Source organism: Stenotrophomonas sp. RG-453 (genome assembly GCF_033843685.1).
GTDB classification, from domain to species: Bacteria; Pseudomonadota; Gammaproteobacteria; order Xanthomonadales; family Xanthomonadaceae; genus Stenotrophomonas; species Stenotrophomonas bentonitica_A.
On the sequence record NZ_JAMYED010000001.1, the window covers coordinates 570,520 to 617,198 of the forward strand.

A 46,679-nucleotide genomic window follows, 5' to 3' on the forward strand; every position below is an offset into this window, starting at 1 on the left:
CGGTCTGCACGGTGCTGCCCGTGATGGCGATCATGCTGGCGGTGAAGCGGATCGGCTCGTCGCTGGCCGCGCAGGTCGGTATGCTCGGTCCGGTCTCCACCATCGTGATGAGTCTATGGCTGCTCGACGAACCCATGGGAACGTGGCAGATCCTCGGCACGGCCCTGGTCCTGCTCGGCGTGCTGCTGGTCAGCCGGGTCCGCGCGTGAACGCCGCTGCCATGGGCGATGACGCGGCCGCGCAGGCACGGGCGCGGATCCTGGCGGTGATCCATGCGATTCCGCGCGGGCAGGTGATGGGCTACGGCCAGGTCGCCGCCAAGGCCGGGCTGCCGGGCAGGGCGCGGCTGACCGCACGCGTGCTCGGCATGAATGACGACCCCGACCTGCCGTGGCACCGCGTGCTGCGCTCGGACGGGCGCATTGCGATGCCGGAAGGCTCGGCCGGCTGGAAGGAGCAGAGCCAGCGGTTGCGTGCCGAGGGCGTGGTGGTGGAGCGCGGCCGGGTCAAGGGAATGCCGGTGGCCGGTGGCAACGATCTGGATGCCGCCCTGTGGGGGCCGGGCTGACGCTGCCTGCGGGTTGAACGCGGGCGCTGGCGCGCAGATCGCAGCGGGGTGCTGCGGCTATGATGGAGGCAGTTCCAAAGGATGCCCCCATGTTTCCGCGACTGCCTACTGTCACCAAAGCGTTGTTGATCGCCAACGCCGTGCTGTTCCTGCTGCAGCAGCCATTCCTGCTCGGCAACGGCACCTTCGAGCCTTTCATGCTGCAGCCCCTGGGCGGCGGCTTCGATCCGTTCTCGCCGGGCGGCAACTTCCAGCCCTGGCAGCTGCTGACCTATGGCTTCCTGCATGGCAGCTTCGGCCATCTGTTCTTCAACATGCTCGCGCTCTTCATGTTCGGCGCGCCGCTGGAACAGACCTGGGGTGAGAAGCGCTTCCTGATCTATTACCTGGTGTGCGTCGCCGGTGCCGGGCTGTGCCAGCTGCTGGTCGGCATGATGCTGGCCGATCCGGCCACGGTGCTGGGTGCGTCCGGTGGTGTGTTCGGCCTGCTGCTGGCCTACGGCATGCTGTTCCCCAACCAGCGGGTGATGCTGCTGTTCCCGCCCATCCCGATGAAGGCGCGCACGTTCGTGATCGTGTTCGGTGCAATGGAGCTGATGCTGGGCGCCACCGGCTGGCAGCCGGGCGTGGCCCATTTCGCCCATCTGGGCGGCATGCTGTTCGGCTGGCTGCTGATCCGCTATTGGCGCGGCCAACCGCCGTTCAACAACCGGCGACCGCCGGGCCCGCCGAAGCGGCCCAACCATCTGCGAAGTATCAAGTAACGCAAATAACAGGGACGGAGGTAGTTAATAACCACCTCCGTCCCCGTTAAATGAAAAGGGCGCCCAATGGGCGCCCTTTTCGTTGCTGCCTTGCTGGGCTCAGCGCCAGACCTTGATCTGGTCGTTGTCCACGCGCTGCATCGGCTGGCCCGGCTTGCAGGTGAACGTGGCACCGAAGGCCGGCAGGTTGGACAGCGGGCCGTTGGTGCGCCAGCGGCCCGGGGCCAGGATGTCCGAGCTCAGGCGCTGGGCGGCGACGTTCGGCGAGAGCTGCTGCGGCCACAGGCTCGCCCAGGCACGGAAGAAGCCCTGCTGTGCGGCCGGCTTGGCGGCCGGCTCAACGGCCTTGTAGGCCTCCCACGCCAGTTCGAGGCCGGCCAGGTCGGCCAGGTTCTCTTCACGGGTGAGTTCACCGTTGACCTTGGCGCCCTTCACGCCCGGGTAGTCATAGCCGCTGTACTGCGCGGCCACGCGGTTGCCGAACAGGGTCCAGGCGGTCTTGTCGGCCGGGGTCCACCAGCTGCGTAGTTCGCCCTTGGCATCCACCAGCGCGCCCTTGGCGTCGATCGCGCGGGTCAGCTCGTGCGCGACCAGCGCGCCGTAGCTGCCGAACAGGTCGGCGGTATCGCCCTTGGCATTGAACACCGGGCCCTGCAGCACGGCGGCGGTGACGATCAGGCGGTTCTGCGCGATGTCGTAGGCCAGGGCCGGCTGCTGCGGCAGCACGTCCCAGCGACGGTCGGCGTTGCCCTTGCCGATGCGCTTCATCTCTTCGCGGTGGCGCCAGGTCGAGGCGATCAGCATGTTGCCGCCAAAGCTGCCACGGCCCATCGGCTGCACGGTGTAGTCCAGATCGCGCAGCGGGGTGCCGATCTCGATCTTCAGCGCGGCCAGCTTGGCCTGCGCTTCGGTCTTGGCCTCATCGCTCATCCAGGTGCTGCGCTTGACCGCATCGATCTGCACTTCGCGGATCTTGTCCACCACCAGCGCCGCCTTGCGACGGTCGTCGGCCGAGAGGTGCTTGGCGGCGTACTCGCGGCCGACCATCGGGCCGGCGGCGACGTTGATCGCATCCAGCACCTGCTCCCAGCGTGCCGGCGGCAGGGTCTGGCCACGCATCACGCGGCCGCGGAACTCGAACTCGGCATCGCGGTAGGCCTTGGACAGGTACGGGGCCATCGCATCACCCACGCGCCAGCGCAGGTAAACCTTCCACTGCTCCGGCTTGAGCCGGGTGACCATGCCGTCGAGCTGCTTGAACAGCGCCGGATCGGACAGCGAGACCAGGTCGTCATTGACGCCCTGTGCCTTCAGGAAGGCCTCCAGCTGCAGGTTGCGGTAACGGCTGTTGAGCTCTTTGGTGGAGATCGGCGCGTAGTTGTTGAACGGGTTGTTGATGCCAGCCAGCGACTGCGCATTGCGCGCCAGTTCGGTTTCCAGTGCGATCACCGACTGCGATTCGGCATCGAGCTTGTCCGCCGGGGTGCCGGTCAGCGCCAGCACCTGCTTGACGTAGGTGCGGTAGCGCGCCATCAGCGCGACGGTGTCGGCATCGGTACGGGTGTAGAACGCCGGGTCCGGCAAGCCCATGCCGCCCTGCATGAAGTAGCCGATGTGGCGGTCCAGTGCCTTCAGGTCCACGTCCGGGGCGAAGTTGAAGGCCACCGGGATGCCCACCTGGTGCAGCGCGGCGATCGAGGCCGGCACGTCCTTGGCCTTCTTGATCGCGTTGATGCGGGTCAGCAGCGGGGCGATCGGGTTGGAGCCGTCGGCTTCCACCGCGGCCTCGTCCAGGCCGCTGGCCCAGAAGTCGCCGAGCAGCTTCTGCACGTTGCCCTGCGGCGCGGTCATCGCGCCATCCAGCAGTTCACGCTGCTGCTGGCGTGCGCGGTCGGCCAGCTGGCCCAGTGCGGTGGTGGCACCGGTCTGCGGCACCGGATTGGCTTTCAGCCAGGTCGCATTGGTGGCCTCGTAGAAGTCGCTGCACTGGGCGCTGACGGCCGGCGCACGGGCGGCGGCCTTCTTCTTCTGCGCGGCGTGCGCATCGTGTGCGATGACCAGGGAGGCCAGGCTCAGGCCCAGGGCAATGGCGAGCGGACGGAGGTTGGACATGTAAAGCGAATCCAGCAGGATTGGGATCGCGCGAGTGTACCAAGCAAAGCGAAAAGAGCGTGATGGGTGCCCCCCGCACCAAAAGCAAAGGCCCGGGTTTCCCCGGGCCTTTGCGTGCGCAACGCTCAACAAAGGGCGCTTGTTACCAGATCACGACCTGCTGGTCGCCAGCGCGCACCATCGGCGAGCCGGCCTTGCACTGGAAGGCCGCGGCGAAGGTGGGCAGGTTCGACGGGGCACCCATCGCGCGGAACTGCGCCGGGGCATGCGGGTCGGTCGCCAGACGGACCTTCATGTTCTCCGGGGTGTACTTGGTGCGCCACACGGTGGCCCAGTTGAAGAAGAAGCGCTGGTCACGGGTGAAGCCGTCGACCTTCGGATCTTCCTTGCCGGCCGAGGCCTTCTGCAGGGCGTCGTAGGCGGTGGCCAGGCCACCCAGGTCGGCGATGTTCTCGCCCAGGGTCAGCTTGCCGTTGACCGGCTGGCCGTCCACCTTGTAACCGTCGAACTGCTTGATCAGCTTGCCGGTCAGGCCGCTGAAGTTCTTGGTGTCCGCCTCGGTCCACCAGTTCTCGAAGTTGCCGGTCGGCCCGAAGCGGCTGCCCTGGTCGTCGTAACCGTGGGTCATTTCGTGGCCGATCACCGCACCGATGCCGCCGTAGTTCAGCGCGTCATCGGCCTTTGGGTCGAAGAACGGCGGCTGCAGGATGGCGGCCGGGAAGACGATCTCGTTCTGCAGCGGGTTGTAGTAGGCATTGACCGTCTGCGGGGTCATGCCCCACTCGGTCTTGTCCACCGGCTGGCCGATCTTGGACAGCGCGAACTTGTAGTTGAACGCATTGGCGGCGCGGACGTTGCCCAGGTAGCTGTCGCGGCCGGTGGTCAGGCCGCTCCAGTCACGCCACTTGTCCGGGTAGCCGATCTTCGGGGTGAAGGTTTCCCACTTGGCGATGGCCTTGGCCTTGGTCTCATCGCTCATCCAGGTCAGCCCCTGGATGCGCTCCTTGAGGGCGGCGGCCAGGTTCTTCACCAGCTCTTCCATCTTGGCCTTGGCTTCGGGGGAGAAGGCGACCTTCACGTACAGCTGGCCGAACGCATCACCGGCATCGTTTTCGATGGTGCCCAGCACGCGCTTCCAGCGCGGCTTCTGCTCCTTCTGACCGTTCAGGGTCTTGCCGTAGAAATTGTAGTTCTCATTGACGAAGGCATCGGCCAGGTACGGCGAGGCGCTGTCCACGGTATGGAAGCGCAGGTAGGCACGCCACACCGACGGATCGGTGTCACCCAGTGCCTTGCTCACTTCCTGGTGGAAGCTGGGCATGGCCAGCGAGAACTTCTCCGGGGCGGCGATGCCCTGGGCCTTGAAGAATTCGGTCCAGCTGAAGTTCGGGGTCAGCTTGTCCGCGTCGGCCACGGTGACCGGGTTGTAGAACAGCGAGACATCGCGCGAGAGCTCGACGCTGGACTTGGACGCCTTGGCCAGGCGCGTTTCGAACTTGACCACATCGGCGGCCTGCTTCTCAGCGTCGGCCGTGGCCACGCCGGCCAGTTCCAGCACCTTGGCCACGTGGGCCTGGTAAGCCTTGAGCTTGTCGGCGTTCTTGGCGTCGGTGTAATAGGTGGTGTCCGGCAGGCCCAGGCCGCCCTGGCTGGCGTAGGCCAGGTTCATGCTGGAATTCTTGAAGTCCGCTTCCGGACCGAAGCCGAACAGCACGTTCTCGCCCTTGGCGGCGCTGGTGCGCAGGTAGTTGGCGATCGCGTCCTTGTCCTGCAGGCCGTCAATGGCGGCCAGGTCGGCCTTGATCGGCTCGATGCCCTGGGCGTTGATCTTGGCTTCGTCCATGCCGGTGGCCCAGAAATCGCCGACGATCTTCTCGATGCCGGCCGGATTCTTGACCGCCGCGACCTGCTCGGCGAGCTGGTGCTGCACGGCGACCGAGCGCTCGTCCAGGATGGTGAAGGCGCCCCAGCTGGTGCGGTCGGCCGGGATCTCATTGGCGGCCAGCCACTTGCTGTTGACGTAGTCACCGAACGCGCCACAGGCGTCCATGCTGGTGTCCAGGTCGGACGGGTGGAAGGCGTTGTAGGCCGGCAGCTTGCTCTCGTCGAGCTTGTACTCGGTAGCGGCCGGGGCCGCCGGCGCGGCAGTGGAGGCTGCGCTGTCCGTGGCCGGGGTTTCGTTCTTGCCGCAGCCGACCAGCGCGGCCGAAACGGCCAGGGTCAGCAGTACCAGTTTGGGTGTACGTGCGATCACGTGATTGGCCTCCAGGCCGGAAAAGTCGTGCAGGAATGGCCCCGAAGAGCCTGTGGGCCAGACGATACGCCGCCGGCCCGGCCTGCAAGGGTGTCGAAGGTCATGGCCGATGGCAAGAGGCCTGATCCGGTCAACTGCGGACGTGGCCCCGGCCGGCAGCGGGCAAGGAAAAGCCCCGCCTTGCGGCGGGGCCTGGGGGTGTCATCCCGGGTTCGGCTCAGTTGGTCTTGGTGCCGAAATCGTACTTGGCCTGCACATACACCGCCCGACCGTACGGGTTGTAGATGCTGCTGTTGTACGGCGAGGCGATGTTGCCTGCGTAGCTGTGGGCCTGGCCGTCGGGCATCTTGTTGAAGACGTTGTTGACCATCAGCGACAGGGTCAGGTTGTCCAGCGCCCGGTAGTTCACACTGAGGTTGTAGGTGGTGTACGAGCCCCACTTGCCGGCTTTGTAACCGGACGGGTGGACGTAGTCGAAGCTCTCGCCCAGGTAGGACATGTAGTTCGGCGTCTTGCCGATGTAGTTGAAGTACAGCGTGGTGGTCCAGCGGTCCTTGGCCCAGCCCACCGAACCATCGGTACGGACCTTGGCATAGGCGTCGTAGTACCACATCGCATACGGGTCGCGCAGCAGATCCAGATAGTCGTCGCCCGGCTGCGGCTGCAGCTCGCGCTTGAGGATGTTGGTGTAGTTGCTGGCGAACTGCAGCGAGCCGAAGCGGCCGATGTCCTGCACGTACTTGAAGCTGGCCGTCAGGGCCTGCAGGTTCTGGCGCGCGACGTTGAGCTTGGGCGTGAAGATCTGCTCGATGTTGCCGGCCGCATCGCGGGTGATCCAGTCGGCGACGTTCTCGCAGCTTGCCGAGGTCGGGTTGCCCTGGCCATTGCGGCAGTAGTACTCCGCGCGCAGCAGCTGGTCCGAGCTCAGGGTGTCGACTTCGTTGTCGATCTTCCAGTTGTAGTAGTCGACCGAGACCGAGAGGTTGTTCATCGGCGCCCAGACCACGCCGGCGTTCCAGACATCGGCGGTGATCGGTTCCAGCTCCGTGTTGCCCGCCTGCACGCCGAACACCGACTCATTGCCGTACGGGCAGGCGAGGGTGTCGGCCGGGGCGTAGCCGAGCTGGCCGCAACGGTAGTAGTCGACCGCGCCGTTGGCGTAATACCCGCTCTCGCCCTGGAAGGCGTCGGGCAGGGTCGGCGCACGGAACGCGGTGCCGTACTTGCCACGGAACAGCAGGCTTTCGATCGGACGGAACTCCACGCCGACGCTGTAGGTGGCCTTGTCGACGGTGTTGTCGGCGATCTTGTAGGCGTCGTAGCGACCCGAGCCGGTCACGGTGAGCGAGTCGATCAGCGGCAGGCGCAGTTCGGAGGTCACCGCGTAGTTGCTGCGATGGCCATTACCGGCCACCGAGGTGGTGCCCCACACGCTGCCGTCCATCAAGCGCTCATCCGGACGGTAGTCCCAGCCTTCGCTGCCGGCTTCGGCGACCACGGCAAAGCCTGCATCGCCACCGGGCAGGGTGAACAGCGAGCCGTTGGTGAGCTGGAAGCGGCCCAGGTTCTGCCAGGTCTTGCTCTGGTTGTAGGTGTAGCCGGTGAAGGTCTGGAAATCGCCGGCTGGCAGCTGCGAATAGAACGCGCCCCAGTTCGGGCTGTAGATGTTGTAGCCGTCATCGGTGGTGCCCAGCACCGGGCCGAGCACGCGGTTCTCGAAGTAGCTGTCGATGTCATCGGCCCAGCGTACGAAGCCGCGCTCGGTCAGCTTGTATTCGCCGCGGCTGAAGCTGGCGCTGTAATCCCAGTTGCCGAACGTGCCACGCCCGCCCAGGGTGACCTGGTAGGCCTTGTTGCGGTCGGTGTTGAGGATGTCCTTGTAGCCGTTCGGCCCGATGTCCTCAGGCGCGAACGCGCGCTGCAGGTTCATGTACTGATCGGTGTCCTGGTCATAGAACGCGCCGAAGCTCAGGTCGCTGCCCCAGAACGTATACCCCGAACCCGGCGTGTACTTGACCTCTTCCAGGCTGTACAGCGCATCGGCGAACAGGGTGAAGTTGTCGTTCACATCGAACGTCATCGAGCTGTAGAACTGGCTGCTCTCCTTGTCGTTCTTCAGCGTGCGGTAGCCGGCGCCGTAGGCCGAGCCGCAGGACTCGCCGGCCGCGCGCGTGCCCAGCACGGTGGTGCCGCCGAACTGACCGGCGACGCTGGCGCAACGGGTCGGGTCCATCATCACGAACGCGTTGTTGTCGGCGGGCAGATAGACCAGGAAATCGTTGGCGGGCACCTGCGCGCTGTAGCCGACGCGGTTGTTGGTGCGGGTCAGGTCGCGCTGGTAGCCCCAGATCGGGTTGCTCTTTTCGTACTGCACGTTGACCAGTGCATTGAAGCGGTCATCGGCGCTGTTGAAGCCCCTGGCGCCGCTGACGCGGATGTTGTTGCCGCCGCCTTCGGTGGTGGCGCCGCCGCGGACATTGAGCACGCCGCCATCCATGCGCTCCTTGAGGATGATGTTGACCACGCCGGCGATGGCGTCAGAGCCGTACAGCGAGGACTGGCCGCCGGGCAGGATCTCGATGCGCTCGACGATGTCGATCGGAATGCCGCTGAGGTTGTTGAACGCGTCGCTGCCGTTGTACAGCGCCGGGTACTGCAGCATCGGCCGGCCGTTGATCAGGTATTTGGTGTAGCCCGGGTCCAGGCCGAACATGCCGGCCGCTTCGGCACCCTGGGTGAAGGAGGCGGCGGTCTGGCCGCCCTGCAGGCCGCCGGTGGTCAGCGAAGATTGCTGCAGCACCTCGGAGATACTGGTGAAGCCGCGGGTCTGGATGTCCTCGGCGGTGACGGTCAGCACCGGTGTGTGGTTCTCGATCTCGGTCTGCGGGATCAAGGACCCGGTGACGGTGACGCGGTCGAGATTGGTGGCGGCGTTGTCCTGTGCGAAGACGGTGGCGCTGGTGAGCAGCAGGCCGGTGAGGACGGCGGCGGCAAGCGGATGACGCGAGATCGAATTACCTTGGCGAGACATGTGCAACCCCATGTAGTGGTGATGTCGTGGCTTTCCCTTCCATGGGACCTCTTGATTGCGTGCAACAACGATCCGGTATCAGGCCTGCATGGCCGTCCTTGGGTGTTTCATTCTGCGTTCAGTCGGTACCGGCGTGCCGCGAACGTAACACGCGCTTAACGTGAAATACGCTGAATGGCCGCGGGCTGTCTGCGGCGAAGGCGAGGCGTTATGGAAATATCTTCAAAAACAATGCGCTGGATGAACATTAAACTTTATTCATATTGCGCCGCGGGCTGACTGCTGAACAGGGCCGTGATTAACAAGTGGGATGAAACCGGTAATCCCATTCCGAATGTACGATGCCGCATGAAAAAAGCCCCGCCTTTCGGCGGGGCTTTCTGGTGTCAGTGCTGAGTGGCTATCGTGTTACTTCCCGCCAAATTCATACTTGGCCTGCACATACACGGCCCGGCCGTAGATGTTGTAGAAGTAATTGTTGTAAGGCGTACCGGAGGTGCCCGGGTAGTTGCTCGCCTGGTTGTCGGGCATCTTGTTGAACACATTGTTGACCATGACCGAGAAGGTCATGTTCTCCGCTGCCCGGTAGTTCACGCTCAGGTTGTAGGTGGTGTACGAACCCCACTTGCCAGCCTTGGCGCCCGAGGGGTGCACGTAGTCATAGCCGTTGCCGGCGTAAGCCAGGTAGTTCGGGGTCTTGCCGACATAGTTGAAGTACAGCGTGGTGGTCCACTTGTCCAAGGCCCAGGCCAGCGAGCCATCGGCGCGCACCTTGGCGTAGGAGTCGTAGATCCACATGTTGTACGGATCGCGCAGCAGGTCCAGGTATTCATCGCCCGGCTGCGGCTGCAGCTCGCGCTTGATCATGTTGGTGTAGTTGGTGGAGAACTGCAGTGCACCGAAACGACCCAGTTCCTGCACGTACTTGGCACTGGCGGTGATGGCCTGCAGGTTCTGGCTGGCCACGTTCATCTTCGGGGTGTAGATCTCGTCCAGAACGCCGGACGCATCACGGGTGATCCACTCGTTGACATTGTCGCAGCTGGCCGAGGTGTTGTTGACCAGGCCGTTGCGGCAGTAGTACTCGGCCAGCAGCAGCTGGTCCGAGCTCAGCGTGTCGACTTCGTTCTTGATCTTCCAGTTGTAGTAATCGACCGAGAAGGACAGGTTGCTCAACGGTGCCCAGACCACGCCGGCATTCCACACATCGGCGGTGATCGGTTCCAGGTCCGGGTTGCCGGCACGCTGGCCGAACACCGAGACGCTGTCATAGGCGCAGCCGGTGGTATCGGTCGGCGCATAGCCGAGCTGGCCGCAGCGGTAGTAGTCGGTGGAGCCGTTGGCGTAGTAGCCGCTCAGGCCCTGGAACGCATCGGACAGGCTGGGCGCGCGGAACGCGGTGCCGTACTTGCCGCGGAACAGCAGGCTCTCGATCGGACGGAACTCGACGCCGACACTGTAGGTTGCCTTGTCGACGGTGCTGTCACCGATCTTGAAGGCGTCATAGCGGCCCGAACCGGTGACGGTCAGCGAGTCGAGCAGCGGCAGGCGCAGCTCGGAGGTCAGCGAGTAGTTGCTGCGATGGCCTGCACCGGCGACCGCGGTGGTGCCCCATACGCTGCCGTCCATCAGGCGCTCGTCCGGGGTGTAATCCCAGCCTTCGCTGCCGGCTTCGGCAACGACGGCGAAACCGGCATCACCGCCGGGCAGCGAGAACAGCGTGCCGTTGGTGAGCTGGAAACGGCCCAGGTTCTGCCACGTGCGGCTCTGGCTCTCCGTGTAACCGGTGAAGGTGGCGAAGTCGCCGGCCGGGATCGGCGCATAGAAGGCGTCCCAGTTCGGCGCGAACACTGCGTAGCCGCTGCGGGTGCCCAACTGCGGGCCCAGTACGTGCTCTTCGAAGTAGTTGTTGATCGGATCGGCCCAGCGCACGAAATTGCGCTCGGTCAGCTTGTACTCGCCGCGGGTGAAGCTGGCGCTGTAATCCCAGTTGCCCAGCGTGCCGCGGCCCCCCAGGGTCACCTGGTAAGCCTTGTTGCGGTCGGTGTTGAGGATGTCCTTGTAGCCGTTGGCGCTGATGTCTTCCGGGGCGAACGCGCGCTGCAGGTTCATCCACTGGCCGCTGGTCTGGTCCCAGAAGCGACCGTAACCGGAGGCCGTGCCCCACCAGGTGTAGTTGGAGCCGGTGGCGTACTTCACGTCCTCATAGCTGTACAGCACGTCGCCGAACAGCTGCAGGCTGTCACTGGCATCGAAGGTGAACGAGCTGTAGACCTGCGCGCTGTCCTTGCCGTTCTTGACGGTCTTGTAGCCCGGGCTGTAGATCGAGCCGCAGGACTGGCCGGCCGCACGCGTGCCGAGCACGGTGGTACCACCGAACTGGCCGGCGACGTTGGCGCACAGGTTCGGATCCATCATCAGGTAGGCGTTGCCGGCCGCCGGATTGACGACCAGGAAGTCATTGGTCGGCACCTGGGCGGTGTAGCCTTTGCCATTGGTCGTCTTGGTGACGTCGCGCTGGTAGCCCCAGATCGGATTGCTCGACTCGAACTGGGCATTGACCAGCACGTTGAGGCGATCGTCGGCGCTGTTGAAGCCGGTCGCGCCGCTGACGCGGAAGGTGCTGCCGCCGCCTTCGGTGTAGGTGCCGCCGCGCACGTTGAGCACGCTGCCGTCCATCCGCTCTTTCAGGATGATGTTGACCACGCCGGCGATCGCATCCGAGCCGTACAGGGAGGACTGGCCACCGGGCAGGATCTCGATGCGCTCGACGATGTCGATCGGGATGCCGCTGATGTTGTTGAACGTATCGCCGCCGTTGTACAGGGCGGGGTAGGACAGCATGGGCCGGCCGTTGATCAGGTACTTGGTGTAGCTCGGGCTCAGGCCGAACATGCCGGCCGCTTCAGCGCCCTGGGTGAACGAGGCGGAGGTCTGGCCGCCCTGCAGGCCGCCGGTGGTCAGCGAGGACTGCTGCAGCACATCGGCCACGCTGGTGAAGCCGCGGGTCTGGATGTCTTCGGCGGTGATGGTCACCACCGGGGTATGGGTTTCAATCTCGGTCTGCGGGATCAGCGAACCGGTGACGGTGACCTTGTCCAGGTTGGTGGTACCGGTGTCCTGGGCAAAGGCGGTGACGGCGCTGGTCAGCAGCATGCCGGTCAGTACGGCGGCGGTCAGCGGGTGGCGAGACAGAGTGGAGCTGTGGCGAGACATGGGCATCCCCGAGTGCGGTGTCGACGTGGGTAGGGCCGTCCATGGAAGCGATTACATCTGCGTGTGAAGCTTTCCGTGCTTCGTCATCGAACGTAACACGGGCTTAACGAGGCTTACACAGCTCAGTCACATAGCCATCAGCCATAAGGCCGGAGGTTCGATAAAAAGTACTTGAAAATCAGCCATGTATGAAAATGTAACAATTTGTAACAACGGAGTGGATGACGCAGTGCTGAATGGTGGCGGTTGAAGGCGATTACTGTTTCGGCGGTCGTCGTCTCGGTTTCGCTTCCTCTTTCGCGCCGGTGGCGGCGCGGGTGACGTGGCAGCCCCACAAACGCGAAACGCCCCTTTCGGGGCGTTCCGGATGGCGAACCGGCAGGGCAGGGCCCTGCACGGTCGCCGGTGTGGCCTGCGGCGGTTACTTGCCGAAGTCGTACTTGGCCTGGACGTACACGGCACGGCCGTACGCGTTGTACAGGCCGGTGTTGTACGGCGCACCCGAGGTGCCCAGGTAGCTGTAAGCCTGGCCGTCGGGCATCTTGTTGAACACGTTGTTGACCATCACCGACAGCGTCAGGTCATCCTGGGCGCGATAGTTCACGCTCAGGTTGTACGTGGTGTACGAGCCCCACTTGCCTGCCGCCTTGCCCGATGCCGGGTGGACATAGTCATAGCCGTTGATGCCGGCCAGATAGTTCGGGGTCTTGCCGATGTAGTTCGCGTACAGCGTGGTGGTGAACTTGTCGACCGACCAGCCCACGGAGGCATCGCTGCGGACCTTGGCGAAGTTGTCGTAGTTCCACATCGCGATCGGGTTGCCCAGCAGATCCTGGAACTCCTCACCCGGCTGCGACTGCACTTCACGCTTGAGCATGTTGGTGTAGTTGGCCGAGAACTGCAGCGAGCCGAAGCGGCCGATGTCCTGCAGATACTTGAAGCCGACCGTCACGGCCTGCAGGTTCTGGCGAGCCACGTTCATCTTCGGGGTGTACAGGCTGCTCAGGTTGCCGGCGGCGTCGCGCACGACCCAGTCGGCCACGTTCTGGCAGCTGGCCGAAGAGCCGTTGGGCAGGCCGTTGCGGCAGTAGTACTCGGCCAGCAGAAGCTGGTCGGTGCTGGCCGTATCGACTTCGTTCTCGATCTTCCAGTTGTAGTAGTCGGCCGAGATGGAGAGGTTCGCCATCGGTGCCCAGACCACGCCTGCATTCCAGACATCGGCCGTGATCGGCTCCAGGTCCGGGTTGCCGGCGCGCTCGGAGTACACCGAGACGTTGTCGTGGTAACGGCAGTCGGCGGTGTTGCCCGGTGCATAGCCCAGGGTGCCGCAACGGTAGTAGTCGGTCGAGTTGGCCGCGTAGTACCCGCTCTTGCCCTGGAAGGCATCGGACAGGGTCGGTGCGCGGAACGCAGTGCCGTACTTGCCGCGGAACAGCAGGCTGTCGATCGGGCGGTATTCCAGGCCCAGGCTGTAGGTAGCCTTGTCGACGGTGTTGTCGGCGATCTTGAACGCGTCATAGCGACCCGAAGCGGTCACCGTGACCTGCTCCAGCACCGGCATGCGCAGTTCGGAGGTCACCGCATAATTGCTGCGGTGGCCATTGCCAGCCACGGCCGAGGAGCCCCACACCTGGCCGTCCAGCAGGCGCTGGTCGGGGGAGTAGTCCCAGCCTTCGCTGCCACCTTCAACCACCACGGCGAAGCCGGCATCGCCGCCCGGCAGCGAGAACAGCGAGCCGTTGGTGATCTGCACGCGGCCCAGGTTCTGCCAGGTACGGCTGCGGTTGGTCGCGTAGCCGGTGAAGCTGGCGAAATCTTCCGGCGAGATCGGCGAGTAGAACGCGTCGTAGTTCGGGTTGTAGATGCCCCAGCCGTCGGCCGTGGTGCCCAGCTGCGGGCCCAGCACGTGTTCGGCGAAGTAGTTGTTGATCGGGTCCTTCCAACGCATGAACTTGTTTTCGGTGAGCTTGTACTCACCGCGGGTGAAGCTGGCGCTGTAGTCCCAGTTGCCGGCCAGGCCCTTCGCGCCCAGGGTCAGCTGGTAGGAGCGGCTCTCGTCACTGTTGAGGACGTCGTTGTAACCCTGGCCACCGATGTCTTCCGGGGCGAACGCGCGCTGCAGGTTCACCACCTTGCCCGAGGACTGGTCGTAGAAGCCGCCCATGCCGCTCTTGGTGCCCCACCACAGGTAGCTCGAACCGGAGGTGTACTCGGTCTTTTCCTTGCTGTACAGCACGTCGGCGAACAGCTGCAGGTTGTCGTTGACGTCGAAGGTCATCGCCGAATAGAACTGGCCGCTGTCCTTGCCGTTCTTGAGCGTCTTGTAGCCGGCGCCGAAGTAGGTGCCGCACGACTGGCCGGTCGGACGGGTGCCCAGCACGGTGGTGCCACCGAACTGGCTGGCCACGTTGGCGCAGTTGTTCGGGTCCATCATGTACAGGCGGTTGGTATCGGCGTCGATGACGGCGAAATCGTTGCTCGGCAGCTGCGCGGTGTAGCCGTTGGCATTGGTGGTGCGGGTCAGGTCGCGCTGGTAGCCCCAGATCGGGTTGCTCGACTCGATCTGCACGTTGACCAGTGCGTTGAAGCGGTCATCGAACGCGCTGAAACCGTGCGCGCCGCTGAAGCGAACGCTGTTGCCGCCACCTTCGGTGTAGGTGCCGCCGCGCACGGAGATGCTGCCACCGTCCATGCGTTCCTTGAGGATGATGTTGACCACGCCGGCGATGGCGTCCGAACCGTACAGCGACGACTGGCCGCCCGGCAGGACTTCAATGCGCTCGACGATGTCGATCGGAATGCCGCTGATGTTGTTGAACGTATCGCCGCCGTTGTACAGCGCCGGATACGACATCATCGGACGGCCGTTGATCAGGTACTTGGTGTAACCCGGGTTCAGGCCGAACATGCCCGAGGCTTCCGCGCCCTGGGTGAAGGACGCCGAGGTCTGGCCGCCCTGGAGGCCGCCGGTGGTCAGCGAGGACTGCTGGAGGACTTCGGCCACGCTGGTGAAGCCGCGGGTCTGGATGTCCTGCGCGGTGATGGACATCACCGGCGTCTGGGTTTCGATATCGGTCTGCGGAATCAGCGAGCCGGTGACGGTGACTTTGTCCAGCGTCGTGGCTTTATCCTGTGCCATGGCCGGAGCGGCTGCGGTGGCGATCAGGGCGGAGAACAGTGCAGCGGCAAGCGTGTTGCGACGTGCGGTGGTGCTGTAATTCATTGATAGTCCATAGAACAAAACAGAAAGCACTGACGCCAATGATTCCCTCCCGGAACGCGCGGAAAACGCTCAACGTAGTGCGTTTCGACCGTAACATGAACTTAACGAAAATTGCATGGTTTCGTAGCAATCGGGATTTTCAGTCAGGTGCAGTCAAGGTTGTATAGTGTTGCGTCCAATTGTTGTGTTCCCGGAGTGCCCGCAGTGAGTGCCAGCCAAGTGCGTCGTCCCCACGCCAGCCAAGTGCAGAAGGGGTTGTCGCCGCATCCGCGCGTGCGCAACGTGATCGCAGTCGGGTCGGGCAAGGGCGGGGTCGGCAAGTCCACCACCGCGGTCAACCTGGCTGTCGCACTTGCCGCGCTCGGCGCGCGCGTGGGCCTGCTGGATGCCGATATCTACGGCCCCAGCGTGCCCGCCATGCTCGGTCTGAGTGGCCGTCCGGAAAGCCCGGACAACAAGTCGATCGAGCCGATGCGCGCGTTCGGGGTGGAGACCATGTCGATCGGTTACCTGATCGAGGACGAGACGCCGATGATCTGGCGCGGGCCGATGGCCACCTCGGCGATGACGCAGTTCTTCAATGACACGCTGTGGGACGACCTGGATTACCTGCTGATCGATCTGCCGCCGGGCACCGGCGACATCCAGCTCACCCTGACCCAGAAGATTCCGCTGGCCGGCGCGGTGATCGTCACCACGCCGCAGGACATCGCCACGCTGGACGCGAAAAAGGCGCTGAAGATGTTCGAGAAGGTGGAGGTGCCGGTGCTGGGCATCGTCGAGAACATGGCCGTGCATACCTGCAGCAACTGCGGTCAGGTCGAGCACCTGTTCGGCGAGGGCGGTGGCGAGCGCATGGCCGCCCAGTACGGGGTGCCGCTGCTGGGGTCGCTGCCGCTGGAGATCGGCATCCGCGAGCAGGGCGATGCCGGTACGCCGATCACTGCTGCCGCGCCGGCGTCTTCTGCGGCCCAGGCCTACCTGCGCGCGGCCGAGCGGTTGATCGAGGAAGTGGCCAAGCGGCCGCGGGCAGCCATCCCGATCCTGTCCTCGTTGCTGTAAGGCTTTTGTTCCCTGCAGAAAAAACCGCCGGCACGAGGCCGGCGGTCAAGAGAGAAAGCAACGCGGGTTTTCGACTTACCAGTCGTACTGCACCTGGAACCGGACATAGCGCGGATCGTTGAAGTACTTCGGCGTGTTGTAGTTGTAGTAGGTCCGGATGGTCGGTGCCGAGCTCGGGCGGCCGTACTTGGTTTCGTACACCTGGACCGGCTTGATGTTGTTGAAGGCGTTGATCACCGACACCTGCATGCTCAGCCCTTCCAGCCAGTTGGGCGTGTAGGTGATGTTCGGGCTGACGGTGAACTGCCACGGCGTGCGGCCAGCGCTGCCCACCTTGGAGATCTCGTCGGTACCCTGTTCGCAGGTGTGGAACACGCCGGTATAACCGTACTCGGTGTCGAAGCTGCCCCAGCCGCCACCGAGGCAGCTTTTCGGTGCGCCGGACTGGGCCAGCACGTTGACGCCGACCGACCACTCGTCGGTGAACTTGAAGCCGCCGAAGAGCTTGAAGCTGTGGCGGTGGTCGTTGAACAGGTAGCCGTCGGCGCCGTACATGATCTCGGCAAAGTCGAAGTCCGAGGTCGTGCCGGTGTCATCCTGGCCGTTGGTGCTCTTGACCAGACCTTCGTAGTTGCCCTCCAGCTTGGACCAGGTGTAGGAGAGGCTGGCGTACCAGCGCTCGGTCTGCTTGTCCGCGCTCAGGGTGACGGCCTTGTAGGTGCGCTTGGCCTTCGGGCCCAGCGTATCGCCCGGCACATTGATCTCTTCCACCGTGCCATCGCCGTCGACATCCAGGGTGACGTTCAGGTCGCTGCCCGGGTTGTAGATCCAGCAGCCCGGCAGGCCTTCCGGCACGGTCCACGGGTCGGACCAGTTGGACAGGTCATAGCCGGCGGCAACCGCTGCGTTGTAGAGCGAACGCGAATCGCAGGTGTCATCGATCGCATTGTTGATGCGACGGTAGGTGGCCTTGATGCCCACGGTCCAGTCGTTGAAGAAATCGACCGACGAATTGATCTGCTGCTGGTAGCCCAGGATGACTTCGTCCTGGGTGTACGGCTTCAGGCCCCGCGACGCGACCGCGCGCGGATCAGGCGTAGCACCGCTTTCGCCGTTGATCACTGCGTCATACGCACCGTCCTCGAAGCTGCCGGTGACGATCGGCGAGCCGTTCGGATTGATGCCGCTGTAGGTGAAATACTCGTCCAGATAGTACGAGGCACTGGCCGCGCGCAGCGCGACGTTGGCTGCGATCGGCAGCGAGTACCGGCCAACCGAGGCGAACAGCTTGCTGCGACCGTCGCCCAGGATATCCCAGGAGAAGCCTGCACGCGGCTGCCAGATGTCATCCTGCTTGACGAAGGAGATGCCGTCCGAGTTCTTGTTGTCGAACGAGTCATTGCGGATGCCCGCATACAGCATCAAGTTCGGTGTGATCTGCCAGTTGTCCTGCAGGTACCACGACTGCTGCTTGATCTCGATGGAGCCACCGTTGCGGAAGTTCACCCGCTCGGCATAGTCATCTTCCAGATACCACAAGGCCCCGCCGGAGTAGGACGTGCCCTGCACGGAGGTCCATTTCTCGTCGCTGTAGCCGAAGCCGATCTTGTGGTCGCCCAGCTGCCAGTCGAGATCCAGGCGGGTGCCTTTGCGCTCGTTGCGGCCGCCGAAGATGCCGACGGTGCTGGCCACGGCGCAGCCGATCTGGCGGCCGGTCCCGCCGGTCTCGGACCGGTAGTCCAGAACGTAGGGGCAGCTGCCCTGCGGGCTGTTGATGTCGCCGTCGTAGGTGCTCATCACACCGTCGGGGCTGATCGTGTGCTCCGAGCTGCGGTTGCGCATCTGGCCGTACTGCAGCGATGCAGTCAGGTTGTCGGTCAGGTAGCTGGTCCACTTGAAGACGTCGGTCTGGCCGCCGGACTTGCCGATCAGCGCGCCGAGGGCGCTGGTCTTGGCCGGTTCGCCACCACTGCTGGGATCATCATAGGCAGCGTTGTAGTAGTCGTAATTGTAGCGGCGGCTGTTGTCGAAACCGGTGTACTCGAGGTGGTTGCTGTCGTTGAGGTACCAGTCCAGCTTCAACAGCCAGTACGGGGTCTTGGACTCATAGTCGTAGGCCGACGTGGACAATGCGGTAGCGGAGGGCGGACGGCCATTGGTGGTGTACTGCGAGCCGCGGTTGCCGTAATTGCCGGTCTTGGAGTTGCTGAACTGGCCCATCGCAAACACGAACAGCTTGTCTTCGATCAGCGGGCCGCCGGCCCAGACGCTGTAGACGTTGGAGCTGCTGCTGTTGCGATCATAGGAACGGAAGAGCGAGCCATCGTCGTAGTACGTATCGGGCGCGCTCTCGCGAAGCGAATCCGGGGCGCCGGTCCAGCTGAAGCCACCCTTCCATTCGTTGGTGCCGCGCTTGATGTTGACGCTGGTCACGCCGCCGGTGGAGAAGCCGTACTGCGCGCCGTAACCGCCGGTCTGCACGTCCAGCTGGTCGATGGCCTGGTAGGGGATCTCGGAGAACGACAGGCTGTCGTACAGATTGGTGACGTTGAAGCCGTTGACGTAGTAGCTGTTCTCTGCGGCCGAGGCGCCGCCGAACGATGCCGGGCCGAAATATCCACTTGATGCAACGGTCCCGGGGGTGAGCAGCGAAACGCTCGTGATATCGCGTCCCACGGGGAGGGAATTGAGCTGGTCGGCGGTAAAGGTGGTGCGCGATTCCACGCTGCCGAGATCGATGGAATTGGCCGCGCCGAGCGCGCGCACATTGACCGTGTCGAGGGAGGTGGCGCCGCTGGATGCCGAGGCGAAGCTGGCAGTGGTCGACTGGCCGGCGACGACATTGACGCGCGTGGTGTTCACCGCACTGCCGCCACTGAAGGTGGTGACCTCATAAGTGCCGATGGGCAACTGCGAGAAGCTGAAGCGGCCGTCGGTTCCGACGGTGACTTCGCGGGTGGCACCGGAGGCCAGGCTCTTGACCTGAACCTTCTCCGCCGTAGCGCTGCCGTTGATGTTGCCGGAGGTGCTTTGTGCGAAAGAGGTGCCGATGCATGCGCTCAACATCAAGGCGAGTGCGGTACGGGCGAACTTGCGTCCATGGATGGTGTGTTTCATCAGATTCCTTTGCGTGATGCTTTACGGTGGCTGAATATTCCTACCTGAATCGAGTGTTCAGGCTTAATGGAACCATAATGAACAGTTCTTCGCGGCGCAACCATTCTGTAAAAATGAGATAATTAGAGGTTGTATGTCTCACTTTAGAGTGAGAGTGGTTAGGCTGATTCGAGCCTTTCCCGGTCACGCTGAAGCGCGTAGGCGAGCATCACAGGTCGCTGTAGAATCGCTGGCCCGGGCGTCTGTCCAATTGTTCCCAGCCAGGATCGAACATGAGCATCAAGAGTGACCGCTGGATCCGTCAGATGGCCGAGCAGCACGGCATGATCGAGCCGTTCGAAGCTGGCCAGGTCAAGCAGGCCAACGGCCAGCGCATCGTCAGCTACGGCACCTCCAGCTACGGCTACGACGTCCGTTGCTCGCGCGAGTTCAAGGTGTTCACCAACATCAACTCCACCATCGTGGACCCGAAGCACTTCGATCCGGGCAGCTTCGTGGACATCGTGGGTGATGAGTGCATCATCCCGCCCAACAGCTTCGCGCTGGCGCGCACCGTGGAGTACTTCCGCATCCCGCGCGACACGCTCGTGGTGTGCCTGGGCAAAAGCACCTACGCGCGCTGCGGCATCATCGTCAACGTGACCCCGCTGGAGCCGGAGTGGGAAGGGCATGTGACCCTGGAATTCAGCAATACCACGCCGCTGCCGGCGCGCATCTATGCCAATGAAGGCGTGGCCCAGATGCTGTTCTTCCAGGCCGACAAGGACGATATCTGCGAGACGTCCTACAAGGACCGCGGCGGCAAGTACCAGGGCCAGACCGGCGTGACCCTGCCGCGGACCTGATGATCATGCGGGTGGCGCTGCGCACCTGATCGATCCCCGGGCGTGCTGCCGCGTCCGCGCCTGGTGGAGCCGACCGTTGGTCGGCTGCTTCTGCGGTTACCGTGACCCATCAAGGGGCGACCACAAAAAAAGCGCGGAGTACTCCGCGCTTTTTTTGTGGCTTGGTCCGACGTGCGGCGTGGTGACCAAAAGCAGCGGACCCAAAAGCAGCGGGCCGAAAAGCAGCGGACCAACGGTCCGCTCTACTTGCGGCCGAACAGCAGGCCGATGCCAACCGCCACCAGCACGACCGGCCACCAGGTGAGGATCAGCTTTCCCATGTTCATGTTGGTCCAGCCCAGATTGCTGGCCAGCAGGAACAGGCCGACAAGGATCAGGACGATGGCGGCGACAAGGTTGGAACGCATCAGGGGCAGGGTCCGCTAGGGCTGGGGCGAATATCCTAGCCGTTCCTTCCAGAGTGCGACACGCTCGGCCAGCACCTCCGGGTCAAAACGGTGTGCCTGCCCCTGGCCCCAGACCGGACCCGGCCATGCCGGATCGCCGACATGGCGCCCGATCACATGGAAATGCAGCTGGCGCACGATGTTGCCCAGCGAGCCGATGTTGATCTTCTCGACCCCATCGGTGCCCTTGAGCGCCTTGCACGCCCGGTTCAACTCGGTCCGCAGCTTGTCCTGCTGCTCGCCATCCAAGTCGATCCATTCGGTCACGCCACTCAGGCGTGGGACCAGGATCAGCCAGGGATACCTTTCATCGTTCATCAATCGCACTTGCGATAACGGCCCTTCTGCTACCAGTACGCTGTCGGTGGCCAGGCGTGAATCCAGTTCGAACTCGCTCATCCAAGATGCTCCGCAAAGAAGTCCAGGGTGCGTTCCAGCGCCAGGTGGGCGCTGTCTGGATCATACGCATGTCCGACGCTGCGGTTGAAGGCATGATCGGCCGGGTAGACGAACGTGGCCATCTGCGGCAGCTTCTCGCGGTGGGCCTTGATCGCTTCAGGCGGGATGCTCTTGTCCTGGGCGCCGAAGTGGAACATGACCGGCGCCTTGGGCGCTTCGTCCAGGTACTTCACATTGCGGGCGCCGTAATAGCTGACCGAGGGCAGGCCCAGGCGCAGCGCGGAGAGCAGGGCGATGCTGCCGCCCCAGCAGTAGCCCACCGTGCCGACCTTGCCAGCCGGTGCCAGCCGCGACGCGGCGGCCCGGACGATCTCCAGCGCTTTTTCCACCCCGAGTTCGTCCACCATCTGCAGGCCGGCGGCCACGCCTTCACTGTCGTAAGGCAGTGAAGGCGGTTCGGTCCCGTCCGGGGCCGAGTCGGCCAGGTCGAAGAACGAGGGGGCCAGCACCGCATAGCCCTTGGCGGCATAGTCGTCGGCCACCGCGCGGATGTGCGGGTTGGCACCGAAAATCTCCTGGATCACCACCAGGCCCCCGCGAGGTTTGCCTGCCGGCGTTGCCTGCCAGGCGCGGACCGGTCCGTAATGCGTATCGAGCGTGATCCACTCACCCATGGTGCGAGACTCCGTTGGTTCAGGCATTCATTATCGGCCCCGCGCGGGTTAGCGTGATGTCAGCGGGCATGCGGTATCTGGCGGGATCGACCCGATCCGGTTCAGGGGCGCGGGCTGAACGCCGGTATACTTGCCGCCGTTTCCGGCCCCAGGTCCCCACGCCATTCCGGCATGGGCCCAGGCCCCCAGAGTCCTTGCGATCCATGTCCCAGCTGAACCCCAAAGTCGGCTTCGTCAGCCTTGGCTGCCCGAAGGCCCTTGTCGATTCCGAGCGCATCCTGACCCAGCTGCGGTCCGAGGGCTACGACATCGTTCCCTCTTATGACTCGGCCGACGTGGTGGTGGTCAACACCTGCGGCTTCATCGATTCGGCCGTGACCGAGTCGCTGGATGCGATCGGCGAGGCGATGAACGCCAATGGCAAGGTGATCGTCACCGGTTGCCTGGGCAAGCGCCCGGAGCAGATCCGCGAGGCCTACCCGAACGTGCTGGCGGTGTCCGGTCCGCAGGACTACATGAGCGTGATGGAGGCCGTGCACGCCGCGCTGCCGCCCAAGCACGATCCCTTCGTGGATCTGGTGCCCGATTACGGCATCAAGCTGACCCCGCGCCATTACGCGTACCTGAAGATTTCCGAAGGCTGCAACCACAAGTGCAGCTTCTGCATCATCCCCTCGATGCGCGGCAAGCTGGTCTCGCGCCCGGTGGATGAGGTGCTGCGCGAAGCCGAGCGGCTGGTGCGTGGTGGCGTCAAGGAACTACTGGTGGTGTCCCAGGACACCTCGGCCTATGGCGTGGACGTGAAGTACGCCGAGCGCATGTGGCGCGACAAGGCCTACCAGACCCGCCTGAAAGCGCTGTGCGAAGGCCTCTCCGAGCTGGATGCGTGGACCCGCATGCATTACGTCTACCCGTACCCGCACGTGGACGAGATCGTGCCGCTGATGGCCGAGAACCGGATCCTGCCGTACCTGGATATCCCGTTCCAGCATGCCAGCCCGCGCATCCTCAAGCTGATGAAGCGCCCGGGCGCGGTCGACAAGACGCTCGAGCGCGTGCAGCGCTGGCGCCAGCTGTGCCCGGACATCACGGTGCGCTCGACCTTCATCGTCGGCTTCCCCGGCGAGACCGATGCCGAGTTCGAGGAGCTGCTGAGCTTCCTGGACGAGGCGCAGCTGGACCGCGTCGGTGCGTTCGCTTACTCGCCGGTCACCGGCGCGACCGCCAACGATCTGCCCGGTGCGGTGCCCGAAGAAGTGAAGCAGGAGCGCCTGGCCCGCTTCATGGAGCGCCAGGCGGAGATTTCCGCCGCGCGCCTGGAAGCCAAGATCGGCACCGTGCAGCAGTGCCTGGTCGATGCCATCGAAGACGGCATCGCGGTGGCCCGTTCCAAGGCCGATGCGCCGGAGATCGACGGTCTGGTGCATATCCAGAACGCGGAAGAAGCCAAGCTGCGCGTGGGTCAGTTCGTCGATGTGGAGATCACCGAGAGCGACGACCACGATCTGTTCGGTGACGCGATCCTCGCCGCCGAAGCGCGCAAGCCGTTCGATCTGCACGTGCTGTGATCGTATCGGCGTCGGCTGCCGATACTGGCGGTCGACGCCGCTTCATCGCACCACCGCGCAACGCGGTGGATGCGGCCTGCTTCGCACAGCCGATCTATGCCGGGCTGCGCGACTTCCAGGATCTGATGGGCGCGCCCGACTGGCCCACCATCGCTGCGCTCGACGCGCGCCTCGCGTTGCCGGACAAGCATCTGGCCGAGCAGGACGAGGCGTTGCTGGCCGACGGCCTGCATTATGAAGCGCGCATCGCCGGGCGCGGCCGGATCGCCACGCGTGCGGACAACTGGCATGACTTGTTCAACGCCCTGATCTGGGCGCGTTACCCTGCCATCAAGCGCGCGCTCAACCAGCAGCAATGCCGGCACATCGCGGCGATGGCGCCGGGGCAACGCAACCGTGCGCAGGCGGCACTGACCCAGTTCGACGAGACAGGCGTGATCGTGCGGGTGCGCGACCCTGCGCTGCTGGGCGCATGGGACCGGCACGACTGGCCGGCGCTGTTCGTGGACGGAGCAGGGCACTGGCGCAACGGTGATATCGCCGTCGCGGCGGTGATCGGGCATGCGCTGCTGGAGCAGGCCCTGCTGCCGGACCGCCTGCTGGTCGGCAAGTGCGTGCTGGTACAGGGCGATGACGATGCCAGTGCGGTCGCGGCGGTGGCGCAGGCCATCGCGGACGGAGAGCGGCTTGGTGATCCGTTGGAGCTGCGTCCGTTGCCGTTGGCGGGGATTCCCGGGTGGCACGCGCGGCAGGCGGCGACCTTCTATGCGCGGGCCGACTACTTCCGCCCGTTGCGCCCGGGGCGCGTGTATCCCGCTGCGCTGGGGTGATTCGGCGGCTGCAGTGATGACATGCATCTGGTAGCACGCCGGTGGCAATGCCGTGCGCAATTCGCGCATGGCGTGGCGCTACTGCCGCTGGTTTCCAACATCCCCGGTAGATCCACGCCACGCGTCGATGCACTTGCCGTCAGCCGGGATACGCCACCGACAGGATCGCAAACCCATGGCGGCCACTGGGCAGTTCCACTTCGAACTCATCGTCCACGCGCTTCTTCAGCAATGCGCGGGCCAGGGGCGAATCGATGCTGATCCAGCCGGCACCGGCGTCGGTCTCGTCCGGGCCGACGATGCGATACACATGGATGTCGCCCGAATCGACGTTCTCCAGCTCGACCGTCGCGCCGAAGAACACGGCGTTCGGATCGGTCGGCGCCGTATCGACGATGCGCAGCGCCTCCAGTCGCTTGGTCAGGTAACGCACGCGCCGGTCGATCTCGCCCAGCTGCTTCTTGCGGTAGGTGTACTCGGCATTCTCGGAGCGGTCGCCTTCCGCGGCGGCTGCGGCCAGGGCCTTCACTACCTCCGGGCGCTTGTGCCGCCACAGTTCATCCAGTTCGGTCTTCAGCCGCTGGTGGCCCTGTGCGGTGATCAGGGCCGTGCTTTTTTCCGCGGGGGGACGCCAACGCGACATCAGGTCTGCTTGTGCTCGTCAAAAGGTGCCGCGCCATGCGGCGCGACACGGAGTATCAGCGCTTTCCGCCGAAAATACCGCCCAGCAGGCCGCGCACGATCTGGTTGCCCAGCTTGGTGCCGACGGTGCGCGTGGTCTGCTTGGCCATGGTCTCGATCATGCCCTGGCGGCGCTTGGTGCCGAAGATCGCATCCTTGATACTCTGGCCGAAGCCGCCTTCCTGCGCCTCATCCTGCTGACGGGTGCGGGCCTTGGGCGCATCCGACTGCTCGACCGTCTTCTGCGCGCGCTGCGCCAGCCGTTCCGCAGCCGATTCGCGGTTGATCGCGGTGTCATAGCGCGTGCCGACCGGACTGCCGGCACGCACCTGCGCACGTTCGGCCTCGCCGATCGCACCCATCCGGCAGCGCGGCGGCGCGATCTGGGTCTGCTGCACGGGCGAGGGGATGCCCTTGTCCTGCAGGGTGGAGACCAGCGCCTCGCCGGTACCCAGCTTGGCCAGCGTGGCAGCCACATCCAGTTTCGGATTGGGCACGAAGGTTTCGGCGGCCACCTTCACCGCCTTCTGGTCGCGCGGGGTGAACGCACGCAGCGCGTGCTGCACGCGGTTGCCGAGCTGGCCAAGAATGTTGGCCGGCACGTCATCGGGGAACTGCGAGCAGAAATACACGCCCACGCCCTTGGAGCGGATCAGCCGGACGACCTGTTCGATGCGTTGCGCCAACGCCGGCGGTGCGTCATCGAAGAGCAGATGCGCTTCATCGAAGATGAAGACCAGCTTGGGCTTCTCCAGATCGCCCACTTCCGGCAGTGTTTCGAACAGCTCGGAGAGCAGCCACAGCAGGAAGGTCGAGTACAGCCGGGGTTTCAGTACCAGCTGGTCGGCGGCGAGGATGCCGATCACGCCGCGGCCGTCGTGGTTGACGCGCATGATGTCGGCCAGCTCCAGCGCAGGCTCGCCGAAGAAGGCCTCGCCGCCGTCCTGCGACAGGCGCAGCAGCGAACGCTGGATGGCCGCCACCGTCTGCGCGCTGACCAGCCCGTATTCGGTGGAGATGTCCTTGCGCTCTTCGGCGACTAGGCCGAGCAGGGCGCGCAGGTCATCCAGATCAAGCAGCAGCAGGCCGCGGTCGTCGGCAAGCTTGAACACGATGTCCAGCACGCCGGCCTGGGTGTCGTTGAGCTCCAGGATGCGGGCGAGCAGGGTCGGGCCCATCTCGCTCACCGTGGTGCGCACCGGGTGGCCGAGCTTGCCGTACAGGTCCCAGAAAATGGTCGGGCTGGCGGCGGGCGCGTAGTCGGCCACGCCCAGGTCCTTCGCGCGCTGCAGCAGCGCCTCGGTCCCGGCGCCGGCCACGGCCAGGCCGGACACGTCACCCTTCACATCCGCCAGGAACACCGGCACGCCGATCCGCGAGAAGCCTTCGGCCAGCGTCATCAGGGTGACGGTCTTGCCGGTACCGGTCGCGCCGGCCACCAGGCCGTGCCGGTTGCCCAGCCGCGGCAACAGGGTGACGGGGATATCGTCGGTGATGCCTTTGCCGAGCAGAATCGGATCCATGGTCAACTCGCAGTGTGAATAGGCGGGATTCTAAACGTCGGCACTGACCGGCCGGCAGACGGGTTGCCCCGATGCAAGCGGCACGGCTACTCTGCCCCATCGTTCGCACACAGTGCCAAAAATGCCCGTTCCTGTCTTGCTTGTCCGTGGTTGGCCGTTGCTGGCGGTCGCCGCGATGCTGTCGTTCGTCCCCGAGGCCCATGCCCAGCGCGTCTCCGCCCGCGACAAGGCCAAGGTGGAGGCGCTCGATCAGCGCATGACTGCCGCCGAGAAGCGCTACAACGCGGCGCTGGTGCTGGTGAACAATGCCGACCCGAAAGGCACCAACGAGGCCGATGCCGCGCTGGAGGACATGGAGGATGTGATCAGCGCCTGCGTGGCCCAGAAGGGCTGCCAGGTCAGCAACCTGCTGCCGACCTACAAGCGCCTGCTCAAGAGCAACGCCGACAGCCAGCAGGACAGCGAGGACGGCACCGTCATCGCCGACGGCACCCTGCTGGAGGCCGACCCGGACCATGTCGGCCCGCTGGCTGCCGACGTGCCCGAAGCTGCCCGCGCCGCAGCGCTGCTCAATGACAAGCGCCACGCCTTCGACACCATGGTCGAGTACAACCCGGCCGTGCAGGCGGGCATCCGCCGCTGGCTGACCGACATGCGCCCGGCGCTGCTCACCAGCTACGAGAACTACCAGAACCTGCGGGCGGTGATGTGGCCGGAGTGGGAAAAGCGTGGCCTGCCCGAAGCGTTGCTGTTCGGCATCATGGCCAAGGAATCCAACGGGCGGGTGCATGCGTCCTCGCGTGCGGGCGCGGCGGGGTTGATGCAGTTCATGCCGGCCACCGGCCGTCGTTTCGGCCTGGGCCCGGATGGCACCGGCTTCGACACCCGCTTCGATGCGCGCAGCGCGGCCGAGGCCAGCGCCACCTACCTCAACGAGCGCATGCGCGAGCTCAACAACAGCGTGGAGCTGTCGCTGGCCGGTTACAACGGCGGTGAGGGCCGTGCCATCCGGGTGTTCCGCCAGTATCCGGGCCAGAGCTTCTGGACCGACAGCGTCTACAACCAGTTCCCGGGCGAGACCAAGGACTACGTGCCGATGGTGATCGCCGCGGCCTGGATCTATCTGCACCCGCAGCAGTACGGCGTGGAGTTCCCGAAGATCAGCGCACAGCCGGCCACCATCCGCCTGGCCAAGTCGACCACGATCTATGAACTGACCATCTGCCTGGGCAGCACCGGCACCCGCGACGGCTACATGCGCGCGCTGCGCAACCTCAACCCGCGCTATGAGGCCGATGGCTGGATTCCGGCCGGCACCACGATCAACGCGACCACCCGCATCGCCGGGCTGTACAACCGCTTCTGTGTCAGCGGCCCGCGTGCCGATCTGGCCCGCACCCTGATCACCGCCGACCTCAATGCGGCGATCGTGCGTCCCACGGCCGTCAGCTACACCGGCAACGTGGCGGTGGGCAGCGTGGTCCCGGTCGCCCAGGCCCAGGCCATGCCGGCGGTGACCCCGGCTGCGCCCGTCGCCGTGCCGGTCGCCAAGCCGAAGGCCAAGCCGGCCCGCAGTTACAAGGTCGGCAAAGGCGAGACCCTTGGCAAGATCGCGGCCAGGTTCCAGTGCGACGTACCGACCCTGGCCCGGGCCAACGGCCTCAAGGCGCCGGCCTATTCGCTCAAGCAGGGCCAGAGCATCAAGCTGCAGGGCTGCGACAAGTAAGCCATAACCGGGTAGGCTCGCCGGCATCACGCCTGCGGCCGCCCGGCGCAGCACATCCATCGCAGCGTCGGCCACGGGTCGGTGCTCACCGCAACACGCAGACAGGACAGCAAGATGGATATCACCGCGATCAACGAGATGTTCGCCAACATCCGTGAAAACACCGATTGGGACCTCAACGGCCCGATGCTGTGGGGCTACTTCTTCGTCAACACCACCCCGGAGCCACTGCACGGCCTGGGCGAGAAGCTGGTCGAGATGGGGTACACCCTGGTGGAAGTGTTCGAGCCGGACCTGGAAGAGGGCGAGGCCCCGTACCACGTGCTGCACGTGGAGCGCGCCGAGGTCCACACCGAAGCCTCGCTGGATGCCCGCAACCACGAGCTGCAGGCGCTGGCCGAAGCGAACGGCGTGGAAGACTACGACGGTATGGACGTCGGCCCGGTCGAGGTCTGATCGAGCGGAACATCGCACACAAAAAAACGCCCCGGTTTCCCAGGGCGTTTTTTATGGGCGTGAGCCCGGGTAGTGCCGGCCATGTGCCGGCACTACCGTCACTTCAGGGTGGCCAGCGCCTGCCCCAACTGCACCGCATGCTCGGCGTCCAGATGCGGCGCGAACTCGGCCACGCCCGGGGGCAGCAGCACGATCACGGTCGAGCCGTAATTGAAGCGCGCCATCTCCGCAAAGCGCTCCAGGGTGATGCCCTTGCCGCGGTAATCCTTGCGCGTGATCGTATCGCCGTAGGCCGGAATTTCCTCGCCGCCCCACACCGTCTCCACGCCGGAGACCAGCAGCGCGCCGACCATCACCGAGACCATCGGGCCGAAGTCCGTATCGAAGTGACAGACCAGGCGTTCGTTGCGGGCGAACAACCCCGGCACCCTGTTCACCGCGGCCGGGCCGACGCTGAACAACCGCCCCGGCACGTGCACGGTCTCGCGCAGCGTGCCGGTCCACGGCATGTGCACGCGGTGGTAATCCTTCGGCGAGAGATACACCGTGGCGAACAGGCCGTGGTGGAAGACTTCCGCATCCTTGGCATCGCCCAGCAGTTCGGCGGCGGTGAAGGACTGCCCCTTGGCCTGGAAGATGCGCCCGTCCTCGATCGTGCCCAGCTGGCTGATCCGGCCGTCGGCCGGCATGACCAGCGTGCGCGGATCGGCATCGGCCACGCGCGCGCCCGGCTTCAACGCACGGGTGAAGAACTGATTGAAGGTGCGGTAGCTGCGCGGGTCCGGGTTGGCGGCTTCGGCCAGGTTCACGCCGAACTTGGCGGTCACGGTATCGATCAGCCAGCGCGAGATCCGCGGGTTGCTCGAGTACGCCAGTCTGCGCGCCATGGACGACAGCAGGCGGTGGGGCAGGGCGTAGCTCAGCGTGGTCATCAAACTCATGGGGCGGATTTCTCGGTCAGCAGTTGCAGGTCGCGGGCGATCGCCTGCGCTTGGAAAGGAGGGCGGATCAGGCCGGCCAGGCGGCCTTCCGGGTCCAGCACGGCCAGGCTGGCCGAGTGCTCGAGGGTGTAGTCCTCGGGGTTTTCATCGAAATGCTTGCCCGGCACCTTCTGGAACACGAAGCCCAGCGAGGTGGCGAAGCGCTCCAGCGAGGGCACATCCGCCGTGGCCGCCAGCGTGTCCTTGTGGAAGGCGTGGACGTACTCGCCCAGCCGCGCCGGGGTGTCGCGCTCGGGATCGACCGAAATGAAGACCAGCCGCGGGCGCAGTGTTTCAGGCAGGGCTTCCCACTGCTTCTGGGCCTGGGCCAGATCGGCCAGCGTGGTCGGGCAGACGTCCGGGCAGAAGGTGAAGCCGAGGAACACCAGGGTCCAATGGCCCTTCAGCTCGCCGGGGATCAGGCGGGTGCCGTCGGACTGGCCGAGGTTGAAATCGGGCAGCGGGCGCGGCTGCGGGTAGAACGTGATCGATTCCGTGGCGGGGCGGTCACCGCCCGGCTTGGGCGCGAAGACCTTCTGGGCCACGACCAGGCCCAGCCCGGCGGCCAGGGCGATCAGCAGGATGATGCCGACATTGCGATTGAACATAAGGGCCCCGTCCCGGAAGTGGCCACCATGATAGAGGGATGCGGGCGGTGGCGTCCCATGCGGCAGCCGCACCCGTTTCGACTGCAACGGATGCCCCGGCCCGCCCCAGCGCCTATAATCGAGGGCCACTTTGTCTGTTGCCCCGCCATGACTGCCGAAACGGCCGCCGAACTCCACACGATCATCGACCTGATCCGCTACGGCACCAGCCGTTTCAACGCCGCCGGGCTGACCTTCGGGCACAGCTACGACAACGCCCTGGACGAAGCCACCCAGCTGGTCCTGCACAGCCTGCACCTGCCGCACGACCTTGGCCCGGCCTATGGCCAGGCGCGCCTGCTGCAGGACGAAAAGGTCCGCGTGCTGGAGCTGTTCCAGCGCCGTATCGACGAGCGCATCCCGGCCGCCTACCTGACCGGTGAGGCCTGGTTCGCCGGCCTGAGCTTCAAGAGCGACGCGCGCGCCCTGGTGCCGCGCTCGCCGATCGCCGAACTGATCGAGTGCGGCTTCGAGCCGTGGCTGGCCGGCCGCGATGTTCATCGCGCCCTCGACCTGTGCACCGGCTCGGGCTGCATCGCCATCGCCATGGGCCACTACTACCCGAACTGGGAAGTGGACGGTGTGGACCTCAGCGACGAGGCCCTGTCGCTGGCCGAAGAGAACAAGGAACGGCTGCAGACGCCGAACGTCACCCTGCTCAAGTCCGACCTGTTCAACGGCCTGACCGGCCGTCATTACGACCTGATCGTCACCAATCCCCCGTACGTCACCAACGACGAGACCGATGCCCTGCCGCAGGAATACTCCTACGAGCCGGAAATGGGCCTGCGTGCCGGCGACGATGGCCTGGACCTGGTGCTGAAGATCCTGCGCGATGCCCCGCTGCACCTGAGCGAGGATGGCCTGCTGATCTGTGAAGTGGGCGAGTCCGAGCAGCACCTGTACAAGCTGCTGCCGGAAGTGGATTTCCGCTGGGTCGAGTTCAAGGTCGGCCAGATGGGCATCTTCGCCGTGGAGTGCCGCGAACTGATCGCGCACAGTGCCCGCATCACCGAACTGGCAGCGCAGCGGCCGTGAGTTCCAACAGCTTCGGCAAACTGCTGACCGTCACCACCTTCGGCGAATCGCACGGTCCGGCGATCGGCTGCGTGGTGGACGGCTGTCCGCCGGGGCTGGAGATCAGCGCCGACGAATTCGCCCACGACCTGCAGCGGCGGGCCACCGGCAAGAGCCGGCACACCTCCGCGCGGCGCGAAGCCGATGAGATCGAGATCCTGTCCGGGGTGTACGAAGGCCGTACCACCGGCACCCCGATCGGCCTGCTGATCCGCAATACCGACCAGCGCAGCAAGGATTACACCAACATCGCCCAGCAGTTCCGTCCGGGCCATGCCGACTACAGCTACTGGCAGAAGTACGGCATCCGCGATCCGCGCGGTGGCGGTCGTTCGTCCGCGCGCGAAACCACCATGCGCGTCGCTGCCGGCGTCATCGCCAAGAAGTGGCTGCTGCAGCGCCATGGCGTCACGGTGCGTGGCTATCTCTCGCAGCTGGGCGAGATCACCCCGACCGGCTTCGACTGGTCGGCGGTGGAAGACAACCCGTTCTTCTGGCCGGTCGCCGATCAGGTGCCGGCGCTGGAAAGCTACATGGATGCGCTGCGCAAGTCCGGTGATTCGGTCGGCGCGCGCGTCAACGTGGTGGCTGACGGCGTGCCGCCGGGCTGGGGCGAGCCGATCTACGGCAAGCTCGATGGCGATCTGGCGGCCGCGCTGATGAGCATCAACGCGGTCAAGGGCGTGGAGATCGGCGACGGCTTTGCCAGCGCCGCGCAGAAGGGCACCGAGCACCGTGACCTGCTCACCCCGCAGGGCTTTGCCAGCAACCATGCCGGCGGCATCCTCGGTGGCATTTCCACCGGCCAGCAGGTCACCGCCTCGATCGTGCTCAAGCCGACCTCCAGCCTGCGCCTGCCCGGTGCCACGGTGGACGCCAGCGGTGCCTCGGTCGAGGTGATCACCACCGGTCGCCACGACCCCTGCGTCGGCATCCGCGCCACGCCGATCGCCGAGGCGATGATGGCACTGGTGCTGATGGACCAGGCGCTGCGGCATCGCGCCCAGTGCGGCGATGTCGGCGAGATCACCCCGCGCATCCCGGGCACGATCGATGGCTGACCCGCGCCCCAAGGTCTGGGTCAGCCAGCCCCTGTTCGACGATGTCGTCGAGCAGCTCGGGCAGCATTTCGACCTGACCATGACCGGCGACGTCACCCGCTATACGCCGCAGGGGCTGGCCGAGCAGTTGGCTGAAGTCGATGGCGCGCTGATCACCCTCAACGAACGCATCGGCGCGGCGGAGATCGCCAACGCGCCCCGGCTGCGCGCGATCGCCAACGTCGGTGTAGGCTACAACAACCTGGATATCGACGCGCTCAGCGCCGCCGGCATCCTGGCCAGCAACACCCCGGACGTGCTGACCGAAACCACGGCCGACCTCGGCTTCGCGCTGCTGATGGCCACCGCGCGCCGCATCACCGAATCCGAGCGCTGGTTGCGCGATGGCCAATGGGGCCAGTGGTCGTTCCAGACCATGCTCGGTGCGGATATCCACGGCAGCACGCTGGGCATCCTCGGCATGGGCCGCATCGGCCAAGGCATCGCCCGCCGCGGCGCGCACGGCTTCGGCATGCGCGTGCTGTACCACAACCGCTCGCGGCTGCCCGAGGCCACCGAGTCCGAGGTCGGTGCGCAGTACGTGGACCTGGACACCCTGCTGGCGCAGGTGGATCGCCTTGTCCTGGTGCTGCCGTACAACGCCTCCTCGCATCACATCATCGATGCCGCCGCGCTGGCGAAGATGAAGCCGACCGCCACCCTGGTCAACATCGCCCGTGGCGGCATCGTCGACGAAGTGGCACTGGCCGACGCACTGGCCAACGGCCGCCTCGCCGCGGCCGGCCTGGACGTGTTCGAAGGCGAGCCCACGGTGCGCCCGGAACTGCTGGCCCTGCACAACATCGTGCTGACCCCGCATATCGGCAGCGCCAGCCAGGCCACGCGCCGGGCGATGGTGCAGCTGGCCGTGGACAACCTCACCGCCGCGCTGGGGCTGGGCCCGAACGCGGGCCACCCGCCGAGCGCGATCAACGCCGACGCTGTCGCTGCCGTGAAAACCGGCGGCGCGACCGTGGGCGGCAAAAAAATCGACGACGCAAAACGATAGGGAACCGCGCTGGCCAACAGGCGAGGTTCCCGAACCGGAAGGTGCCGACCGTCGGTCGGTACACATCCCCAAGGCACGGCAGGTACCGATCGTTGGTCGGCACGCACATTCAACATTCCGGCAGGTACCGACCGTGGGTCGGTACACATCCCCCAAACAAGGCAGGTACCGACCGTTGGTCGGTACACCCAACACGAGGTTCCCCCATGAGCAATCCAGATCGTCGTTTCCACGTCGCCGTCGTCGGTGCCACCGGTGCTGTCGGCGAAACCATGCTGGCCATCCTGGCCGAGCGCAACTTCCCGATCGCCATGCTGAGCCTGCTCGCGTCCTCGCGCTCGGCAGGTGGCGAGATCGAGTACCAGGGCGAGAAGATCAAGGTCCAGGACCTGAGCACCTTCGATCCGAACGGCGTGGACATCGCGCTGTTCTCCGCCGGGGGCAGCGTCTCCAAGGAATTTGGCCCGAAGTTCGCCGCCGCCGGTGCGGTGGTGATCGACAACTCCTCGGCCTTCCGTTACGACGATGACGTGCCGCTGGTCGTCTCCGAAGTGAACCCGGAGGCGCTGAAGCACCGCCCGCGCGGCATCATCGCCAACCCGAACTGCTCGACCATGCAGATGCTGGTCGCACTTGCCCCGCTGCACCGCCAGTACGGTATCGAGCGCATCAACGTGGCGACCTACCAGTCCGTCTCCGGCGGTGGTCGCTCGGCGCTGGAAGAGCTCGGCAAGCAGACCGGCCAGCTGCTCAGCTTCCAGGACATCGACCCGCAGCGCTTCCCGGTGCAGATCGCGTTCAACCTGATCCCGCATATCGATGACTTCCAGGACAACGGTTTCACCAAGGAAGAGATGAAGCTGGTCTGGGAAACGCGCAAGATCCTCGGCGATGACAGCATCCTGGTGAACCCGACCGCCGTGCGCGTGCCCGTGTTCTACGGTCACTCCGAAGCGGTCACCATCGAAACCCGCGACAAGGTCACCCCGGATGCCGCGCGCGAACTGCTGGCGCGTTCGCCGGGCGTGGATGTGGTGGACAAGCACGAGGCCGGTGGCTATCCGACCCCGGTCACCCATGCCTCGGGCACCGATGCCGTCTACGTTGGGCGCATCCGCGAGGATCTGTCGCACCCGCGTGGCCTGAATCTGTGGATCGTCTCGGACAACATCCGCAAGGGCGCGGCCCTCAATGCCGTGCAGCTGGCTGAGCTGGTCGCCGCCGAAGGCTGATCGCGTGGCTGTCGGCGGCATGGGGATGCCGCCGACAGCCCGCATTGAAACATCGCCGATCACGGGGGGAGCCGTTATATTGGCCGCCATGAAGAACCGGGCTCCGGGCGCAGTGCGTCCGCTCAAGTATGTATCGACGCTGCTGCTGGCCCTGGCCAGCAGTTCGGCCATGGCCCTGGGCCTGGGCGATATCCGGGTGCTGTCCAAGCCGGGCCAGCCGTTGCTGGCCGAAATCCCCGTCATTTCCGCCGATCCGTCCGAGCTGGAAAACCTCCGCGTCGCGCTGGCCTCGCCGGCGACGTTTGCCCGGGTCGGGCTGGAGCCGCCGTCCGGGCTGGTCAGCGAGCTGCAGTTCGAGTTGACCCGCAATGCGCAGGGCCGCGCCGTGGTGCGCGTGAGCAGCCAGGCACCGGTCGCCACGCCCTCGTTGAATTTCCTGATCGAAGCCGACTGGGGGCAGGGCCGCCTGGTCCGTGAGTATTCCGCCCTGGTGGACGCGCCCAACAGCGCCGCCACCGTGGCCGAGCCGGAGATCGTCGCCCCTGCCGGCGCGATGTCCAACGCCATCATCCGTGAGCCCGCACCGGAGGCCGCACCTGTTGCCGCCACGCCGTCGCGTGGTGCGCAACCGGCCACCACCCCGCGCCCGGCCGCGCCACGTGCTGCACCCACTGCGCCGGTCGCCGCTGATGGCAGCGTCACGGTGCAGCGTGGGCAGACCCTCTCGCAGATCGCCGGCTCGCTGGCCCGCGAGCAGGGCATCAACCGCGACCAGGCGATGATCGCGCTGCTGCGGGCCAATCCCGATGCCTTCATCCGTGGCAACGTGAACCTGCTCAAACAGGGCGCGGTGCTGCGCACGCCGGGCGCCGACGGGGTGGCGCAGATCGATGCAAAGCAGGCTGCGGCGATCGTGCGCGAGCACACCGCGCAGTGGCGGCAGTCGCGTGCGGCGATCCCGCAACCGGCCGACAGTGGCGTCGCCGCAGCGCCGGCACCCGCCACCGCGGCCCCGGCCGCCACCCAGGGCGCTCGCCTTGAAATCGCGCCGGCCGTTGCCGCCGCAGGCACCACCGCAGGCACAACCACCGGCACCGCTGCCGGCACCGAGGGCGACATGCTGGCTAACGAACAACTGCGACAGGCCAAGGAAGACGTTGCCACGCGCGATGCCGAGATCCAGGAACTGCGTGAGCGCGTGGCCGAGCTGGAAAAGCTCAAGGCGCAGCAGGCCTCGCTGATCGAGATGAGGGACACCGACCTGGCCGCCGCGCAACAGCGTCTGGAGCAGGCGCCCGGTACGCGCGACAGCGCCGGCGGTGGCTGGTACTGGCTGGGCCTGGTCGTGCTGCTGCTGGTGGTCGGGGGCTGGGCCCTGGTGCGCCGCCGCAAGCCGTCGCCGCTGCCGCCACTGGCGCGTGATGGGCTCGACGGCGCCTCGCTGGCCGCGGCCGTGCCGGCGGCCGATCAGGGGGACGAACTGGCCGCACAGCGCGATGACGCGCACCGCTTGCCCGACGAGCAAGCCGTTGCCGACGCCGACGTCTATGCCGGGCTGCGCCGTGAGCCGGTCTTCTCGCCCACGCCTTCCATGCACGACGCCGAGCCGCAGGTTCCTCTCGATGATCCTCGCTGGAGCGCCCCCGCGACGGACGAAGCGCCGGTGTTGCCGGAGGTCGAGGCCACCGCTGCATCCGCCTACGGCATCGAGGCCGACGCGCAGCATGTGACCGTGGACGATGCGCTGTTCCGTGACCCGGCACCGCTGATCGAGCCGCCGGCGCACGCGTTGGAAGCCCAAGCGCACCCCTCTTTCCGCGGCGTCTTCGAATTCCCGGACGAATCGGTGGCCGGCGAAGCGCACGGTTCAGAGGCGAGCGATCATCCTGAGGGTCTCGACGCTGCGCCGGTCATCGCCAGTGCGGACGACACGGCCCGCGCGGATGACATTGCCGAGGCTGCTGCTCCGCCGGCCGACGAGGCCCCCATCGCCCCGGTCGGCAGCCCTGGCCGCGACCGCCTGGAACTGGCCATTGCCTATCTGGACCTCGGTGACGCCGAGACCGCGCGCACGCTGCTGCACGAAGTGGCCGTCGGTGCCGACCCGCACAGCCAGGCCGAGGCGCGCGAACTGCTGGCGCGGCTGGGATGAGCCACGTCCGGCCGATGGCAATCCGCGCACGCCCGCTGGAGCACGTCGCGTTCGCTTCCAGCAAACCGGCCGTGTGGTCCGAGCGCGACGCTGCCTGATGCACCACCCGGCGCCTGCGCCGGTCCCCCAAAACACAGAGGTTCACCATGCGCTACGCACTGGGCGTGGAATACGACGGCAGCGAATTCAAAGGCTGGCAGCAGCTCGGTGAGAGCGGCTGCCCGAGCGTGCAGGCCAGCCTGCAGGAAGCGCTGTCCTCGGTGGCCAATGCGCCGATCCAGGTCGTGTGTGCCGGGCGTACCGATGCCGGCGTCCACGGCGAATGCCAGGTCGTGCATTTCGATACCGATGTCGTGCGCGATCCGCGCAGCTGGATGCTGGGCACCACCACCCGCCTGCCGCGTTCGATCGCCGTGCGCTGGTGCGTTCCGGTGGCCGATGAGTTCCATGCGCGCTTCGCCGCGCGCGCGCGCCGCTACCGCTATCGCCTGCTCAATCGCCAGGTCCGCCCGGCGCTGTATCGGCAGACCTTGAGCTGGGAGCGCCGGCCGCTGGATGCCGGGCTGATGCATGCGGCAGGGCAGGCCCTGCTGGGCGAGAACGACTTCAGTGCCTTCCGCAGCGTGCAGTGCGAGGCCCTGCACGCGCGCCGGAACATGCAGTCGCTCTCGGTGACCCGCCAGGGCGAGGTGGTGGAGGTCGCCGTTCAGGCCAATGCATTCCTTCATCACATGGTGCGCAATATCGTCGGTTCACTGATTCTGGTCGGTTGTGGTGAGCAACCGGTCTCGTGGATGGAGCAGTTGCTGGCCGGGCGCGACCGTACCGTCGCCGGCCCGACCGCTCCGCCGCAGGGATTGGTCTTCGTTGGTCCCCTGTACCCCGACAACTGGCAGCTGCCTGCCGAGGTCACCTTATGAGCCGCTCCTTCTACCGCACCCGTATCAAGTTCTGCGGCATGACCCGTGCCGGTGATGTGCGCCTGGCCGGCGAGCTCGGCGTGGACGCGGTCGGCTTCATCTTCGCCCGCGAGAGCAAGCGCCGGGTCGCCCCGGCCGAAGCGCGCGCGATGCGCCAGGCGATCGCGCCGATGGTGGATGTGGTGGCCTTGTTCCGCGACAACAGCAAGGAAGAGGTGCGCGAGGTACTGCGTACCGTCCGGCCGACTCTGCTGCAGTTCCACGGGGACGAAGACGAGTCGTTCTGCCGCAGCTTCAACATGCCCTACCTGAAGGCCGTGGCGATGGGCGGCAAGGATGAGGTCAACGCCCGTCAGCTGCAGCTGCGATACCCCAGCGCGGCCGGGTTCCTGTTCGACAGCCACGCTCCCGGCGGCGGCGGCGGAACCGGCGTGGCCTTCGACTGGACCCGCCTGCCGACCGGTCTGCACCGGCCGTTCCTGCTGGCCGGGGGAATCACCCCGGACAACGTCTTCGATGCGATCGTGGCGACCCTGCCATGGGGCGTGGATGTCTCCAGCGGCATCGAGTCCGAGCCGGGCATCAAGGACGGCTACAAGATGCGCAAGTTCGTGGAAGAAGTGCGTCGCGCCGATTGCCACGAAGCGGATTGATCCGCAGGCCCCACGCGTAGGCCACGACCGTTGGTCGTGGCGGCGTCATTCCGCCCGCTGCGCGGTAGTGCCGGCCGCTGGCCGGCAACCTGATGAATCTGCCGCCGTCCGGCTGGCCACGACCGTTGATCCTGGCGCGCTCATCCCGCCAGCTGCGCCGTGAGCCAGTCCGCCAGCGCATCCACCCGGGGGTCCGCCGCGCCCTCCGGGGTCGCCAGAACCCAGAACCCGCCGGTCGCGCCGAATCCCCACGGTGCCAGCAACCGACCTGCGGCCAGGTCATCGGCGACCAGCGGCTCCGGCGCGATCGCCACGCCAAGGCCCGCGACCGCCGCTTCCAGCAGGTAGTACAGATGCTCGAAGCCGCTGCCCAGCTGCAGCTGCGCCGGGTCCAGCCCATGCGACAGCGCCCATGCCGGCCATGCCTGCGGGCGCGAGGTGGTATGCAGCAGGGGCTCGGCCAGCAACGCTGCCGGCGGCTGATGGCGCAACCGTGCCGCCGCTGGGTGGTGGGGGCTGATCACCACGCCCACGCGCTCGGGGGCCAGTTCCCGCACCTGCCATCCACGCGGCCACGGTGGCTGGGCCAGCAGCAGGACCGCATCCAGGCCCTGCTGTTCGCTGGTGAAGCTGCCGTCCTGGGCAGACCAGTGCAACGGCAGCTGGGGCAGGGCGCTCTGCAGCGCCTGCAGGCGCGGAATCATCCAGCGCGCCAGGATGCTGCCACTGCAGCCGAGCACCAGCGCTTCGGGCCGCTGTTGGCGCTTGAGCGCCACGACCGCCTCGCGGATCTGTTCGAAGGCGCCTTCGCAGGCGGCCTGCAGGTCATTGCCGGCGCGGGTCAGGCGCAGCCCACGGCCTTCCCGCTGGAACAACGCAACGCCCAGGTACTCTTCGAGCAGACGCAACTGGCGGCTGATCGCGCCATGGGTGACATGCAAGGCGTCGGCCGCCCGGCCGACCCCGCCCAGGCGGGCGGCCGCCTCGAAGCTGCGCAGCGCATTGAGCGGGGGCAACGGTCCGTCGGTCATGTGAGTTTTCCTGACAGGTCGCGACAGATATTATCGATATTCCTGTCATGACAGGTGCGTTAAATTGGCAGCCTGTCTCCACCGGCTGTCGCGCTATGTCCGCTTCCCCCACTTCCCCCATCGTCGATTTCCACGCCTACCCCGATGCCAACGGCCATTTCGGCCGCTATGGCGGAAGTTTCGTCGCCGAGACCCTGATCGGGCCGTTGCAGGAGCTGGCCGCCGCCTATGACCAGGCACGTCGCGATCCGGCCTTCATCGCCGCCTATGACAAGGACCTGACCCACTACGTGGGCCGTCCCAGCCCGATCTACCATGCCGAGCGCCTGAGCCAGCAGGTCGGCGGTGCGCAGATCCTGCTCAAGCGCGAGGACCTCAACCACACCGGCGCGCACAAGATCAACAACACCATCGGCCAGGCGCTGCTCGCCGCGCGGATGGGCAAGAAACGCATCATCGCCGAGACCGGCGCAGGCCAGCATGGCGTGGCCAGTGCCACCGTAGCCGCACGCCTGGGCCTGGAATGCGTGGTCTACATGGGCGCCACCGACATCGAGCGGCAGAAGATCAACGTTTACCGCATGAAGCTGCTCGGCGCGACCGTCGTACCGGTCACCTCCGGCTCGGCCACCCTCAAGGATGCTCTCAACGAAGCCATGCGCGACTGGGTCACCAACGTGCGCGACACCTTCTACATCATCGGCACAGTGGCCGGCCCGGATCCGTATCCCCGCATGGTGCGCGATTTCAACGCGATCGTCGGCCGCGAAGCGCGCGCGCAGATGCTCACCGATTACGGCCGCCTGCCCGACGCGATCACCGCCTGCGTCGGTGGCGGCAGCAATGCGATCGGCCTGTTCCACGCGTTCCTCAACGATCGCGACGTGCGCATCGTCGGCGCCGAAGCGGCCGGCGATGGCATCGAGACCGGCCGTCATGCCGCCTCCATCGCGGCCGGCCGCCCGGGCGTGCTGCATGGCAACCGCACCTATGTGATCTGCGATGACGACGGCCAGATCACCGAAACCCATTCGGTCTCGGCTGGCCTCGACTACCCGGGCGTCGGCCCGGAGCACGCCTTCCTGGCCGATGCCGGGCGCGCCGAGTACGTGGGCATCACCGATGACGAAGCGCTGGCCGCGTTCCACCAGCTGGCGCACAGCGAAGGCATCCTGGCAGCGCTGGAATCCAGCCATGCGGTGGCGCAGGCGATCAAGATCGCCCGCGAGCTGCCGCGCGACAAGCTGGTGCTGTGCAACCTGTCCGGCCGCGGCGACAAGGATGTACACACCATCGCTGCGCGCGAGGGTCTGGTGCTGTGAATCCGCTGCTGCGCCAGGGAAGTGCGCTGCTGATGGTGGTCGGCCTGACCGGATGCACGCCGCCGGATCCGCCGGTGCTGCCGGCACCTGCCGCAGCGGTCGGTGCGGTCGCACCGGCGCGGCAACGGGCCAGCAATGACGATGACATCGCCAATCGCCCGATCGAGGACGAGCCGGCGCCGCCTGCCACGGCGGAGGCCACCGTGGCTGACGAGGCCGCCCCTTCGGTGGTCTCGGTCGCGCTGGATCATGCAGGCGATGTGCTGATCGGGCAGCGCTTCACCGAGCTCGCCGCCGATGGCCCCTGGCATTCGGCCGGGCTGAGCGAGGGCGAGCCGAGCGGTGCCTGCGAGTACTACGAGCGGGGCAACCTGCCCGAGGGCGTGTCGATGATGGTCGAGGACGATCACGTGCAGCGCTTTGAACTGGCCCCGATCGAGGATTCCTACGAGGCCATCACCCAGCCGGGGCCGTTCGGGCTGCGCCTGGGCATGACGCTGGATGAAGCGCTCAAGCGCTTGCCGCCGGGAAGTACGCGCGCACCGCATGCCTATGACCCGGAAACGGGCGAATACCTGACCTGGCAGGACCCCGGCTCGGATCTGGCGATCCGGCTGGAGATCTTCGACGGGGTGATATCGAAGCTGTACTGGGGCGCCAGTGGCGCCGTTGAACTGATTGAAGGATGTGCCTGAGATGTCCGTGGACCGTATCGATGCCTGTTTTGCCCGCCTGCGCGATGAAGTTCGCAAGGCGCTGATTCCCTTCATCACCGCTGGTGACCCTGGCCTGGACGCCACCGTGCCGGTGATGCACGCCCTGGCGGCTGCCGGTGCGGACGTGATCGAACTGGGGGTGCCGTTCTCCGACCCGATGGCCGACGGCCCCACCATCCAGCGCAGCTCCGAGCGCGCGCTGGGCCGCGGGGCAGGGCTGCGCTACGTGCTGGAAACGGTCGCAGCCTTCCGGCGGGACGATGCCACCACCCCGGTGGTGCTGATGGGCTATCTCAACCCGATCGAGATCCATGGCACGGCCCGCTTCGCGCAGTCGGCGATCGCCGCGGGCGTGGACGGCATCCTGCTGGTCGACCTGCCGCCGGAAGAAGCCGCCGAAACCCGTGAGATCTTCACCGCGGCCGGTCTGGCGCTGATCCTGCTGGCCTCGCCGACCACGGCCGACGCTCGTCTGGATACCTTGTCCGCGATGGCCGAAGGCTACCTCTACTACGTCAGCTTTGCCGGTGTGACCGGCGCATCCGAACGCCTGGACAGCAGCGCCGCCAGTGCCCGCCTGCGCGACCTGCGCAGCCGCTCCAGCGTGCCGGTGGTGGCCGGCTTCGGGATCAAGGATGCGGCCAGTGCGGCGGCCATGGCCGTGGAGGCCGATGGCGTGGTGGTGGGCAGTGCGCTGGTGGCCGCATTGGGCGAGGCGCCCGATGCCGCGGGCGCAGCACGGACCGCGCAGGCATTCCTCACGCCGCTGCGACGCGCTCTCGACGCCGCCTGAAGCACGCAAACGTACGTACCAGAATGGTTTACGTCAGCCCCCCGGCAACCGCCGGGGGGTGCCCGAGCATGGAAACGGTGAGCTAGACTGTCCGCCTTTGCGGCCCCCGGGCCGCCCTGAACGGAAGTAGCATCCCGCATGAGTTGGCTCAGCAAGTTGATGCCGTCTGGCATCCGCACCGACAACGTCCCCAGCAAGAAGCGCAGCGTCCCCGAGGGCCTGTGGGAGAAGTGCAGCAGCTGCGGCAGCGCGCTCTACCGTCCTGAGCTGGAAGAGAACCTGGAAGTCTGCCCCAAGTGTGGCCACCACATGGCCATCCGCGCGCGTGCGCGCCTGGCCGCGTTGTTCGATGCGGACAGCACCACCGAGATCGGTGCGCGCCTGGGGCCGACGGACCTGCTCAAGTTCAAGGACCAGAAGAAGTACAGCGAGCGCATCAAGGCCTCGCAGAAGAACACCGGTGAGTACGACGCCCTGATCGCCATGCAGGGCCTGATGAAGGGCCGCCCGCTGGTCGCCTCGGCGTTCGATTTCGCCTTCATGGGCGGCTCGATGGGCTCGGTGGTCGGTGAGCGTTTCTCGCTGGCCGCGGAAAAGGCGCTGGAGATCGGTGCGCCCTACGTGTGCTTCTCCGCCAGTGGCGGCGCGCGCATGCAGGAAGGCCTGTTCTCGCTGATGCAGATGGCCAAGACCTCGGCCGCGCTGGGTCGCCTGCGCGATGCCGGCCTGCCGTACATCTCGGTGCTGACCCATCCGACCACCGGTGGCGTGTCGGCTTCGTTCGCGATGCTGGGCGATATCAACATCGCCGAGCCGCAGGCACTGATCGGCTTCGCCGGCCCGCGCGTGATCGAGCAGACCGTGCGCGAAAAGCTGCCGGAAGGGTTCCAGCGCTCGGAGTTCCTGCTCGAGCACGGTGCGATCGATCAGATCTGCGACCGCCGCGAGATGCGCGACCGCCTGTCGGAGCTCCTGGCCATGCTGGCGCGTCAGCCCGCACCGGCACCGGATGCGGCGGCCTGATGGCGTCGCGCAAGTATTTCGGCACCGATGGCATCCGCGGCAAGGTCGGTGAGGGCGTCATCTCCGCCGATTTCGTACTGCGCCTGGGCAATGCGCTCGGGCGTGCGCTGACCGAGCGCAACGGGCACCGCCCGGTGGTGGTGATCGGCAAGGACACCCGTATCTCCGGCTACATGTTCGAAGCCGCACTGGAAGCCGGGCTGGTCGCCGCCGGCGCCGATGTGCAGCTGCTCGGCCCGATGCCGACGCCGGCGGTGGCCTTCCTCACCCGCACCCTCGGTGCGGATGCGGGCATCGTCATCAGCGCCTCGCACAATCCGCACTACGACAACGGCATCAAGTTCTTCTCCGCCGATGGCGAGAAGCTCGATGACGCCACCGAGCTGGCGCTGGAAGCCGCGCTCGATGCGCCGTTCACCACGGTCGAGTCCGAGCGGCTGGGCAAGGCCATGCGCGCGCGGGATGCGGTCGGCCGCTACATCGAATTCTGCAAGGCCAGCGTGCCGCGCGGGTTCGATCTGCGTGGGCTGAAAATCGTGCTCGACTGCGCGCACGGTGCCACCTACCACGTCGCCCCGCTGCTGTTCCGCGAGATGGGCGCGCAGGTGGTCAGCATCGGGGATGCACCCAACGGGCTGAACATCAACGATGGCGTCGGCTCGATGCACATCGACAATCTGGCCGCGAAAGTGCGCGAAGTCGGCGCTGATTTCGGCATCGCCTTCGACGGTGATGGCGATCGCGTGCTGATGGCCGATGACCAGGGCAATCCGGTCGATGGCGATGACCTGCTGTTCGTGCTGGCCCAGGCCTGGCAGCGCAGCGGTCGCCTGCATGGCCCGGTGGTCGGTACGTTGATGACCAACTTCGGCCTGGAGCAGGCGCTGGAACGGCTGAACATCCCGTTCCAGCGCAGCAATGTCGGTGACCGGTACGTGCATCAGGCGCTGGTCGAAAACAACGGTGTGCTCGGCGGCGAAGCGTCCGGCCATCTGCTGTGCCTGGACCGCGCCACCACCGGTGATGCGATCGTCAGTGCGCTGCAGGTGCTGGAAGTGCTGCGCCGTGACAGCACCTCGCTGCGCCAGGTGCTGTCGGTACTCAACAAGGTGCCGCAGAAGACCGTCAACGTCCGCCTGCAGGGTGCGGCCAAGGCCACCGTACAGGCCGAGAGCGTGCAGGCTGCGCTGCTGGCTGCACAGCAGGCAGTGAAGGGGCGCGGCCGCGCGTTCCTGCGGCCCTCGGGCACCGAGCCGGTGGTGCGTGTCACCGTCGAGGCCGACAGCGCCGAGTTGATGCAGTCCACGCTGGACAGCCTCTCGGCGGCGGTGAAGGCGGCGGCCGCGGCCTGAGCCGGGCAGCGAGGCCGGAAACTGGAAACGCCCCGGGAAACCGGGGCGTTTTCGTTGCGGCGGGGTAGCGCGTTACGGCCCCGGCACCATCTTCTTTTTCTTCGCCTTGAAGCGGTTGAACAGCGGCGCGATCAGCGGGTGGTAACTGTAGGCGATGCGCTTGCGCAGCCAGCTCGCCGGGCGGTTGCGGATCGCGAAGCGGTAGATGTGTTCTGGATCGCCACCGACCACGTTGCGGCCGAACGGATGGGTGGTATGCAGGTACTTGAAGCCGTGCGCCCGCGCGATCTGCACATAGTCCTCGTCGAAGTCGCCGTACGGCCAGCACAGGGTGTCCGAGACCTCGCCCAGCTGCTGCTGCAGGACGTCGCGCGCCACCGACAGGTCGCCGGCGATGCCCTGGCGCTTGTGCTCGCGGGAGATCGCCTGCCTGAGCCAGCGGGTGTGCGTGTGCGTGTGGCAATGTACTTCGAAGGTGCCGGCGGCGATCATCGCGCGCGCCTCGCTCCAGCGCATCATCACCTCGTCCGGGCGGTTGTCGCGCAGGATCGCCTCCTCGCAGCCGCGATGGTCCGGTGTCGCGGGCAGGGTGGCGCCGGGCTGGCCCGCATGCGGGCGGACATCGCCTTCGCCCATCCAGCCGGTCACCACGAACACGACCGCGTGCATGCCGTACTTGGCCAGGATCGGATGCGCGTACACCCAGTTGTCCAGGTAACCGTCATCGAAGGTGATCACGATCGACCTGGCCGGCGTCGGCTTGCCCGCGAGGAAATCCGCGTACTGGTCCAGCGTCAGCGAGGTCCAGCCATTGGCCGCCAGCCAGGCGATCTGGCTTTCGAAGTTTTCCGGCGAGACCGTGATCATCCCCGGGGACGGGGAGACATGGTGGTGCATCAGCACCGGGACGGATCTAGCGTTGGCCATGGCCCAGTTCCTTCAACCACTGGTGGTAATAGTGTTCGGTCGCTTCAGTGTGACCGGTCGGGGTGAATCGGTGCGCGCTGCGCATCCATTCCCAGCCCGCCAGGCCCATCTGCTGGCGGCGGTCGGGCTGTTCGATCAGGGTACGCAGTGCGTTGGTCAGCGCGGCCTGGTCGCCCAGCGGCGCGAGCAGGGCATTGCTGCCTTCCACCACCATCTCCGGCACGCCGCCCACGCGCGTGGCCACGATCGGCACGCCGACGTAGGCCGCCTCGAGGAACACCGTGCCGGCCGCTTCCTTGTGGGTGGCCAGCGCGAAGATATCGAAGCCGGCCATCAACCGGCAAGCGCCCTGGCGGTAACCCAGCAGGTGCACCTGCGCGGCGATGCCGAACTGCTCGCGCAGGGCGATCAGGCGATCCATCACCGGCTGGCCATCACCGACGATCACCAGCTGCACGCGCGGGTTGGCCTGGCAAAGTGGCGCCATCGCCTTGAGCAGCTCCAGGTGGCCCTTGGGTTCGCGCAGCACTGCGACACAACCGACCACGATCTGCTCGTCGCTGAAGCCCAGTTCGGCGCGCACGTCGGCGCGGGTGTCCTGCAGGCACTGCCACGGGTCGCGCTTGGCGATCTGCGACCACTGCGGCGGCACCGCGATCGGCGGGACGATTCCCACGCGCGCATCGTCGATGCCGCGGCTGACCATCAGTTTTTTGACGAAGCTGCTCACGGTCATCACCCGGTGGGGCAGGCCGGTGTAGGTCAGCAGCGAGTTGATCGGGCTCATCAGGTGGCGCGAACGCACCACCAGCGGCGTGCCGCCCAGGCGGGCGCCGGCGGCGGCAATCAGGCTGTCCCGGCGGCTGGTGGTGTTGACCACGTCATAGCCATGGCGACGTACCAGGCGCGAGACCGACCAGATGCCGCGCAGCATGCGCAGCAGGCCGCCCATCCTGAGCGCGTGCACGGTGAAGCCGGCTTCGCGTGCCATCTCGCCCAGCCGCGCGCCGGGCTGGCACAGCAGCGAGACGTCATGGCCGCGATCGCGCATGGCCAGCATGTGGCGGTAGATGTAGATCTCCTGCCCGCCAAATCCCTTGGCAGCCTCGGTATGGAGAATTTTGGTTCTTCTCCCATCTGAGGGGAGAAGGCGCACGGCCGACCAGCTAGATTTGTAGTTGTCGAGAAAACAAACCGAGGCCGGCCGTGGCCAAGCTGGATTGTATGCCGTTGCTGGGAGGCTGGGCGGG

General features: G+C 66.0%; 37 protein-coding genes (1 of these 37 running past the window's edge). 21 read left to right on the forward strand and 16 right to left on the reverse strand.

Features of this window, described 5'->3' with window-relative positions:
• The 3 genes from NJD74_RS02435 to NJD74_RS02445 form a co-directional block, all read left to right on the forward strand.
• Window positions 1–209: the final stretch of a DMT family transporter gene (locus NJD74_RS02435; protein WP_026069690.1), read on the forward strand. The gene continues 712 nt to the left of window position 1, outside the view; the window shows 209 of its 921 coding nt (coding positions 713–921); its start codon lies off the left edge, out of view; it ends in the stop codon at window positions 207–209.
• Between the two features lie 11 nt (window positions 210–220).
• Entirely contained in the window at window positions 221–568 is a 348-nt protein-coding gene (locus NJD74_RS02440) for an MGMT family protein (protein ID WP_083298717.1), read from the forward strand.
• Between the two features lie 89 nt (window positions 569–657).
• Window positions 658–1,332, forward strand: coding sequence for a rhomboid family intramembrane serine protease (locus NJD74_RS02445; protein WP_070470961.1), 675 nt, complete (start codon window positions 658–660; stop codon window positions 1,330–1,332).
• Between the two features lie 99 nt (window positions 1,333–1,431).
• Here the strand turns inward: NJD74_RS02445 and NJD74_RS02450 are convergent, their stop codons facing one another.
• The 5 genes from NJD74_RS02450 to NJD74_RS02470 all read right to left on the reverse strand — a co-directional run bounded on the left by NJD74_RS02450 (window position 1,432) and on the right by NJD74_RS02470 (window position 15,168).
• Window positions 1,432–3,444: a M13 family metallopeptidase gene (locus tag NJD74_RS02450; RefSeq protein WP_102788070.1), complete on the reverse strand. Its 2,013-nt coding sequence runs from the start codon at window positions 3,442–3,444 to the stop codon at window positions 1,432–1,434.
• 142 nt (window positions 3,445–3,586) lie between these two features.
• On the reverse strand, window positions 3,587–5,695 hold the full coding sequence (locus NJD74_RS02455) for a M13-type metalloendopeptidase (RefSeq protein WP_174704342.1): 2,109 nt from the start codon (window positions 5,693–5,695) through the stop codon (window positions 3,587–3,589).
• A 220-nt stretch (window positions 5,696–5,915) separates the two neighbouring features.
• On the reverse strand, window positions 5,916–8,729 hold the full coding sequence (locus tag NJD74_RS02460; RefSeq protein WP_319623602.1) for a TonB-dependent receptor: 2,814 nt from the start codon (window positions 8,727–8,729) through the stop codon (window positions 5,916–5,918).
• 408 nt (window positions 8,730–9,137) lie between these two features.
• Window positions 9,138–11,945 carry a TonB-dependent receptor gene (locus NJD74_RS02465; protein WP_026069695.1) on the reverse strand — a complete coding sequence of 936 codons (2,808 nt, stop codon included), beginning with the start codon at window positions 11,943–11,945 and terminating at the stop codon, window positions 9,138–9,140.
• A 421-nt stretch (window positions 11,946–12,366) separates the two neighbouring features.
• Window positions 12,367–15,168 carry a TonB-dependent receptor gene (locus NJD74_RS02470; protein WP_319623603.1) on the reverse strand — a complete coding sequence of 934 codons (2,802 nt, stop codon included), beginning with the start codon at window positions 15,166–15,168 and terminating at the stop codon, window positions 12,367–12,369.
• Between the two features lie 219 nt (window positions 15,169–15,387).
• On the opposite strand from NJD74_RS02470, the gene apbC reads away from it, so the two are divergent.
• Window positions 15,388–16,230 (forward strand): iron-sulfur cluster carrier protein ApbC, encoded by an 843-nt coding sequence (apbC, locus tag NJD74_RS02475; RefSeq protein WP_102788256.1) that lies wholly within the window; start codon window positions 15,388–15,390, stop codon window positions 16,228–16,230.
• A gap of 75 nt (window positions 16,231–16,305) precedes the next feature.
• On the opposite strand, the gene NJD74_RS02480 is transcribed toward apbC, so the two are convergent.
• A complete protein-coding gene (locus NJD74_RS02480; protein ID WP_319623604.1) occupies window positions 16,306–19,347 on the reverse strand; it encodes a TonB-dependent receptor in 3,042 nt (1,013 codons plus the stop codon).
• Between the two features lie 272 nt (window positions 19,348–19,619).
• On the opposite strand from NJD74_RS02480, the gene dcd reads away from it, so the two are divergent.
• On the forward strand, window positions 19,620–20,192 hold the full coding sequence (dcd, locus tag NJD74_RS02485) for a dCTP deaminase (protein ID WP_019182646.1): 573 nt from the start codon (window positions 19,620–19,622) through the stop codon (window positions 20,190–20,192).
• A 242-nt stretch (window positions 20,193–20,434) separates the two neighbouring features.
• Here the strand turns inward: dcd and NJD74_RS02490 are convergent, their stop codons facing one another.
• Genes NJD74_RS02490 through NJD74_RS02500 form a run of 3 tightly spaced genes read right to left on the reverse strand, consistent with a single transcriptional unit; the run spans window position 20,435 to window position 21,711 of the window.
• On the reverse strand, window positions 20,435–20,599 hold the full coding sequence (locus tag NJD74_RS02490; RefSeq protein WP_167390309.1) for a DUF5668 domain-containing protein: 165 nt from the start codon (window positions 20,597–20,599) through the stop codon (window positions 20,435–20,437).
• A gap of 15 nt (window positions 20,600–20,614) precedes the next feature.
• The gene (locus NJD74_RS02495; RefSeq protein WP_019182648.1) at window positions 20,615–21,037 is read right to left on the reverse strand and encodes an HIT family protein; all 423 of its coding nucleotides are present in this window, start codon (window positions 21,035–21,037) and stop codon (window positions 20,615–20,617) included.
• Window positions 21,034–21,711 carry a dienelactone hydrolase family protein gene (locus NJD74_RS02500; protein WP_319623605.1) on the reverse strand — a complete coding sequence of 226 codons (678 nt, stop codon included), beginning with the start codon at window positions 21,709–21,711 and terminating at the stop codon, window positions 21,034–21,036. Before NJD74_RS02500 ends, NJD74_RS02495 begins: the two co-directional genes overlap by 4 nt.
• Window positions 21,712–21,914: 203 nt before the next feature.
• Between NJD74_RS02500 and rimO the strand changes: the two genes are divergently transcribed.
• Together rimO and NJD74_RS02510 are read left to right on the forward strand one after the other, a co-directional pair.
• Window positions 21,915–23,279 (forward strand): 30S ribosomal protein S12 methylthiotransferase RimO, encoded by a 1,365-nt coding sequence (gene rimO / locus NJD74_RS02505; protein WP_261997113.1) that lies wholly within the window; start codon window positions 21,915–21,917, stop codon window positions 23,277–23,279.
• On the forward strand, window positions 23,279–24,109 hold the full coding sequence (locus tag NJD74_RS02510) for a DUF3025 domain-containing protein (protein ID WP_102788255.1): 831 nt from the start codon (window positions 23,279–23,281) through the stop codon (window positions 24,107–24,109). The genes rimO and NJD74_RS02510 overlap by 1 nt, the downstream gene beginning before the upstream one ends.
• A gap of 139 nt (window positions 24,110–24,248) precedes the next feature.
• Here the strand turns inward: NJD74_RS02510 and greB are convergent, their stop codons facing one another.
• Window positions 24,249–24,752: a transcription elongation factor GreB gene (greB, locus tag NJD74_RS02515; RefSeq protein ID WP_019182651.1), complete on the reverse strand. Its 504-nt coding sequence runs from the start codon at window positions 24,750–24,752 to the stop codon at window positions 24,249–24,251.
• 55 nt (window positions 24,753–24,807) lie between these two features.
• A complete protein-coding gene (locus NJD74_RS02520) occupies window positions 24,808–26,313 on the reverse strand; it encodes a helicase HerA-like domain-containing protein (protein WP_102788067.1) in 1,506 nt (501 codons plus the stop codon).
• A 121-nt stretch (window positions 26,314–26,434) separates the two neighbouring features.
• On the opposite strand from NJD74_RS02520, the gene NJD74_RS02525 reads away from it, so the two are divergent.
• Together NJD74_RS02525 and NJD74_RS02530 are read left to right on the forward strand one after the other, a co-directional pair.
• Window positions 26,435–28,039, forward strand: a complete 1,605-nt coding sequence (locus NJD74_RS02525) for a transglycosylase SLT domain-containing protein (protein WP_102788066.1) — start codon at window positions 26,435–26,437, stop codon at window positions 28,037–28,039.
• 114 nt (window positions 28,040–28,153) lie between these two features.
• Window positions 28,154–28,495, forward strand: a complete 342-nt coding sequence (locus NJD74_RS02530) for a ribonuclease E inhibitor RraB (protein WP_070425601.1) — start codon at window positions 28,154–28,156, stop codon at window positions 28,493–28,495.
• 98 nt (window positions 28,496–28,593) lie between these two features.
• Here NJD74_RS02530 and asd read toward each other — a convergent pair whose 3' ends face one another.
• Window positions 28,594–29,436 carry an archaetidylserine decarboxylase gene (gene asd / locus NJD74_RS02535; protein ID WP_319623606.1) on the reverse strand — a complete coding sequence of 281 codons (843 nt, stop codon included), beginning with the start codon at window positions 29,434–29,436 and terminating at the stop codon, window positions 28,594–28,596.
• Window positions 29,433–30,083: an SCO family protein gene (locus tag NJD74_RS02540; RefSeq protein ID WP_121038474.1), complete on the reverse strand. Its 651-nt coding sequence runs from the start codon at window positions 30,081–30,083 to the stop codon at window positions 29,433–29,435. Before NJD74_RS02540 ends, asd begins: the two co-directional genes overlap by 4 nt.
• A gap of 147 nt (window positions 30,084–30,230) precedes the next feature.
• On the opposite strand from NJD74_RS02540, the gene prmB reads away from it, so the two are divergent.
• The 7 genes from prmB to NJD74_RS02575 all read left to right on the forward strand — a co-directional run bounded on the left by prmB (window position 30,231) and on the right by NJD74_RS02575 (window position 38,265).
• Window positions 30,231–31,160 (forward strand): 50S ribosomal protein L3 N(5)-glutamine methyltransferase, encoded by a 930-nt coding sequence (gene prmB, locus NJD74_RS02545; RefSeq protein WP_019182657.1) that lies wholly within the window; start codon window positions 30,231–30,233, stop codon window positions 31,158–31,160.
• Window positions 31,157–32,260 (forward strand): chorismate synthase, encoded by a 1,104-nt coding sequence (gene aroC / locus NJD74_RS02550; RefSeq protein ID WP_070425600.1) that lies wholly within the window; start codon window positions 31,157–31,159, stop codon window positions 32,258–32,260. The genes prmB and aroC overlap by 4 nt, the downstream gene beginning before the upstream one ends.
• Window positions 32,253–33,308, forward strand: a complete 1,056-nt coding sequence (locus tag NJD74_RS02555; RefSeq protein ID WP_319623607.1) for a D-glycerate dehydrogenase — start codon at window positions 32,253–32,255, stop codon at window positions 33,306–33,308. Before aroC ends, NJD74_RS02555 begins: the two co-directional genes overlap by 8 nt.
• A gap of 206 nt (window positions 33,309–33,514) precedes the next feature.
• The gene (locus NJD74_RS02560) at window positions 33,515–34,540 is read left to right on the forward strand and encodes an aspartate-semialdehyde dehydrogenase (protein ID WP_319623608.1); all 1,026 of its coding nucleotides are present in this window, start codon (window positions 33,515–33,517) and stop codon (window positions 34,538–34,540) included.
• Between the two features lie 88 nt (window positions 34,541–34,628).
• Entirely contained in the window at window positions 34,629–36,692 is a 2,064-nt protein-coding gene (locus NJD74_RS02565; protein WP_319623609.1) for a FimV/HubP family polar landmark protein, read from the forward strand.
• A 146-nt stretch (window positions 36,693–36,838) separates the two neighbouring features.
• Window positions 36,839–37,612 (forward strand): tRNA pseudouridine(38-40) synthase TruA, encoded by a 774-nt coding sequence (gene truA, locus NJD74_RS02570; protein WP_046273243.1) that lies wholly within the window; start codon window positions 36,839–36,841, stop codon window positions 37,610–37,612.
• Window positions 37,609–38,265: a phosphoribosylanthranilate isomerase gene (locus tag NJD74_RS02575; protein ID WP_019182664.1), complete on the forward strand. Its 657-nt coding sequence runs from the start codon at window positions 37,609–37,611 to the stop codon at window positions 38,263–38,265. The genes truA and NJD74_RS02575 overlap by 4 nt, the downstream gene beginning before the upstream one ends.
• Before the next feature lie 140 nt (window positions 38,266–38,405).
• Here the strand turns inward: NJD74_RS02575 and NJD74_RS02580 are convergent, their stop codons facing one another.
• Window positions 38,406–39,296: a LysR family transcriptional regulator gene (locus NJD74_RS02580; RefSeq protein ID WP_319623610.1), complete on the reverse strand. Its 891-nt coding sequence runs from the start codon at window positions 39,294–39,296 to the stop codon at window positions 38,406–38,408.
• Between the two features lie 95 nt (window positions 39,297–39,391).
• Between NJD74_RS02580 and trpB the strand changes: the two genes are divergently transcribed.
• The 5 genes from trpB (at window position 39,392) to glmM (ending at window position 44,502) form a co-directional block, all read left to right on the forward strand.
• Window positions 39,392–40,618 carry a tryptophan synthase subunit beta gene (gene trpB, locus NJD74_RS02585; protein WP_019182666.1) on the forward strand — a complete coding sequence of 409 codons (1,227 nt, stop codon included), beginning with the start codon at window positions 39,392–39,394 and terminating at the stop codon, window positions 40,616–40,618.
• Complete coding sequence (locus tag NJD74_RS02590; protein WP_102788062.1) at window positions 40,615–41,313, forward strand: hypothetical protein; 699 nt, start codon at window positions 40,615–40,617, stop codon at window positions 41,311–41,313. The genes trpB and NJD74_RS02590 overlap by 4 nt, the downstream gene beginning before the upstream one ends.
• A 1-nt stretch (window position 41,314) precedes the next feature.
• Entirely contained in the window at window positions 41,315–42,127 is an 813-nt protein-coding gene (trpA, locus tag NJD74_RS02595; RefSeq protein WP_102788061.1) for a tryptophan synthase subunit alpha, read from the forward strand.
• A gap of 138 nt (window positions 42,128–42,265) precedes the next feature.
• Window positions 42,266–43,150, forward strand: coding sequence for an acetyl-CoA carboxylase, carboxyltransferase subunit beta (gene accD / locus NJD74_RS02600; protein ID WP_070470925.1), 885 nt, complete (start codon window positions 42,266–42,268; stop codon window positions 43,148–43,150).
• Complete coding sequence (gene glmM / locus NJD74_RS02605) at window positions 43,150–44,502, forward strand: phosphoglucosamine mutase (RefSeq protein WP_102788060.1); 1,353 nt, start codon at window positions 43,150–43,152, stop codon at window positions 44,500–44,502. The genes accD and glmM overlap by 1 nt, the downstream gene beginning before the upstream one ends.
• A 72-nt stretch (window positions 44,503–44,574) precedes the next feature.
• Here glmM and NJD74_RS02610 read toward each other — a convergent pair whose 3' ends face one another.
• Entirely contained in the window at window positions 44,575–45,429 is an 855-nt protein-coding gene (locus NJD74_RS02610; RefSeq protein WP_102788059.1) for a polysaccharide deacetylase family protein, read from the reverse strand.
• Window positions 45,416–46,585, reverse strand: a complete 1,170-nt coding sequence (locus tag NJD74_RS02615) for a glycosyltransferase family 4 protein (protein WP_319623611.1) — start codon at window positions 46,583–46,585, stop codon at window positions 45,416–45,418. The genes NJD74_RS02610 and NJD74_RS02615 overlap by 14 nt, the downstream gene beginning before the upstream one ends.
• Window positions 46,586–46,679: the final 94 nt, after the last annotated feature.

Coding starts and splice junctions, on each gene's coding strand:
- NJD74_RS02440 (WP_083298717.1), top strand. CDS start 221: ATGGGCGATGACGCGGCCGCGCAGGCACGGGCGCGGATCCTGGCGGTG.
- NJD74_RS02445 (WP_070470961.1), top strand. CDS start 658: ATGTTTCCGCGACTGCCTACTGTCACCAAAGCGTTGTTGATCGCCAAC.
- NJD74_RS02450 (WP_102788070.1), bottom strand. CDS start 3,444: ATGTCCAACCTCCGTCCGCTCGCCATTGCCCTGGGCCTGAGCCTGGCC.
- NJD74_RS02460 (WP_319623602.1), bottom strand. CDS start 8,729: ATGTCTCGCCAAGGTAATTCGATCTCGCGTCATCCGCTTGCCGCCGCC.
- NJD74_RS02465 (WP_026069695.1), bottom strand. CDS start 11,945: ATGTCTCGCCACAGCTCCACTCTGTCTCGCCACCCGCTGACCGCCGCC.
- NJD74_RS02470 (WP_319623603.1), bottom strand. CDS start 15,168: ATGAATTACAGCACCACCGCACGTCGCAACACGCTTGCCGCTGCACTG.
- NJD74_RS02480 (WP_319623604.1), bottom strand. CDS start 19,347: ATGAAACACACCATCCATGGACGCAAGTTCGCCCGTACCGCACTCGCC.
- dcd (WP_019182646.1), top strand. CDS start 19,620: ATGAGCATCAAGAGTGACCGCTGGATCCGTCAGATGGCCGAGCAGCAC.
- NJD74_RS02490 (WP_167390309.1), bottom strand. CDS start 20,599: ATGCGTTCCAACCTTGTCGCCGCCATCGTCCTGATCCTTGTCGGCCTG.
- NJD74_RS02495 (WP_019182648.1), bottom strand. CDS start 21,037: ATGAGCGAGTTCGAACTGGATTCACGCCTGGCCACCGACAGCGTACTG.
- NJD74_RS02500 (WP_319623605.1), bottom strand. CDS start 21,711: ATGGGTGAGTGGATCACGCTCGATACGCATTACGGACCGGTCCGCGCC.
- rimO (WP_261997113.1), top strand. CDS start 21,915: ATGTCCCAGCTGAACCCCAAAGTCGGCTTCGTCAGCCTTGGCTGCCCG.
- greB (WP_019182651.1), bottom strand. CDS start 24,752: ATGTCGCGTTGGCGTCCCCCCGCGGAAAAAAGCACGGCCCTGATCACC.
- NJD74_RS02520 (WP_102788067.1), bottom strand. CDS start 26,313: ATGGATCCGATTCTGCTCGGCAAAGGCATCACCGACGATATCCCCGTC.
- NJD74_RS02525 (WP_102788066.1), top strand. CDS start 26,435: ATGCCCGTTCCTGTCTTGCTTGTCCGTGGTTGGCCGTTGCTGGCGGTC.
- NJD74_RS02530 (WP_070425601.1), top strand. CDS start 28,154: ATGGATATCACCGCGATCAACGAGATGTTCGCCAACATCCGTGAAAAC.
- asd (WP_319623606.1), bottom strand. CDS start 29,436: ATGAGTTTGATGACCACGCTGAGCTACGCCCTGCCCCACCGCCTGCTG.
- NJD74_RS02540 (WP_121038474.1), bottom strand. CDS start 30,083: ATGTTCAATCGCAATGTCGGCATCATCCTGCTGATCGCCCTGGCCGCC.
- prmB (WP_019182657.1), top strand. CDS start 30,231: ATGACTGCCGAAACGGCCGCCGAACTCCACACGATCATCGACCTGATC.
- NJD74_RS02555 (WP_319623607.1), top strand. CDS start 32,253: ATGGCTGACCCGCGCCCCAAGGTCTGGGTCAGCCAGCCCCTGTTCGAC.
- NJD74_RS02560 (WP_319623608.1), top strand. CDS start 33,515: ATGAGCAATCCAGATCGTCGTTTCCACGTCGCCGTCGTCGGTGCCACC.
- NJD74_RS02565 (WP_319623609.1), top strand. CDS start 34,629: ATGAAGAACCGGGCTCCGGGCGCAGTGCGTCCGCTCAAGTATGTATCG.
- truA (WP_046273243.1), top strand. CDS start 36,839: ATGCGCTACGCACTGGGCGTGGAATACGACGGCAGCGAATTCAAAGGC.
- NJD74_RS02575 (WP_019182664.1), top strand. CDS start 37,609: ATGAGCCGCTCCTTCTACCGCACCCGTATCAAGTTCTGCGGCATGACC.
- NJD74_RS02580 (WP_319623610.1), bottom strand. CDS start 39,296: ATGACCGACGGACCGTTGCCCCCGCTCAATGCGCTGCGCAGCTTCGAG.
- trpB (WP_019182666.1), top strand. CDS start 39,392: ATGTCCGCTTCCCCCACTTCCCCCATCGTCGATTTCCACGCCTACCCC.
- trpA (WP_102788061.1), top strand. CDS start 41,315: ATGTCCGTGGACCGTATCGATGCCTGTTTTGCCCGCCTGCGCGATGAA.
- accD (WP_070470925.1), top strand. CDS start 42,266: ATGAGTTGGCTCAGCAAGTTGATGCCGTCTGGCATCCGCACCGACAAC.
- glmM (WP_102788060.1), top strand. CDS start 43,150: ATGGCGTCGCGCAAGTATTTCGGCACCGATGGCATCCGCGGCAAGGTC.
- NJD74_RS02610 (WP_102788059.1), bottom strand. CDS start 45,429: ATGGCCAACGCTAGATCCGTCCCGGTGCTGATGCACCACCATGTCTCC.